Source organism: Brevibacterium sediminis (genome assembly GCF_013623905.1).
GTDB classification, from domain to species: Bacteria; Actinomycetota; Actinomycetes; order Actinomycetales; family Brevibacteriaceae; genus Brevibacterium; species Brevibacterium sediminis.
This window is the reverse complement of sequence record NZ_JABKDD010000012.1, coordinates 1-56,435: the sequence shown is the minus strand read 5'-3', so window position 1 is coordinate 56,435 and position 56,435 is coordinate 1. Positions and strand designations below refer to the sequence as shown.

The 56,435-nt window shown below is 65.0% G+C and carries 56 protein-coding genes and 1 tRNA gene (1 of these 57 running past the window's edge); 12 read left to right on the top strand and 45 right to left on the bottom strand.

Going from position 1 to position 56,435, the window contains the following annotated elements:
- Together HK108_RS14510 and ispG are read right to left on the bottom strand one after the other, a co-directional pair.
- Positions 1 to 441, bottom strand: partial view of a GNAT family N-acetyltransferase gene (locus HK108_RS14510; protein ID WP_139908433.1) — the 5' portion only. 441 nt of this gene lie to the left of the window's left edge; 441 of the gene's 882 nt are visible here — the first part of the coding sequence; its start codon is at positions 439 to 441; the stop codon falls past the left edge of the window.
- Between the two features lie 81 nt (positions 442 to 522).
- Positions 523 to 1,686 carry a flavodoxin-dependent (E)-4-hydroxy-3-methylbut-2-enyl-diphosphate synthase gene (ispG, locus tag HK108_RS14505; RefSeq protein WP_139468794.1) on the bottom strand — a complete coding sequence of 388 codons (1,164 nt, stop codon included), beginning with the start codon at positions 1,684 to 1,686 and terminating at the stop codon, positions 523 to 525.
- A gap of 280 nt (positions 1,687 to 1,966) precedes the next feature.
- On the opposite strand from ispG, the gene HK108_RS14500 reads away from it, so the two are divergent.
- Positions 1,967 to 3,367, top strand: a complete 1,401-nt coding sequence (locus HK108_RS14500; RefSeq protein WP_181272032.1) for a serine hydrolase domain-containing protein — start codon at positions 1,967 to 1,969, stop codon at positions 3,365 to 3,367.
- Between the two features lie 71 nt (positions 3,368 to 3,438).
- Here HK108_RS14500 and HK108_RS14495 read toward each other — a convergent pair whose 3' ends face one another.
- Entirely contained in the window at positions 3,439 to 4,989 is a 1,551-nt protein-coding gene (locus tag HK108_RS14495; RefSeq protein ID WP_181272031.1) for a M50 family metallopeptidase, read from the bottom strand.
- The gene (gene dxr / locus HK108_RS14490) at positions 4,986 to 6,206 is read right to left on the bottom strand and encodes a 1-deoxy-D-xylulose-5-phosphate reductoisomerase (RefSeq protein WP_181272030.1); all 1,221 of its coding nucleotides are present in this window, start codon (positions 6,204 to 6,206) and stop codon (positions 4,986 to 4,988) included. The genes HK108_RS14495 and dxr overlap by 4 nt, the downstream gene beginning before the upstream one ends.
- Before the next feature lie 158 nt (positions 6,207 to 6,364).
- Here dxr and HK108_RS14485 point away from each other — a divergent pair, with 158 nt between their 5' ends.
- Positions 6,365 to 7,564 (top strand): acyl-CoA dehydrogenase family protein, encoded by a 1,200-nt coding sequence (locus HK108_RS14485; protein ID WP_092017334.1) that lies wholly within the window; start codon positions 6,365 to 6,367, stop codon positions 7,562 to 7,564.
- Between the two features lie 200 nt (positions 7,565 to 7,764).
- Here HK108_RS14485 and HK108_RS14480 read toward each other — a convergent pair whose 3' ends face one another.
- From HK108_RS14480 to rpsB, 9 genes are all read right to left on the bottom strand, one after another.
- Positions 7,765 to 8,808, bottom strand: a complete 1,044-nt coding sequence (locus HK108_RS14480) for a class I SAM-dependent methyltransferase (protein WP_229664183.1) — start codon at positions 8,806 to 8,808, stop codon at positions 7,765 to 7,767.
- On the bottom strand, positions 8,753 to 9,427 hold the full coding sequence (locus tag HK108_RS14475) for a hypothetical protein (RefSeq protein ID WP_181272029.1): 675 nt from the start codon (positions 9,425 to 9,427) through the stop codon (positions 8,753 to 8,755). Before HK108_RS14475 ends, HK108_RS14480 begins: the two co-directional genes overlap by 56 nt.
- Positions 9,420 to 9,980, bottom strand: a complete 561-nt coding sequence (locus HK108_RS14470) for a DivIVA domain-containing protein (RefSeq protein ID WP_181272028.1) — start codon at positions 9,978 to 9,980, stop codon at positions 9,420 to 9,422. Before HK108_RS14470 ends, HK108_RS14475 begins: the two co-directional genes overlap by 8 nt.
- Before the next feature lie 100 nt (positions 9,981 to 10,080).
- On the bottom strand, positions 10,081 to 11,310 hold the full coding sequence (gene rlmN / locus HK108_RS14465; RefSeq protein WP_181272057.1) for a 23S rRNA (adenine(2503)-C(2))-methyltransferase RlmN: 1,230 nt from the start codon (positions 11,308 to 11,310) through the stop codon (positions 10,081 to 10,083).
- 186 nt (positions 11,311 to 11,496) lie between these two features.
- Positions 11,497 to 12,519 carry a phosphatidate cytidylyltransferase gene (locus tag HK108_RS14460; protein WP_181272027.1) on the bottom strand — a complete coding sequence of 341 codons (1,023 nt, stop codon included), beginning with the start codon at positions 12,517 to 12,519 and terminating at the stop codon, positions 11,497 to 11,499.
- Complete coding sequence (gene frr / locus HK108_RS14455) at positions 12,519 to 13,076, bottom strand: ribosome recycling factor (protein ID WP_101544639.1); 558 nt, start codon at positions 13,074 to 13,076, stop codon at positions 12,519 to 12,521. Before frr ends, HK108_RS14460 begins: the two co-directional genes overlap by 1 nt.
- 193 nt (positions 13,077 to 13,269) lie before the next feature.
- Positions 13,270 to 14,022, bottom strand: coding sequence for a UMP kinase (gene pyrH, locus HK108_RS14450; RefSeq protein WP_139468802.1), 753 nt, complete (start codon positions 14,020 to 14,022; stop codon positions 13,270 to 13,272).
- 184 nt (positions 14,023 to 14,206) lie between these two features.
- A complete protein-coding gene (gene tsf / locus HK108_RS14445) occupies positions 14,207 to 15,034 on the bottom strand; it encodes a translation elongation factor Ts (protein ID WP_101544635.1) in 828 nt (275 codons plus the stop codon).
- A 33-nt stretch (positions 15,035 to 15,067) separates the two neighbouring features.
- The gene (gene rpsB, locus HK108_RS14440; RefSeq protein ID WP_101544634.1) at positions 15,068 to 15,985 is read right to left on the bottom strand and encodes a 30S ribosomal protein S2; all 918 of its coding nucleotides are present in this window, start codon (positions 15,983 to 15,985) and stop codon (positions 15,068 to 15,070) included.
- A gap of 551 nt (positions 15,986 to 16,536) precedes the next feature.
- On the opposite strand from rpsB, the gene HK108_RS14435 reads away from it, so the two are divergent.
- On the top strand, positions 16,537 to 17,607 hold the full coding sequence (locus HK108_RS14435; RefSeq protein ID WP_181272026.1) for a D-alanyl-D-alanine carboxypeptidase family protein: 1,071 nt from the start codon (positions 16,537 to 16,539) through the stop codon (positions 17,605 to 17,607).
- 63 nt (positions 17,608 to 17,670) lie between these two features.
- On the opposite strand, the gene HK108_RS14430 is transcribed toward HK108_RS14435, so the two are convergent.
- The 19 genes from HK108_RS14430 to smc form a co-directional block, all read right to left on the bottom strand.
- On the bottom strand, positions 17,671 to 18,786 hold the full coding sequence (locus tag HK108_RS14430; RefSeq protein WP_181272025.1) for a tyrosine recombinase XerC: 1,116 nt from the start codon (positions 18,784 to 18,786) through the stop codon (positions 17,671 to 17,673).
- A 77-nt stretch (positions 18,787 to 18,863) separates the two neighbouring features.
- Complete coding sequence (locus tag HK108_RS14425) at positions 18,864 to 19,538, bottom strand: maleylpyruvate isomerase N-terminal domain-containing protein (protein ID WP_181272024.1); 675 nt, start codon at positions 19,536 to 19,538, stop codon at positions 18,864 to 18,866.
- Positions 19,539 to 19,587: 49 nt separating this feature from the next.
- Positions 19,588 to 20,817, bottom strand: coding sequence for a DNA-processing protein DprA (gene dprA / locus HK108_RS14420; protein ID WP_181272023.1), 1,230 nt, complete (start codon positions 20,815 to 20,817; stop codon positions 19,588 to 19,590).
- Positions 20,814 to 22,469: a YifB family Mg chelatase-like AAA ATPase gene (locus HK108_RS14415; RefSeq protein WP_268236683.1), complete on the bottom strand. Its 1,656-nt coding sequence runs from the start codon at positions 22,467 to 22,469 to the stop codon at positions 20,814 to 20,816. Before HK108_RS14415 ends, dprA begins: the two co-directional genes overlap by 4 nt.
- A complete protein-coding gene (locus HK108_RS14410; protein ID WP_139908445.1) occupies positions 22,466 to 22,885 on the bottom strand; it encodes a YraN family protein in 420 nt (139 codons plus the stop codon). The genes HK108_RS14415 and HK108_RS14410 overlap by 4 nt, the downstream gene beginning before the upstream one ends.
- A 169-nt stretch (positions 22,886 to 23,054) precedes the next feature.
- Complete coding sequence (locus HK108_RS14405) at positions 23,055 to 23,372, bottom strand: DUF2469 domain-containing protein (protein WP_025777313.1); 318 nt, start codon at positions 23,370 to 23,372, stop codon at positions 23,055 to 23,057.
- Positions 23,369 to 24,181: a ribonuclease HII gene (rnhB, locus tag HK108_RS14400; RefSeq protein ID WP_181272022.1), complete on the bottom strand. Its 813-nt coding sequence runs from the start codon at positions 24,179 to 24,181 to the stop codon at positions 23,369 to 23,371. Before rnhB ends, HK108_RS14405 begins: the two co-directional genes overlap by 4 nt.
- Positions 24,181 to 24,888, bottom strand: a complete 708-nt coding sequence (gene lepB / locus HK108_RS14395; protein ID WP_181272021.1) for a signal peptidase I — start codon at positions 24,886 to 24,888, stop codon at positions 24,181 to 24,183. The genes rnhB and lepB (HK108_RS14395) overlap by 1 nt, the downstream gene beginning before the upstream one ends.
- Before the next feature lie 106 nt (positions 24,889 to 24,994).
- Positions 24,995 to 25,618, bottom strand: a complete 624-nt coding sequence (lepB, locus tag HK108_RS14390; RefSeq protein WP_139468809.1) for a signal peptidase I — start codon at positions 25,616 to 25,618, stop codon at positions 24,995 to 24,997.
- Positions 25,619 to 25,649: 31 nt separating this feature from the next.
- The gene (gene rplS / locus HK108_RS14385) at positions 25,650 to 25,991 is read right to left on the bottom strand and encodes a 50S ribosomal protein L19 (protein ID WP_025777317.1); all 342 of its coding nucleotides are present in this window, start codon (positions 25,989 to 25,991) and stop codon (positions 25,650 to 25,652) included.
- Between the two features lie 173 nt (positions 25,992 to 26,164).
- On the bottom strand, positions 26,165 to 26,983 hold the full coding sequence (gene trmD, locus HK108_RS14380; protein ID WP_181272055.1) for a tRNA (guanosine(37)-N1)-methyltransferase TrmD: 819 nt from the start codon (positions 26,981 to 26,983) through the stop codon (positions 26,165 to 26,167).
- Positions 26,984 to 27,102: 119 nt separating this feature from the next.
- Positions 27,103 to 27,603 (bottom strand): ribosome maturation factor RimM, encoded by a 501-nt coding sequence (rimM, locus tag HK108_RS14375; protein WP_181272020.1) that lies wholly within the window; start codon positions 27,601 to 27,603, stop codon positions 27,103 to 27,105.
- A gap of 180 nt (positions 27,604 to 27,783) precedes the next feature.
- A complete protein-coding gene (locus tag HK108_RS14370) occupies positions 27,784 to 28,014 on the bottom strand; it encodes an RNA-binding protein (RefSeq protein WP_039210974.1) in 231 nt (76 codons plus the stop codon).
- Position 28,015: 1 nt separating this feature from the next.
- Positions 28,016 to 28,459 carry a 30S ribosomal protein S16 gene (rpsP, locus tag HK108_RS14365; protein WP_181272019.1) on the bottom strand — a complete coding sequence of 148 codons (444 nt, stop codon included), beginning with the start codon at positions 28,457 to 28,459 and terminating at the stop codon, positions 28,016 to 28,018.
- Positions 28,460 to 28,616: 157 nt separating this feature from the next.
- Entirely contained in the window at positions 28,617 to 30,227 is a 1,611-nt protein-coding gene (gene ffh, locus HK108_RS14360; RefSeq protein WP_181272018.1) for a signal recognition particle protein, read from the bottom strand.
- 413 nt (positions 30,228 to 30,640) lie between these two features.
- Positions 30,641 to 31,861, bottom strand: a complete 1,221-nt coding sequence (locus HK108_RS14355; RefSeq protein ID WP_139908450.1) for an ammonium transporter — start codon at positions 31,859 to 31,861, stop codon at positions 30,641 to 30,643.
- 174 nt (positions 31,862 to 32,035) lie between these two features.
- Positions 32,036 to 33,178 (bottom strand): signal recognition particle-docking protein FtsY, encoded by a 1,143-nt coding sequence (gene ftsY / locus HK108_RS14350; protein WP_172171297.1) that lies wholly within the window; start codon positions 33,176 to 33,178, stop codon positions 32,036 to 32,038.
- A gap of 161 nt (positions 33,179 to 33,339) precedes the next feature.
- A complete protein-coding gene (locus HK108_RS14345; RefSeq protein ID WP_025777325.1) occupies positions 33,340 to 33,741 on the bottom strand; it encodes a hypothetical protein in 402 nt (133 codons plus the stop codon).
- A gap of 238 nt (positions 33,742 to 33,979) precedes the next feature.
- The gene (gene smc / locus HK108_RS14340) at positions 33,980 to 37,519 is read right to left on the bottom strand and encodes a chromosome segregation protein SMC (RefSeq protein WP_181272017.1); all 3,540 of its coding nucleotides are present in this window, start codon (positions 37,517 to 37,519) and stop codon (positions 33,980 to 33,982) included.
- A gap of 87 nt (positions 37,520 to 37,606) precedes the next feature.
- Here smc and HK108_RS14335 point away from each other — a divergent pair.
- The 4 genes from HK108_RS14335 to HK108_RS14320 all read left to right on the top strand — a co-directional run bounded on the left by HK108_RS14335 (position 37,607) and on the right by HK108_RS14320 (position 41,247).
- Positions 37,607 to 37,679: transfer RNA gene (locus tag HK108_RS14335), tRNA-Asn, on the top strand.
- Positions 37,680 to 37,962: 283 nt separating this feature from the next.
- A complete protein-coding gene (locus HK108_RS14330) occupies positions 37,963 to 39,747 on the top strand; it encodes a BCCT family transporter (RefSeq protein ID WP_229664185.1) in 1,785 nt (594 codons plus the stop codon).
- Positions 39,748 to 39,837: 90 nt separating this feature from the next.
- On the top strand, positions 39,838 to 40,311 hold the full coding sequence (locus HK108_RS14325) for a hypothetical protein (RefSeq protein ID WP_181272016.1): 474 nt from the start codon (positions 39,838 to 39,840) through the stop codon (positions 40,309 to 40,311).
- Positions 40,312 to 40,383: 72 nt separating this feature from the next.
- Positions 40,384 to 41,247: a CorA family divalent cation transporter gene (locus tag HK108_RS14320; protein ID WP_181272015.1), complete on the top strand. Its 864-nt coding sequence runs from the start codon at positions 40,384 to 40,386 to the stop codon at positions 41,245 to 41,247.
- A 21-nt stretch (positions 41,248 to 41,268) separates the two neighbouring features.
- Here HK108_RS14320 and HK108_RS14315 read toward each other — a convergent pair whose 3' ends face one another.
- The 8 genes from HK108_RS14315 to HK108_RS14280 all read right to left on the bottom strand — a co-directional run bounded on the left by HK108_RS14315 (position 41,269) and on the right by HK108_RS14280 (position 47,053).
- A complete protein-coding gene (locus HK108_RS14315; RefSeq protein ID WP_181272014.1) occupies positions 41,269 to 41,664 on the bottom strand; it encodes a DoxX family protein in 396 nt (131 codons plus the stop codon).
- Between the two features lie 293 nt (positions 41,665 to 41,957).
- On the bottom strand, positions 41,958 to 42,896 hold the full coding sequence (mutM, locus tag HK108_RS14310) for a bifunctional DNA-formamidopyrimidine glycosylase/DNA-(apurinic or apyrimidinic site) lyase (RefSeq protein WP_181272013.1): 939 nt from the start codon (positions 42,894 to 42,896) through the stop codon (positions 41,958 to 41,960).
- 61 nt (positions 42,897 to 42,957) lie between these two features.
- Positions 42,958 to 43,662, bottom strand: a complete 705-nt coding sequence (gene rnc / locus HK108_RS14305; protein ID WP_025777329.1) for a ribonuclease III — start codon at positions 43,660 to 43,662, stop codon at positions 42,958 to 42,960.
- A gap of 4 nt (positions 43,663 to 43,666) precedes the next feature.
- Positions 43,667 to 43,870, bottom strand: coding sequence for a 50S ribosomal protein L32 (rpmF, locus tag HK108_RS14300; RefSeq protein WP_025777330.1), 204 nt, complete (start codon positions 43,868 to 43,870; stop codon positions 43,667 to 43,669).
- 2 nt (positions 43,871 to 43,872) lie between these two features.
- Entirely contained in the window at positions 43,873 to 44,391 is a 519-nt protein-coding gene (locus HK108_RS14295) for a YceD family protein (protein WP_039210983.1), read from the bottom strand.
- Between the two features lie 119 nt (positions 44,392 to 44,510).
- On the bottom strand, positions 44,511 to 45,701 hold the full coding sequence (locus tag HK108_RS14290; RefSeq protein ID WP_181272012.1) for an MFS transporter: 1,191 nt from the start codon (positions 45,699 to 45,701) through the stop codon (positions 44,511 to 44,513).
- Between the two features lie 3 nt (positions 45,702 to 45,704).
- On the bottom strand, positions 45,705 to 46,223 hold the full coding sequence (coaD, locus tag HK108_RS14285) for a pantetheine-phosphate adenylyltransferase (protein WP_181272011.1): 519 nt from the start codon (positions 46,221 to 46,223) through the stop codon (positions 45,705 to 45,707).
- Positions 46,224 to 46,294: 71 nt separating this feature from the next.
- Positions 46,295 to 47,053, bottom strand: coding sequence for a GntR family transcriptional regulator (locus HK108_RS14280; RefSeq protein ID WP_181272010.1), 759 nt, complete (start codon positions 47,051 to 47,053; stop codon positions 46,295 to 46,297).
- 116 nt (positions 47,054 to 47,169) lie between these two features.
- Here HK108_RS14280 and ehuB point away from each other — a divergent pair, with 116 nt between their 5' ends.
- The 4 genes from ehuB to ehuA are packed head-to-tail and all read left to right on the top strand — an operon-like array spanning position 47,170 to position 50,332.
- Positions 47,170 to 48,048: an ectoine/hydroxyectoine ABC transporter substrate-binding protein EhuB gene (gene ehuB / locus HK108_RS14275; RefSeq protein ID WP_181272009.1), complete on the top strand. Its 879-nt coding sequence runs from the start codon at positions 47,170 to 47,172 to the stop codon at positions 48,046 to 48,048.
- 22 nt (positions 48,049 to 48,070) lie between these two features.
- Positions 48,071 to 48,883 (top strand): ectoine/hydroxyectoine ABC transporter permease subunit EhuC, encoded by an 813-nt coding sequence (ehuC, locus tag HK108_RS14270; RefSeq protein ID WP_181272008.1) that lies wholly within the window; start codon positions 48,071 to 48,073, stop codon positions 48,881 to 48,883.
- Positions 48,883 to 49,539: an ectoine/hydroxyectoine ABC transporter permease subunit EhuD gene (ehuD, locus tag HK108_RS14265; protein ID WP_181272007.1), complete on the top strand. Its 657-nt coding sequence runs from the start codon at positions 48,883 to 48,885 to the stop codon at positions 49,537 to 49,539. Before ehuC ends, ehuD begins: the two co-directional genes overlap by 1 nt.
- Positions 49,526 to 50,332, top strand: a complete 807-nt coding sequence (ehuA, locus tag HK108_RS14260; RefSeq protein WP_181272006.1) for an ectoine/hydroxyectoine ABC transporter ATP-binding protein EhuA — start codon at positions 49,526 to 49,528, stop codon at positions 50,330 to 50,332. The genes ehuD and ehuA overlap by 14 nt, the downstream gene beginning before the upstream one ends.
- Here ehuA and rsmD read toward each other — a convergent pair.
- From rsmD to thiL, 4 genes are read right to left on the bottom strand one after another with little or no spacing between them, the layout of a single operon-like run.
- Entirely contained in the window at positions 50,329 to 50,931 is a 603-nt protein-coding gene (gene rsmD, locus HK108_RS14255; protein ID WP_181272005.1) for a 16S rRNA (guanine(966)-N(2))-methyltransferase RsmD, read from the bottom strand. The two genes, ehuA and rsmD, sit on opposite strands and share 4 nt — an antisense overlap.
- Positions 50,932 to 50,941: 10 nt before the next feature.
- On the bottom strand, positions 50,942 to 53,089 hold the full coding sequence (locus tag HK108_RS14250; protein ID WP_181272004.1) for an ATP-dependent DNA helicase RecG: 2,148 nt from the start codon (positions 53,087 to 53,089) through the stop codon (positions 50,942 to 50,944).
- Positions 53,086 to 54,717, bottom strand: coding sequence for a DAK2 domain-containing protein (locus tag HK108_RS14245; protein ID WP_181272003.1), 1,632 nt, complete (start codon positions 54,715 to 54,717; stop codon positions 53,086 to 53,088). Before HK108_RS14245 ends, HK108_RS14250 begins: the two co-directional genes overlap by 4 nt.
- Before the next feature lies 1 nt (position 54,718).
- Positions 54,719 to 55,756, bottom strand: coding sequence for a thiamine-phosphate kinase (gene thiL / locus HK108_RS14240; RefSeq protein WP_181272002.1), 1,038 nt, complete (start codon positions 55,754 to 55,756; stop codon positions 54,719 to 54,721).
- 32 nt (positions 55,757 to 55,788) lie between these two features.
- Here thiL and HK108_RS14235 point away from each other — a divergent pair, with 32 nt between their 5' ends.
- A complete protein-coding gene (locus tag HK108_RS14235) occupies positions 55,789 to 56,313 on the top strand; it encodes a DUF3515 domain-containing protein (RefSeq protein WP_139468830.1) in 525 nt (174 codons plus the stop codon).
- On the opposite strand, the gene HK108_RS14230 is transcribed toward HK108_RS14235, so the two are convergent.
- Positions 56,310 to 56,435, bottom strand: a 126-nt coding sequence (locus HK108_RS14230) for an integrase core domain-containing protein (protein WP_181272001.1), incomplete at its 5' end; no start/stop codon positions are given. The genes HK108_RS14235 and HK108_RS14230 overlap by 4 nt on opposite strands.

The window sequence follows — 56,435 nt, the reverse complement described above, 5'->3', positions numbered from 1 at the left end:
ACCGAGGTCATCGAGGGTCACCCGGTGCACATGCTCATCGGGAGTGACCAGCGGATCCGAGCTGATGGCCAACAGCGGCTGCCGTTCACGCACTCCACGCGCTCGGCCCCAATTGAGTCGCTGCTGCAGGTCGAGGATGACGGACCGGCTGCCGATGAGTGAGCAGGACACGCGACCGTCGGCATTGAGTTTGCGAGCGAGCACCTCATTCGTCGCCGGAGTCGCTGCGACCGGGATGATGTTGCCGCCCACCCAGTAGGCGGCGACGGGCCGGTCACCATCGAAGATTCCGTACAGCGTGCCTGCCGGGGAGCCCAGACGGGCGGTGCCCGTGACTTCGAGCAGGGAGATGAGGTAGACGTTCTCGCAGGGGTTGCGCGCAAGCAGGTCCGTCAGCCACCGGGTGTGCTGATGTTCCAGTCGTGCGATCCTCAGCGCCATGTGCCCCTGAACTCTTTCTCAGCCGTCAGCATGGGCCAACGACTGGACCATGAAACTCTTCGTCCTCACAAGGTATCGCACCTAGCCGACGGTCACTTCAGGCGGCCCCGACGCAGCGCCCGATGGCTGCCCCGCGGCCTCCTCGGCGATGCGGTTGGCCTCATGGATGAGCGTCTCGACGATCTCGGATTCGGGCACGGTTCGGATGACCTCGCCCTTGACGAAGATCTGGCCCTTGCCGTTGCCGCTGGCCACGCCGAGGTCGGCGTCGCGGGCCTCACCAGGGCCGTTGACGACGCAGCCCATGACGGCCACCCGCAGCGGCACCTCCATGCCTTCGAGTCCGGCGGTGACGCGTTCGGCCAGCGTGTACACGTCGACCTGCGCGCGCCCACAGGACGGGCAGGAGACGATCTCGAGCTTTCGGGGCCGCAGGTTGAGGGATTCGAGGATCTGGTTGCCGACCTTGACCTCCTCGGCGGGAGGCGCGGACAGGGAGACTCGGATGGTGTCTCCGATGCCCTCGGCCAACAGGTGTCCGAAGGCGGTGGCGGATTTGATCGTGCCCTGGAAGGCGGGCCCCGCCTCGGTGACGCCGAGATGGAGCGGCCAATCGCCGCGCTCGGCGAGCAGCTCATAGGCGCGGACCATGATCACCGGGTCATGGTGTTTGACGGAGATCTTGAAGTCATAGAATCCGTGTTCTTCGAACAGGGAGGCCTCCCACAGCGCGGATTCGACGAGCGCCTCAGGCGTGGCCTTGCCGTATTTCTCCATCAGCCGTTTGTCCAGGGACCCGGCGTTGACGCCGATGCGGATGGACACGCCCGCCTCGGCGGCGGCCTTCGAGATCTCCTTGACCTGGTCGTCGAACTTGCGGATGTTGCCGGGGTTGACGCGCACTCCCGCACAGCCGGCGTCGATGGCGGCGAAGACGTATTTGGGTTGGAAGTGGATATCGGCGATGACAGGGATCTGGGATTTGCCGGCGATGATCGGCAGAGCCGCGGCATCGTCGGCGGTGGGACAGGCCACGCGCACGATATCGCAGCCGGCGGCGGTGAGTTCGGCGATCTGCTGCAGGGTCCCGTTGATGTCCGTCGTCTGTGTCGTCGTCATCGACTGCACGCTCACCGGGGACTCGGATCCGACCCCCACTTTTCCGACATTGATCTGCCTCGTCTTCCTTCGCGGAGCGAGCACGGGAGGCGGCGGTGCGGGCATTCCGAGATTGACCGATGTCACGAAGGATCCCTTCAGTCAGGCTGTTGACCAGCCACAATGTCCGAGCCGGCGCCGATGCGGGACCCGGATTGTGCGAACCATCACCATTGTAGGACCTCCCACTGACACAGAACTGTCCGTCCACGGGGCATACCCCGAACAGTCCACCGGCGCACCCCGGGCGGCCCCCGCGCGACCTCGACTTCGCCCGCACCACGCCACGGCCCACTTGTCCCGATCCGGTGTCACCGGCTGACGGTAGTGTGAGGGTGACCTGACGTCTGCGCGAAGGAGCAGCCCTGTGAGCACACCCGGATTCGTCGAACCCGATGTCGAGGCGGTGACTGCGGCTCTCGAGGCCGCAGCACAGAAGCTCGACGACCAGGGTGGATCTCTGGCATGGGGAATCTTTCGCCGAGGCGGCCCCGCCCGAACCGTGAACGGCGACGTTCCGTACCGGATCGCTTCGATGACGAAGTCCTTCACCGCCGCAGCCATCGGGCTCCTCGCCGCCGACGGACTCGATCTCGACGCTCCCTTCGGCGCCCTGCTCCCGGAACTGACCGATACGGCCATCGCCGACCGCACCTGCCGGCAGGCGTTGACGATGAGCACCGGTTTCACCAAGGACGACCCGTGGGCGGACCGGATGGAGGCGATGACTCCGGCCGAGCTCACCGACTGGCTGCACCGCGGCGCCATCGCCTGCGCGCCCGCCGACACCGGCTATGAGTATTCGAACCTCGGCTATGCGCTTCTCGGCATGGTCGCCGAGGCGGTCACAGGCAGGGCTTTCACCGAACTCGTGTCCACTGAGATCTTCGATCCCCTGAAGCTCACGCGCACCGGTTTCGACCACACGGACTTCCCGGACCTGGCGACCGGGTTCCGCGTCGACCTGGGCGGCGGCCTCCACCCGGCCGAACTCACCGGCCCAGGAGTCTTCTCCCCCATCGGCGGGGTCATCTCCACGGTGAACGACATCGGCACATGGATGGACGCGCATCTCGATGCCCTCGAACGCATGGACTCCTATGCCTCCGGCTCCTGGTCGCGGATACTGACCGACAACCAGCAGCCACGACGGATCATGGAGGTCCAGACGAGCGACCACCATGCGGAGACACTCAGCTACGGATACGGTCTCGAGACTCGTCTGGACACGCGATTCGGCCGCGTCGTCTGCCATTCCGGCGGTTACCCAGGATACGGCTCACATATGCGTTGGTTCCCCGATCTGGGGCTCAGCCTCGTCGTGCTCGGCAATACGACCTATTACCCGGCGCAGCGCGTCGTCCAGGACGCGCTCGACCTCGGTTGGGCGGCGGCCACGGGACGACAGGGCACCCGGCTGGAACGTCGGGCCACCTCGGCGCCGGTGCCCCGTTATCCCGCCGCCCAACCCCAGATCGATGCCGTGATGGCTGCGGCGAACCTCGTCAACGACTTCGACGACACCGTCGCCGAGGCGATCTTCTCCATGAACATGGACCTCGACGAACCCCGCGAAGAGAGGCGGGAGCGCTTCGCGCGGTGGCGGGCGGAGAAGCAGATCGACCGTCCTCTCACCGAGGCGGACCTCGAGATGGTCTCCCCGTTGCGCGGAGTGGTCACAGTGCCGGGCACAGCAGATGAGAACGCCACGATCACGGTCGGCCTCAATCACCTCGGCGAGGTGCAGACGATCACCCTCAGTTCCTGAGTTCGATATCCCGCGGCGGCCCGTGAACCCACTCGCCCGGGCGACCCATGAGCCTGCCCGAGCGACCCGGCCTAACCGCCGGAGTTGAAGATCGCGTCGAGGGTGATGGGTTTGACGAGGTCGACGTAGACGAGCAGCGCCGTCATGCACAGCATCAGCCCGATGCACACGTACGTCAGCGGCAGCAGCTTCGCAGTGTCGAAGGGGCCGACCAGTCCGCGGCCGCGCCACCGGTTGATGCGGCGGCGCGCACCTTCGTAGAGACCCACGGCGATGTGTCCGCCGTCGAGGGGCAGCAGCGGGATCATGTTGAACGCGAAGAGGAAGATGTTGAGCGAGCCGAGCATGCCCAGTCCCATCTGTGCCTTGTCGACGACGTCGATCTGGTCGGTGGACACGATCTCGCCGGCGATGCGGCCGACGCCGACCATGCCGACGAGTCCTTCGGCGTCGCGGTCCTTCGTGCCGACGGCCACTTCGCCGATATCGACGAGTTTGACCGGCAGGGTGATGATCGCGTGGAAGACTCCGGAGACTTGGTCCCACACGGCGCCGGGGAATTCCTCGAGCGGCAGGGACTGACGTTCTTGAACTGGTCCGACGCCGAAGAATCCTTGGGTCTCGGTCTGCGGAGTTCCGTCCGGGTTGAGCACGGCCTTGCCGGTGTCGTCGACCTTCGGCCGTTCGGTGGCGATGATCGGCACGGTCACCGTTTGGGCCTGACCATCGCGGATGAAGTCGACATCGACGCGTTCGCCTGCATGTTCCTTGATGACCGAGGACAGCTGGTCCCAGTCCTTCGTCTCGACGCCGGCGATCGAGGTGATCTCGTCACCCGGTTTGATCCCAGCCTCCCAGGCAGGGGTGAGCTGATCGTCGGGACGGCAGGTGTTCTGCTCCGAGGCGGGACGCTGCTGCGCTTCGGAGGCGGGCACCGCACATTCGACGACAGTCTGGACGGTCGTCGTCGGAGTGACCACACCAATGCCCAGCAGCGAGATCCCCATGATGAGGATGCCCAGGACGAGATTGACGAAGGGACCGGAGAACATGACGACGAGGCGTTTGGGCACGCTGAGCGCATAGAACGTCCGGTGCTCCTCCCCCGGCGCGATCTCCTGGTTCGAGAACTCCCGGGCATCGGCCATCGTGTCTTCGAACAGCCGCCCCTTCCGCTTCTTGCGGTCCCGGCGCAGCGGAGCGGCATCACCGTCATCCGTCCCCTCGCCGAGGCGGCCCGAGGTTTCGCTGCCCGTCGAGTCGAGTGCAGCGCCCGGTTCGCCGAGGCGGCCCGACGTGCCGTCGATCCCGCCGTCGACGCCGGCGGCAGTGCCGCCCTTCTGCGCAGCGGCGGCGGTCTCATAGCGGGACTTCGTCGCTTCCTCGGGCGGATACATTCCCGGCATCGCGATGAACCCACCGAGGGGGAACGCTTTGATGCCGTACTCGGTCTCACCGCGGCGGAAGGAGAACAGGGTCGGTCCGAAGCCGACCATATAGTGCGTGACTTTCACCCCGAACTTCTTCGCCGGGGTGAGGTGGCCGAGTTCGTGCAGCGCAATCGAGATCGAGATGCCGATGAGGAACAGGATGATCCCGACAATGTAGAGCACAACTGTCATCGGCGGCCCCCGTTCTGTTCAGCGACGTCGGCGCGAGCGAAGTCCCTGGCCCAGGCGTCGGCGGCCAGCACGGTCTCCACCGTGTGTTCGGCCGCAGGTTCGTGGGCGGCCAGAGCTCGGGACAGGCCTTTGTCGATTCCGGTGAAGGCGATGTCTCCGGCGATGAATGCGGCGACGAGTTCCTCATTGGCAGCGTTGAGCACAGCCGGGTAGCTGCGGCCTTTCTTACCGGCGTCGATAGCCAGACCGAGCGCAGGAAAGGCGAGATGGTTGACCGGCTCGAACGACCAGTGCATGGGCTGGCCCCAATTGTGCGGAACGGCCCTCGAAGTCAGTCGCTTCGTCGTTCCATCGTCCTGGGTGCCCAGCGCATAGGAGATCGGCAGGCGCATATCCGGTGGGGAGATCTGCGCGATCGTCGAGGCATCGGCGAACTCGACCATCGAATGGATCTGCGACTGAGGATGCACGACGACTTCGATGTGGTCGAAGTCGATGTCGAAGAGCAGGTGGGCTTCGATGACTTCGAGGCCCTTGTTGACCAGGGTCGCAGAGTTGATGGTGATCATCGACCCCATCGACCAGGTGGGATGGTTGAGCGCCTGGGCGGGGGTGACTCGACGCAGGGCATCACGGGTCATGCCCCGGAAGGGACCGCCCGACGCGGTGATGATGAGCTTGCTGACTTCACCGTGCGTGCCGGCGCGCAGCGCCTGGGCGATGGCGGAGTGCTCACTGTCGACCGGCACCAGGCGGGCCCCGGAGGCACGAGCGGCGTCGAGGACGATGGACCCGCCGATGATGAGGGATTCCTTGTTCGCCAGGGCCACGTCCGTGCCGCGTTCGAGGGCGGCCAGGGTCGCGCCGAGACCGGCGGCACCGGTGATCGCGTTGAGGACCATATCGGCGGCCAAGCCCGCGACCGCCTCGGCGGCATCGTCCCCGAGGTGGATGGCTTCGACAGGATCGGCGGTCCCCCGCTGGGCAGCCAGCTCGGTCAGTCGCGCACGCACCTCGGCCTCACCTCCGGCGGGTGGGGTCGTGAGCCCGATGACGGGGACGTGGAAATCGAGGGCCTGCTCGAGCAGAAGGTCGAGCTGGGACCCCGCGGCCAAGCCGATGATCGCGTGCTCGTCCCGGTGTTCGGCGAGGACATCAAGGGCCTGGGTGCCGACCGAACCAGTTGAGCCGACTACAATGAAACCACGTTTACTCACGCCAACCGATGATGCCAAAGTTCTCTGGGAAATGACTCGACACGGACACGTGTGTCGCCTAGCGGAACCTAGTCATCTGTAGTGCTTCGGGACACCGACCTTCCACCGGGTTCCGGTAAAACTGTGAATGAAGACAATCAATGGCGAAAGAGATGGATATGAGCAAGACGCTGAGCCCCGACGACATTCTTGGACTGGATTCGGTCTTCGAATCCGACGACCTCGAATTCGCATCGATCGTGAAGAAATGGCTGGACGAGAACGTCCGGGAGAAGATCGGCGACTACTTCCTCGACGCCACCATCCCCGCCCGGGAACTGGCCGAAGGACTCGGCGAGCTCGGGCTGCTCGGCATGCACCTCGACGGCTACGGCTGCGGCGGTTCGACGGCGACTCAGTACGGACTGGCCTGCCGCGAACTCGAAGCCGTCGACTCCGGTCTGCGCTCCCTCGTCTCCGTGCAGGGCTCGCTGGCGATGTTCGCCATCCACCACTGGGGATCGGAAGCACAGAAGGAAGAATGGCTGCCGAAGATGGCCGCCGGCAAGGCCATCGGCTGCTTCGGGCTGACCGAACCCGATGTCGGATCCGACCCGTCGGGGATGAAGACGACCGCGAAGAAGGACGGATCCGACTGGATCCTCAACGGCGCGAAGATGTGGATCACGAACTCCCCGGTCTCCGATGTCATGGTCGTGTGGGCCAAGACCGAAGAGGTCGACGACAAGGGCAAGAACGTCGTCCGCGGCTTCGTCGTCCCCTCGAACACCGAGGGTGTGCAGACCCCGGAGATCCACCGCAAGATCTCGCTGCGTGCGTCGATCACCGGTGAGATCGTCCTCGACAACGTCCGCCTGCCCGAGGATGCGATGCTGCCGAAGGCCAAGGGACTCAAGGGCCCCCTGTCCTGCCTGTCCGAGGCCCGCTACGGCATCGTCTTCGGTGTCACCGGTGCAGCCCGAGACGCGCTGCTCTCCGCACTGGAGTACACCGGCACCCGTGTCCAGTTCGATCGCCCGCTGGCGTCGTTCCAGATCACGCAGCAGAAGCTGGCGAAGGCCTTCGGCCAGTACTCGCAGATCACTCTGCTCGCCGCTCACCTGGGCAAGCTCAAGGACTCCGAGAAGGGTGTCCGTCCCGAGCAGATCAGCCTGGGCAAGATGGTCAACGTCGATACCGCGATGAACGTGTGCCGTGACCTGCGCGCCCTGTTCGGCGGGTCGGGCATCACGAGCGAGTACCCGCCGCTGCGTCACGCGGTCAACCTCGAGACAGTGCTCACCTACGAAGGCACACACGAGGTGCACCAGCTGACCCTGGGTCGGACGATGACCGGAATCAACGCCTTCGCGAACTGAAACCAGTGAGCAGGGCACCCGCCCTCCGCTGAACACAGTCAGCGCCCGCCGATCCTGCTGAGGTTCGGCGGGCGTGCTGTATCTGCAGTCACCGGCTGGTTCAAAGTGCTGACGCACAGACTTCGCGCCCCGCGCCCGCACTTCGAACCAGTCGGTACGCAGCCGGCCGGCTGAAATCACTCGATTTCAGCCGGCCGTTGTCAGTTTCCACGACGCAGTTCGAGCACGACCGTCTGGTCATCCTCGCCGAGGTGGCTCCGGGCTTCCAGCCCCTGCTCGGCTGCGAACCCGGTGGCCCCTGCAATCTGACCTCGCCCGAGCTCGATGAGCAGCACACCGTCCGGGGCCAGCCAGTCCAACGACTCCGTGATGAGTCGACGGACAAGGTCGAGTCCGTCGGAGCCGCCGAAGAGTGCGCTGCTCGGTTCGAAGTCGAGGGCCTCATGCGGCAGAAAATCGGCTGCCGTTTCAGGAACGTACGGCGGCACGGCAGCGATAACTGAGATCGACCGCCGCAGCGTGTCGGGCAGTCCGTGGAGGCAGTCGAGGACATGCCCCGACACGGTAGTGCCGGACTCATTTGCCTGTTCGGACCCGCCGGCCTGCGTAGACTCCCCCGCGTGCGCTGAGTCCCCCGACTGGATGCAGCGTTCGACATTCTCCACCGCACACCGCACGGCCTCCGCCTGAGCATCGCCGACGTGGATCACCACCCCCGGCACCAAGGAGGCCACCACTGAGGCGACCGGGCCGACTCCGCTGAACGCTTCGAGCACAACGGGCCGGTCAGCAACAGAGTTTGAGCATGCGATGGTCCTGGCCCCATTTCCCTGTGGGTCCAGCATCCGTCGGGTCACCGCGACTGCGTGAGCCGCAAGCAGAGCAGTCCGCTGCCGCGGCACAAACACTCCGGGACGCACGCTCAGTCGCAGACCCGCGACATCAACCCAGCCGACGATCTGCTCGAGGGGTTCACCGGCCACGCGACGTGCAACGAGCTCATCGAGTTTCGGCACAGAGCCAGCTGCAGACTCCAGCAGGATCGCTTCCTCGTCCTCGGCGAAGACACAGCCGGCCGCGCGCAGAGCAGCCGCCGTCTCAGCCGAACGCGGATCAGCAGGCCGCGGGTCCGCGGAAGCCGGAACGTCGACACCATCGTCGGCGTCGAAGCCCCCATGCGTCCAGGGCTCAGGAAGCAGAGAGAACCTCGGTGCGGTACCATTCGAGGCTCGTACCCGCCTCAAGATCACCGTCGTCGGTGAGCAGCAGAGTGCGCTGCGGGTCGAGCGGCACTACTGCGGCGAATTCGACGCGGGAGTCGCGCATCGCCTGGTCGAGGTTCGCGGTCTCGGAGCCGATCGTCACTCCGACGCCTTCGAAGCGCGACCGGGTGACCCGCACGGAGGCACGCCCCGGCTCGACCGGTTCGTCTTCGATGGCGTGGAGAACCACTAAGTCTGAGGCAGAGTCAGACGGAGCTCCTGCTCGCAGATCCACGACGAGCCCGATCCGGGCGGCAGCAAGAACACCGAGCGCCCGCGCCAACGGCGGGACATCCTCGGCGAAGGTGAGCCGGGCACCGGATTCCGGAACCACGCCCATGGCACGGAGCACTCCGGCGAGCTTCGAACTGCGGTCGAGCACCTCGGCGCGGTCGAGCTCGACGGGAACGGACAGGGCCTTGACCAGGCGGGGATCCGTGACTTCCCGGCCGTCGACGAGCGGTTTCTCCGGAGCGGGTCCGGTCAGCACGATGTCTTCGGCCTTGCCCATCGCGATCGGAAAGTCGAGGAGTTCGTAAACCGGGTTGAGCGTGCCGGGATCGGCCGCGGTCGGGACCGCGAAGTAGTGGAAATCAGTCAACGGAGGCCATCACTTCGACGACGCGGTCGATGAACGCATCGACCTGGTCCTCGTTGTACGCCTTCTTGCCTTTTGCGGTCTTGAACAGCACGCGGCGGACCTGGTCGACGCTCATCGCCACGCCCTGAGTGAAGTACGAGTTGACCTTGTCGCACATGTCGTCGACCTGGGTGATGTCGTAGCCGATGACTCCGGGAGGAGGATTGTCGAAGCGCTCACCGGGTTCACGGACCAGTCGACCCCGTAGCGACGCGGCCACACGGGTGAGCTCGGAGACCCAGGCGTCCTGCCCGGACTGCGCGATCAGACGGTCTCGGGCCTGCTTGGCGAATGCATCTTCGAGACGGTCGAGCGCGGCGTCGACGACGGCGACGTGGTAGCCCTTGCGGACGAGATCGAAACCGACCGTGCGCACCGCCCGGGAGTCGAGGTCGCCGGGCTGCGGCGTCGGCCGTTCGAAGGACTCACGTGCACGCTTGAAGAAGCTGTCGACCTGCCTGGGGTCGTATCCGTTCTTCCAACCGGACATTCGAGGGAAAGTCGTGTCCGCCATGTCTCCTCCAGAAGCGAGTGGCTGTGGTGTTTCCACCATAATAGATGGAAGCCGCAGCAATTGCGTTGCCGCGGTCCGCAGTTGCCGAACCGGGCGTCGATCAGTCGGCTGCGGCGAGCTGTCCGCAGGCGCCGTCGATATCGGATCCGCGGGTATCGCGGATCGTCGTCGGAACGCCCTGATCGATGAGGCGGCGGACGAATTCGTCGGCGACCTCCGGTTCCGAGGCCGTCCACACCGAGCCCGGAGTCGGGTTGAGCGGGATCGGGTTGACATGGACCCAGCCGCGTCCGCGGGCGTTGAGCTTCTTGGCCAGCAGTTCCGCACGCCACGCGTGGTCGTTCATGTCCTTGATGAGCGCGTATTCGATGCTCACCCGCCGTCCGGTCACTTGGTAGTAGTTGTAAGCGGCGTCGATGGCCTCATCGGCCTTCCACCGCGTGTTGACCGGGATCATCTCATCGCGCAGCTCGTCATCGGGTGCGTGGAGGCTGAGGGCGAACGTGACGGGGATGTCTTCGGCGGCGAGTTTGTTGATGCCGGGCACGAGTCCGACCGTGGAGATCGTGATCCGCCTGGCCGACATGCCCAGTCCTTCGGGGCTCGGTCCGACGAACCGGCGCACCGCGTTCATCACTCGCTTGTAGTTGGCCAGGGGTTCGCCCATGCCCATGAAGACGATGTTCGAGACCCGTTCGGGGCCATTCGCCGAGGCGGCCGTGGCCTCCCCGTCGAATGCGGCTTCTCCCGCCGCTTCGTCTTCGTCGGCTTCCGCGCCGAGCGCGGTCTCTCCGGCACCGGGCATATCCGACTTCGGGGCTTCGGCGAGTTCGCCGGCGGCGATGACCTGGTTGGCGCGCACGACCTGTTCGACGATCTCGGCCGTGGACATGTTGCGGGTCAGACCTTGCTGGCCGGTGGCGCAGAACGGGCAGTTCATTCCGCAGCCGCACTGGCTGGACACGCACAGGGTGACCCGGTTGCGGTAGCGCATGAGCACTGATTCGACGAGAGCTCCGTCGAAGAGGCGCCACAGGAACTTGATGGTGTCGCCGTTCTCGGTGCGCAGGCGGCGCACTTCGGTGAGCAGGTGAGGGAAGAACCGTTCCTGGATCTCTGCCCGTTTGTCCTTGGGCAGGTCCGTCATCGCCTCGGTGTCGGTGACATAGTGGCTGAAGTAGTGGGTGGAGATCTGCTTGGCCCGGAAAGCGGGCAGTCCCATCTCCTTGACCGCGTCGACGCGTTCGTCCATCGTCATATCGGCCAGATGCTGAGGAGGCTGCTTGACCCGTGCGGACTTGAAGTTGAGAAGGGGACGGCCATCGCGCATCGGGGTTTTCGATGTCGTGCCGTCGGCATGTTCGACGACGGGCCTGGTCTGCCTTCTGCCTGCTTGAGAACTCACACGGCCATTGTCTCATGTTCGCTGCACGGCTGTCGTGTGTGAGCCGCCACGTCGGGCAGGTGCGAACCGGACAGGGTCAGAGGCAGCCGGGCAGCCGAGTCGGCGGGCCGGTCAGAGGTAGCCGGGCAGGACCGAGAAGAGAACGAGCGCGACCGGGGCTGTCGGTAGGATCGAGTCAAGTCGATCCATGACACCGCCGTGGCCGGGCAGCAGGGTGCCCATGTCCTTGAGTTCGAGGTCGCGTTTGATCATCGATTCGCTGAAGTCGCCGAGAGTGGCGAAAGCAGGGATGACGGCACCGATGACAAGACCGGTCCAGAACGGAGCGTCGACGACGGTGACGGCGAGGATCGTTGCGACCACTGCGGCGAAGACGGTCGAGCCGAGGTAGCCTTCCCAGGACTTCTTCGGAGAGATCCGCGGGGCGATGGGATGCTTGCCCCACAGCACGCCGAAGACGTAGCCGCCGGTGTCGGAGGCGACGACCGCGGCGAGGAAGATGATGACGTAGAAGTTGCCGTCCGGCTGGGTGAGGATGTAGACGATGAAGCAGGCCATGAGGCCGACATAGGTGAGAGCGAAGAGGGAGAGCGAGACGTCTTTGACTGCGTTCTTCCGGCGCTCGACCATCGTGAAGAGCATCACTGCTCCCGCGCTGGCGGCGAAGGTCACCCAGAGCGCTTCGCGGCCCCCGATGAACGTGGCCACGACCATACAGGCCGCCGACACCATGGTGGGCACGCGGGAGACGAGGGAGCCGGAACGTGACAGAGCGTTCGCCAGCTCCCACATTGCGGCGACGATGCCGACAAGGACGATGAAGAGGAACGAGATCGGCAGGAAGATCAGAGACGCGAGCACCACGCCGCCGATGAGAAGTCCCATGCCGATCGCGGCCGGCAAGTTGCGTCCGGCTCGACCGTAATCTTTCGGTTCAGGTTCTGAATCGGTCGCCGCCGCCTCGGCGGTCGGATTCGATTCCGGGTCGTCAGGCGAATACGGCTTGTCCGAGTTGCGCAGGTCTCGACGTTTCGGGAAAGGGGTCTCAACCCGCGCGGCCTCGCCTGACGCATCCGGCTCCCCGAGGGGAGCCGGATCTGTCGCGGGGCTGTCGGACCCTGTCACGGCGATCATCAGACCTCGAGCAGCTCAGCTTCCTTCTGCGCAAGCAGCTTGTCGACGTTCTCCACCTTGCTCTTCGTCAGATCGTCGAGCTCGGAGATGCTGCGAGTGACCTCGTCCTCGCCGGCTTCGCCGTCCTTCTTGATACGTTCGAGAGTCTCCTTGGCGTGACGACGGATGTTGCGGATGGAGACCTTGCCGTCTTCGGCCTTGCCCTTGACGATCTTGACGTATTCCTTGCGGCGTTCCTCGGTGAGGTCCGGGAGGACGACGCGGATGACGTTGCCGTCGTTGGCGGGGTTCGCGCCGATGTCGGAGTTGCGCAGAGCGTTCTCGATATCGGTCAGCGTGCCCTTGTCGTAGGGGGTCACGAGAATCGTGCGTGCCTCGGGCGTCTGGAACGAGGCGAGCTGCTGCAGCGGTGTCGGAGCGCCGTAGTAGTCGATCTCGATATCGGCGAACAGTGCGGGGTTGGCACGGCCGGTGCGGATCGACGCGAAGTCCTCCTGCGTGAATTCGACGGCCTTGTCCATCTTCTCTCTGGCTTCGGCCAGTGTCTCTTCAATCACGGTTGCCTCTTTCCCTCTTCTTAAAGCTTTGGGTTCATTCTATGGGTCATCACTGAAAAATGCCGCACCGAATCATCGCAGGAGTGTTCTCACCTGCGTGGATGCCAAGCGGATGACCGCCTCGGTGGAGACGGTCCCCCACCTTGAGGATCCGCCTGCGTTCAGCGTCGGACCGCCTCGGCGAGGGTGGGTCTCAGTGGACGACCGTGCCGATCTTCTCACCGATGATGGCCTTGCGCAGGTTGCCCTCGCCTTCCATACCGAAGACGTGCATCGGCAGCTTGTTGTCCATGCACAGGCTGAAGGCGGTCGCGTCGACGACTTTGAGGCCTCGCTGCAGGGCGTCTTGGTAACTGATCTCGGAGATCTTCTCGGCCTTCGGGTCGACCTTGGGGTCGGCGGTGTAGACGCCGTCGACACCGTTCTTGGCGATGAGGACCTCATCGGCATGCACTTCAAGTGCGCGCTGGGCGGCCACGGTGTCGGTGGAGAAGTACGGGAGTCCGGCGCCGGCGCCGAAGATGACGACGCGGTTCTTCTCCATGTGCCGCATGGCACGGCGGGGAATATACGATTCGGCGACCTGCGACATGGGGATCGCGGTCTGCACGCGGGTGTCGACACCCGTCTGTTCGAGGAAGTCCTGCAGTGCCAGGCAGTTCATCACGGTGCCGAGCATGCCCATGTAATCGGCACGGGTGCGGTCCATGCCGCGCTGGGAGAGTTCGGCTCCGCGGAAGAAGTTGCCGCCGCCGACGACGATGCTGACCTCGACGTCCTCGGTCGTGGGAGCGACCTCGCGGGCAACTGCGGCCACGACGTCGGGATCGACGCCGATCTTGCCGCCGCCGAAGACCTCGCCGGAGAGCTTGAGCAGAACGCGGCGCCGATGGGAGCGCACCGCGCGGCTGGCGTAGCTGGATTCGTGAACAGGGGTGCTTGTCATGGAGTCCTTCTTCCGTGCGGGCAGGTCTGTACCCGGTGGGATCGTCACTGTGATCGGGCGTCTGGGTCAGTTTAGCGAAAAACGGGGCCGGACCGATTGGTCCGACCCCGCTCCTCGGGTGAGTTCTCACTCACTCGGTGAACCTGGGAAGCAGAGATCTGTCTGCTTCACGGTCAGTGGTGATTCAGGCTCCGACGCGGTAGCGCAGGAAGCCGGTGGCCTTGACGCCGGCGGCCTCGAGGACCTTGGCCACGGACTGCTTGGGATCCTTGGCGAATCCCTGGTCGAGCAGGCAGTTCTCCTTGAAGAAGCCGTTGACGCGACCCTCGATGATCTTCGGCAGAGCCTGTTCGGGCTTGCCTTCGTTCTTCGCGGTGTCTTCGGCGATGCGACGCTCGTTCTCGACGAGGTCGGCGGGAACGTCTTCGCGGGAGAAGTACTTCGGGGCCATAGCGGCGATGTGCACGGCGACATCGTGTGCCACGGTCTCGTCGTCACCTTCGAAGGCCAGCAGCACGCCGACCTGCGGGGGCAGGTCCTTGTTGGTGCGGTGCAGGTAGGAGGCGATCTTGGAGCCTTCGACACGGCCCACGCGACGCAGTTCGACCTTCTCGCCCAGCGAGGCACCGGATTCGGTGATGAACTGGGAGACGGGCTTGCCGTCGGTCTCAGCGGCGAGGAGAGCCTCGGCCGAATCGGCCTTGTTGGCCACGGCAAGCTCGAGGACCTCTTCGGAGAGCTTGACGAACGGTTCGGACTTCGCAACGAAGTCGGTTTCCGAGTTGAGCTCGATCATGGTGCCGACTCCGCCTTCGACGGAGGTCGCGACCAGACCGTCGGAGGTCGAGCGGCCTTCGCGCTTGGTGGCGCCCTTGAGGCCCTTGATGCGCAGGGCTTCCATGGCCTTCGTCTGGTCGCCGTCGGACTCGTCGAGAGCCTTCTTGACGTCCATCATTCCGGCGCCGGTCTTCTCGCGCAGTGCCTTGATATCAGCGGCAGTGTAGTTTGCCATTCCTTCTCCTCAGGATGGTGGAGTTAAACGAAATCAGGACTCGGTCGACTCGGTGGAGTCGGCAGCTTCAGCGGCCGGAGCGGCTTCGGCGTTCTCGGCGTCGGCCGCAGGAGCAGCCTCAGCGGCCGGAGCGGCTTCTTCGGCCGGGGCAGCAGCCTCGGTGCCGTTCTCTTCGGTCTTGCCTTCGAGGAGCTCGCGCTCCCACTCGGGCATGGGCTCGACGGCGGAGACGTTCTTCTCACCGCTCGCGTCGTCCGAGGAGTGGCGGGCGATGAGGCCCTCGGCCACGGCGTCGGCGACGACGCGGGTCAGCAGCGAGACGGAGCGGATGGCGTCGTCGTTGCCCGGGATCGGGTAGTTGACGTCGTCCGGGTCGCAGTTGGTGTCGAGGATGCCGATGACCGGGATGCCCAGCTTCTTGGCTTCGTCGACCGCGAGGTGTTCCTTCTTGGTGTCGACGATCCAGACGGCCGACGGGGTGCGCTGCATGTCGCGGATGCCGCCGAGGGTCTTCTCGAGCTTGTCCTTCTCGCGACGCAGGATGAGCAGTTCCTTCTTGGTGTGCGAGGAACCTGCAACGTCGTCGAAGTCGATCTCTTCGAGTTCCTTGAGGCGGCGCAGACGCATCGAGATGGTCTGGAAGTTCGTGAGCATACCGCCGAGCCAACGCTGGTTGACGTAGGGCTGACCCACGCGCTGAGCCTGCTCAGCGATGGATTCCTGGGCCTGCTTCTTGGTGCCGACGAAGAGGATCGAGCCGCCGTGGGCCACGGTCTCCTTGACGAATTCGAAGGCGTTGTCGATGTAGCCCAGCGACTTCTGCAGGTCGATGATGTAGATGCCGTTGCGCTCGGTGAAGATGAAGCGCTTCATCTTCGGGTTCCAACGACGGGTCTGGTGTCCAAAGTGAACGCCGCTGTCGAGCAGCTGGCGGATGGTGACGACGGCCATGCCGACGCCCTCCTTTCTCTGCACCCTCAGGGTGCTTTTACGTCACGCGCGCGTCGATCGCTCTCAAAGCGAACCTCTGAGGGTCCGCATCGATTCGATCGACGGGATGCGTCGATGACATTTTCGGTTGATTCCTGGTACCCGGTTCGTCCGCCCCACAGGCACACCTGACGGCTGCCTGCACCATGGGAAGGAGAAGAATTCGGATACGCGTAGTCAGAAGACACGCTTCTGCTGGGCTTAAGTCTATCCCGGTTGGGCAAGTCATTTCCAATCGAGATCGATCCCTCGCCGAGGCGGCCCGCCGGGCCGTATCGTCGCACCGACTCTTACGTCGACGGGTGGGGATCGATGGGTGCGGGCGAGTGTCGGAGCGCAGGGTCCCGTCGGGCGTGTGGAGCCGGATTGCCGTCGATTCGGTGCACTCGACCATCGCTTCCTGTGGACGGTCGCCGCACTCGAACGTCTTTGGCTTGTGGGTGGAGGCAGCTCGTCCACAGGGGTGATACTCACGGGTGACACGACCGCGCCCTAGGGGTTTGCATGCTCCCATGACTCACTTCGCGTTCGACCGTCTCCGCCTGCTGCTCCATCTCCGAACGAGACGCTCAAGCCTCGGCTCACCGCAGTCACTGCTCCTTGCCGCGATCATCGCAGCGGCGCTTGTGCTCACGAGCACTCCCCCAACGGCGAGCGCCGCCTCCGGGGCTGCGTCGACACGGACACAGATCAGCCTTCAGAGGAGCGCACCGACGAACTGGGTCACCCCGGTGCCGGCGATGGAGATCATCGAAGCCTTTGATCCTCCGGACAAGCCGTGGCTCAAGGGGCATCGCGGAATCGACGTGCTCGCTGTCGTTGGCGAACCGCTGCGGGCACCGACGGAAGGGACGATCCGCTTTGCCGGCACGGTGGCGGGGACTGCGACCGTCAGCATCCTCACCGAGTCCGATCATGTGCTCACGTTCCAACCGGCCGCGACGTCGTTGAAGAAGGGTGAGGGATTTGCCGCCGTCGAGAAGATCGGCACGGTGGGCAGCGGTGGCCACTGTCAGCGTTCGTGCCTGCATATAGGAGCATGGCCGGCCGCGAGCGATCAGAGGTACGTCGATCCGGGCAAGTTCTTCGGCCAGGAGCAGTCGGCACTTCTGCCTCTGTCACGGAAGCCCGCGAAGGAACCGAAAGGCGGCGGAGATTCGGCCACCTCCGGTGCCGGAGCGTGGGGCGGTCACAGCAATGGGCAGATTCCCGCCTCGGCGATGTGCCAGTTGGAGTCGGCCCCCGGGCAGATGCTGCGCTGCGATGCTCAAGCGGCTTTCGATCGGCTCTCGTCGGCGTTCGAGGCTCGGTTCGGCGCCCCGATCTCGGTCACCGATGCTTACCGGGACTACGCCACGCAGGTGATCCTCAAACGGCGAAAGGGGCGGATGGCGGCGACACCGGGAACGTCGAATCACGGGTGGGCGCTGGCCGTCGACCTCGGCAGCGGGATCAATTCCTTCGGCACCGCGCAGCATCAGTGGATGCGGGCGAATGCGCCGAAGTTCGGGTGGATTCATCCCGGTTGGGCACGGCAGACGGGGTCCCTGCCCGAGCCCTGGCACTGGGAATTCCGGAAGTAGGAGGCCTCGGCCAGGCCGACGCTTCCGCCATGACTCTGCCGGCCAAATCCGTCTCTGTGAGTCTCAGGCTCGCGGGTGTGCTCGCCGGTAGGTGTCCTGCAGACGCTGCATGGATACCTGAGTGTAGATCTGGGTGCTGCTCATCGTGGAGTGGCCGAGCAGCTCTTGGATCTGACGCAGGTCGGCACCGCGGTCGAGCATGTGTGTGGCCGCAGAGTGTCGCAGTCCGTGTGGTCCGATGTCCGGGGCGCTGGGGTCGTCGGAGCCGTACCGGTGAACGAGTTCGCGCACCTGCCTGGCGCCGATGCGTCCCCCGCGAACGCCGAGGAACAGTGCGTCGCCGCTGTGAGGACCGGTGAACAGTTCGCGGGCGGCGAGCCAGTCGTCGAGGGCTCTGCGTGCCGGGGTCCCGAACGGGACGCGACGTTCTTTGTTGCCCTTGCCGAGCACGGTGATCATCGATGCGCGGTGATCGATGTCGCTGCGGTCGAGTCCGGTCAGCTCCGAGACGCGCACCGCAGTGGCGTAGAGCATTTCCAGGATTGCGGCATCGCGGATGCGTTTGGCCGCATCGAGTGGATCGTTCTTGCCGTGCTGTGCGGAATCACCCGTCGTGGTGTCGTCTGCAGCCGGGTCGCTCGTCGAGGAATCGTCTGCCATCAAGCCACTCGTATCCATGCCGTTGTCGGCGCTTCCCCCTTTCCGTCTCCGCCCCACGCCGGTGACTCCGGTTCGGTGGTTCTCGGCGGCGGAGATGAGGTCGGCGGCCTGCTGAGGTTTGAGCACCGTGGGTAGGCGGGAGTCCTTCTTCGGAGTCCGCAGACGCGCGGCCGGGTTGTTCGGCACTCCCAGGTTGCTCACACCGTAGGCGAAGAAGGAGCGCACTGCCGCGATCTTGCGAGCCACCGTCGATTTCGCGGCACCGGCATCGTCCAGGGCGATGAGCCAGGACCGCAGATCGTCGAGTTCGATCGCAGCGATGTCGATCCGTGCGCCGGATGCCGTCGTGAGGTGCCCCTCTCCGCTCCCCTGTCGGAGCTTCGTCGAGTGCACGGCGTGATCGAGGAAGTCGGAGACGTCGGCGACGTAGGCTCGGGCGGTGTGTTCGGAGACGTCACGAGACCTCAGGTGGTCGGCATAGCCTGACACAACCTCGGCGACGGTCGATGATGTGCTCACGTCCCCAGGATACGCGGCGCCGAAGGACGCCGCCGTTTTCCGTCGGCCATCAGGCGTCAGGTGTCGGCCATCAGGCCTCAGCTGAGGATGAACGGCAGCCGTTCGCCTATGTCGCCGAGGACCGATCTCTGCGCCGCGTCCGGTGGTCGTCGTCCCGTGCCGATGAGCAGTGCTTCGGCATCGGTCAGTTCCGCGGGGATCGTCGCCCCGATAGCGTCCTCGAACATCGTCCGGCTTCGAGCGACGCAGCCTGTCGGCGGAGTCGGCGCATTCGGCAGGTGTGCGATGAGATCGAAGTGGTGAAGGGTCCATTCGAGGACATACGCGTTGAGGAAGTCTCCGATCGTGAGCACCATGTGCTGGGTCTCCACCCGTCGTTCGGGGTCGGCGAGCCGAGCGGCCCGGTCGGCGGCTGTGCCCACATCGTCGAGGTGGAACTTCAGCAGCTGCGGGTCCTCATAGGCGGCAGCCAATCGCGGGATGAGCGCGTCGAGGGGATCATCCCCGGTCGGCGGGAAGTCTGTGACAGTCCAGTAGGTTGCTGAGTCGTGGGTCGGTGCGCCCTCGCTCGGTGTCACGAGGGTGATGAGGACGTCCTGGGCATCGATGATGAGGTGGCACACGAGGTCTTGGACGCGCCACCCGGCACAGCCGGAGGCTCGCCCGAAGTCGCCGTCACGCAGTCCGGCGACGGTTCTCAACAGTGCTGTCCAGGCCTGAGAGAAATGGTCGGCGGGAGAGTCTGTGCTCACGTCCTCAGGATACGCGGTCTCCGCGGCGGACTGACGGTCATCGCCGGCATCAGGAGCGCGGTCTGCGCAGCTTCACCCATCCGGTGTCACGGCGTGCGGCCAATCCGGTCAGGTCGAGCGCGGTGAGAGAGTTGAGCGCATCCGCGATCGTCAGCCCTGCCCGGGAAGCGATGGTGCCGACGTCGAGCGGCTTCGACACGGTCAGCGCATTCAGACAGATCTTCTCCCGCTCGTCGAGCCCTTCGCGGGGATCGAGAGACGGCGGGCGTTCTCCACTCCCCACCGCAGCACTGAGCACGGCCGTGTCGAAGAGTGCCGGGGTGTCATCGTCCATGAGCGCGATGACGTCGTCGCTGCAGGTGACGAGTTCCGCTTCGTGTTCGCGCAGGAGCTTGTGTGCTCCGGTCGAGGACGCCGAGTACACGGACCCGGGGAAGGCCGCGACCTGGCGGGAGAGTTCGAGGGCATGTCGGGCGGTGTTGAGTGCCCCGCTGCGCCAGCCGGCTTCGACGATGACGCTCACCTGCGACGAGGCGGCGATGAGTCGGTTGCGCAGCAGGAACCGGTGGCGCATCGGCGTCATTCCGGGTGCAGTCTCGGACACGATGGCACCGGTGGCGAGGATCTGTTCGAACAGGTCGGCGTTCGCCGCCGGGTAGAAGCGGTCGACTCCCCCGGCCATGAATGCCACCGTCGGCGATTCGCGGGCGATGGCGGCACGGTGGGCGGCAGCGTCGATGCCGAACGCGCCGCCGGATACGACGGTGATTCCGCGAGCGGCAAGATCCCACGCGAGGTCAGAGGCGCATTTGGTTCCGTAGTTGCTGGCTGCTCTGGCCCCGACCACGGCAACGGCACGAGTCAGTGCGGCGCTGAGGGAAGCTGCTCCTCTCACCCATAGGCCCAGCGGTGCTGCAGGGCCGAGGTCGTCGAGCATTCGGGGCCACTCATCGTCATCGGGAATGATCAGTCGGCCGCCGATTCTCGCGATCTTGTCCAGGTCGCTCCCGACCGCGTCGGCTTCGCCGGCTCGCACAGCCCACCGGTCGATGGCCGCTGGCAGCTGACTGTGTTCGGCCGCCTCGGTGCCGGTGTCGGCCAGACTTTGGACAGCATTGTGCGCGGTGGTCTCACCGCGACCGACGGCCGTGATGATCGCCAGAGCAGCGACCGGGCCGATTCCGTCGACGAGCTGTTTGAGCAGTCCGTCGCCGGGCTCACCGATGCGCAACAGTGAGGCGATGGCCATGCGTACGTCCTCATGTGTGTTCACGGTCATGACTCCTGTGTCCGCAAGGCGAGCGCCATTCTCATCGTGTCGGGGTCGGGACCCTGCTTTCCCGCCAGGTCGGCCAGAGTGGTTGCGACACGCAGCACCCTGTCATAGCCGCGCATGGTGATCCGGCCGGTGTCGAGTGCCCGGTCCAGGTCCGTCAGGTCTTTCGGTGTGAGTGCGAAGTGTTCGCGCAGCCAGGTTCCGGGCGCTTCGGCGTTGAGCCTCCAGTCGCAGCCGGCGAAGCGTTCCGACTGTCGCTTCCGTGCGCCCGACACGCGGGTGGCCACCGTGGTGCTGGTCTCCTGGTCCCCGCCGAGCCGGATGTCGGCGGGAGAGACGGGGAACAGCTCGAGCTGCAGGTCGACGCGGTCGAGCAGCGGCCCGGAGAGCCGATTGCGATAGCGGCGTTTGTCCAGAGGGGTGCACCGACAGTCCCCGCCGGCGCCGGCCATCCCGACTCCGCAGGGGCAGGGGTTTGCGGCCATGATGAGCTGGAAGGATGCCGGAAGCACCATCGATCCCCAGGCGCGGTGGATGTGGACGCGACGGGATTCCATCGGCTGTCGCAGGGCTTCGAGCACATCGCGTGAGAATTCGGGTGCCTCATCCATGAACAGAACCCCGCGGTGGGCTCGGCTGAGGACTCCGACCGTTCCGGGGCGGCGTCCGCCGATGAGCGCCGAGGCGGTGCTGCGGTGATGGGGTGCCTCGAACGGCGGGCGGTGATCGAATCCGTCACTGCCGTCGAGTTCTCCGCGCAGGGAACGGACGGTGGCGACTTCGACGGCTTCGTCGTCGTTCAGCGGCGGCAGGATTCCGGGCAGGCATTGGGCCAACAGGGTCTTGCCCGCTCCGGGTGTTCCGCGCATGAGCAGGTTGTGGCCACCTGCCGCGGCGACTTCGAGGCCGAAACGTCCTTCGGCCTGTCCTTGGACTTCGCTGAGGTCGTGGAGTTCCGGGTTCACGGGGACGGGCCGGTCCATCTCGAGGACCGCCGGCAGTGCGGGTACGGCCATCGATCCTCCGTAGGCATTGACCACCTCGGCCAGCGAGGCGACCGGGAGGATTCTTGCCCGTCCGATGAGTCCCGCCTCATCGGCATTGCCGATGGGGACGACGAAGCGGTCGAACCCAGCTTGCAGCGCTGTGTGCAGGGACGGGAGCACCCCGGTGACGGGACGGATTCTGCCGTCGAGTCCGATCTCACCGCAGTGGATGACGCTGCCTGTGTCATCGTTGGAGATCAACGAGAGTGCTCTGAGCACGGCGACGGCGATGCCGAGGTCGAATCCGGTGCCGATCTTCGGAACCGTTCCCGGGGTGAGGTTGATCGTCAGGTGTTCTGTGGCGACTGGTTTGCCGAGGTAGGACAGGGCCGCACGAAGGCGCTTGCGTGATTCGCTCACCGAGGCATCCGGCAGTCCGACGATGTCGATTCCCGGCAGGCCCGCGCTGACGCTGGCTTCGATCGACACGATCTTCCCGGTCAGTCCCCACAGGGCCACGGCGGAGGCCCGCCCGATGATGTGCGCCGAGGATGCGGGTTCGACTTCGTCGGCCTCGACCGGCTCGACCAGCCCCGGCGGATCGACCGACTCTGGCGGTTCGACCGGATCGCCCGACGGTTCCTCCCGTCCCAGGGTCTCCTCACTCACGAATCGACCTGGATGTTCGGGCAGTGGAAGTACTGGACGCGCGGTTCCATGATGATCCCGAGTGCGTCGATGCGCGTGGCCGGAAAGTATTCGTCCTGCCCGCTCAGCCAGAACCCTGCCAATGTGCGGATGCGGGCGAGCTTGTTTCGGGTCACGGCCTCCAGCGGTGATCCGAGCATGGCCGTGCGACGCGTCTTGACCTCCACGAAGACCGCGGTGTCACCGTCGCGGGCGATGATGTCGAGCTCACCGCGTGGGCACCGGAAGTTGCGTTCGAGAACGACGAGTCCAGCGTCTTCGAGGAACGCAGCGGCGAGGTCCTCTCCTCTGCTGCCGAGCGCCTGCTTGCGCAGGCCCTTCACGGTCCGCGTGCTCTTCGACGCTCGTGTCCGACCGGGTGTTCGTATCCGTCCCATACCGGTCAGATGACCATGCCGGCAATACTTCAGGGAAGAGCAGAAAAAGGGCCTGTGGACGAGGCCGCCTCATCCACAGGCCGAGGACGGTCGAGTCAGTGCCTCGTCCACAGCAATCGGTGCATGGGTGAGTGAGCCCAGGGTTCGCCGGTGGCCCCGGCGCCCCGTCTCAGCCGCGGATCGCCGTCGGCGGTTCGAGATCGGACTTCGCGATCTCTTCGATATTGACGTCCTTGAACGTCAGCACGTGCACAGTCTTGATGAACCGTGCCGACCTGTAGCTGTCCCACACCCACGCGTCGCGCAGGGTGAGTTCGAAGTACACGTCGCCGGCATCGTTGTGAGCCTTGAGGTCGACGTGGTTGGCGAGGTAGAACCGGCGCTCGGTCTCGACGACATAGGCGAAGAGACCGACGACGTCCCGGTATTCCTTGTACAGCGCAAGCTCGAGTTGTGCTTCGTAGTCGTCAAGATCATCGGCGCTCATAACAGGCCCTCCTTCGCTCCTGAGTCCGCGGTCAGGCGGAAGCTTCTCCGGTGGTGGATGCTGGGTCCGAGTTCGGTGATGCCCTGTCGGTGCTTCACCGTCCCGTATCCCACGTTCGATTCCCAACCATAGTGCGGATGGGCCTCCGCGAGTGCGATCATCGTCTCGTCGCGTGCCACTTTCGCCACGATGCTCGCCGCCGCGATAGCCGGAACGGAGCCGTCCCCCTTGATCACGGTGCGCACAGGCGGCAGTTCGAGGTCGACACAGTCACCGAATGTCCCCAGGCAATCGAGGGTGAGTGGGGCCGAAAGCCAATCGTGTCGACCGTCGAGGAGCACCATCGTCCGGCCCGGGAATTCCCTCGCCGAGGCGGCCGTTCCGTTGACATCGGCACCTCCCGAACCGTTCCTTTCGGAACCGCCCGAACCGTGCCTGTCGGAACGAGCGTCCGCCCATTCGCGCAGCATCGAGATCATGGCGCGACGTCCGGCGAGGTTGAGCGCCATCGTCATCCCCACCTCGTCGAGCTCGGCCGGCGTCGACGATCCCACCGCCGCGACGGTCGCCCACGACCGCACGCGGTCGGTGGCCTCCTGCCTCGACTGCGCGCTCAGCTGCTTCGAATCATGGATGCCGGCGGGCACCTCGGCGGCGGTGAGAATGCGCAGATCGAACAGGGCGACACCGACGCTGACGGGCCCGGCCAGGGCACCACGGCCCACCTCGTCGACGCCGATGACGTAGTCGAATCCCTCGCTCAGCAGTTCCCGTTCGACGCTGAGGTCGGTCAGTCCACGTGCGGCCATCAGTTCCCGCTGAGTCCCTCGGCGGTGTCCGGTACGTCCGCGAAGACCTTGTCGGGTGTCGAGACCCAGCTGAAGTGCTTGAACGGCCAGTTGATGAGGAACACGGTGCCGACGACGTCGTCTTCGGCCACGAAGGGGTCGGTGTCCATGTGGTAGCGCGAGTCGGCGGAGTTGCTGCGGTTGTCGCCCATCACCCAGTAATGGCCTTCGGGCACTGTGACTTCGAATTCGACCTCCGAGGGAGCGGTGCCCTCATCGAGATAGGTTTCGTCGATCGGTTCGCCGTTGACCAGCAGGCGTCCCTCGGCGTCACAGCATCTGATCGTGTCGCCGCCGACGCCGACGACCCGTTTGATCAGCTGATTGCCCGAGTCCGCGGGGGCCAAGCCGATGAATTCGAGGACCGGGTTCGGAGTGTATTCGGCGGTCTCGGCGGCCGAGAGCCAATGGTCCGGGTCGTCGAAGACGATGATGTCGCCGCGGTCGGCGGGTCCGAAGCGGTGAGCCAGCTGGTTGACGAGCACCCGGTCATCGACCTGAAGAGTGGTCATCATGGATTCGGACGGGATGTAGAACGAACGGACGACCCACGTCTTCAGGGCCGTCGAGATGAGCAGGGCGACGACGATGATCGCCAGGGTCTCCAGCAGACCGCGCGCGAACCGTTTCGAGGCGGGCGGCGGGGAAGCTTCGGATTCGCTTGTCATTCGTTCGCTTTCACATCGGACCAGGACTGCGGCTGTGGACTGAACCGAGCGTATCAGCACGACTCTCGCCGCACACTCAGCCGCAGTGCAGTTGCGGTGTGTGCGCTCAGTCGATCGAGGAACCGTGCCCGATCACGGGGCCGATGATCCGATCGGTGGGGATGAATCCCCCACCGGGCCGTCCCAGCAGCGACCTGGAGTCGGCGGAGTCGTTGCGATTGTCGCCCATCACCCACATGGTGCCCTCGGGGACTTCGATGGAGAATTCCACCGACGAGGCGGGGGCCGGCGCATAGTCCTCGGTCAGAGGCTTGCCGTTGAGCAGCAGACGACCCTTCGCGTCGCAGCATTCGAGGCTGTCACCGCCGACGGCGATGACGCGTTTGACGTAGTAGACGTCCCGAGGGCCGAGTCCGACCCAGGAACCGATCTTCTGCAGAGGAGTGGGCAGCGCATCGTCGACGAACGATCCGCGGCCGTCGAAGACGACGATGTCTCCGCGTTGGAGGTCTCCGCGCAGGGCGTCCGGGCGCCACACCGTGATCGAATCATCGACATTGAGCGTCGGCTCCATCGAGGCGCTCGGAATGGTGAAGCGCTGGATGACGAATCCGCGGATCGATCCGCCGAGCACGATGATGACGACGACGATCGCCACGATCGCCTTCCAGAACCGTGCCGAAGACAGAAGACGCGACCCGAAGGTCGCGTCTTCATGTCTGTTCGGCACCTTGTGATCATCGCCCACAGTGCCGGGCAAATCAGGCCTTTTCGCGGATGCGAGCAGCCTTGCCGCGCAGTTCGCGCAGGTAGTACAGCTTCGCACGGCGCACAGCGCCGCGGGTGAGCACCTCGATCTTGTCGACGTTGGGCGAGTGCACCGGGAAGGTACGCTCCACACCGACGCCGAAGCTGATCTTACGGACGGTGAAGGTCTCGCGAACGCCGTCGCCCTGGCGACGGATGACGATTCCCTTGAAGACCTGAATACGCGAGCGCGAACCTTCGATCACCTTGACGTGAACGTTGAGGGTGTCGCCCGGACGGAATTCGGGAACGTCAGACTTCAGCGAGGCTGCATCTACAACATCGAGCTTCTGCATTGTGGTTTCTCCTGTGGCCTCTGCTTCAGGTCGAGGACACGCATATCGGACCGGTGTTCCGGTAACTGGATCGTCTGTCGGGATCTCTCCCCGTCGACCCGCCGAATCGATGCGACGGGCCACCGTGGGCACTCATCCCCCTGAAGCAGGTGAGTGCCAACAAACGCGACGCTCTATTCTGTCACGGTTGAGCGCTCAGACTCAAACCGCTCAAGCGCGGCCAGGTCGTCCTTGCTCAGGTCATCGAGCTTCTCGAGCAGATCCGGTCTGACATCCGCGGTGCGTTCGAGACGTCGGTCACGTCGCCACCTGGCGATCGCAGCGTGGTTGCCGCTGAGCAGGATCTCGGGCACTTCGCGACCGCGCCAGTTCGCCGGCTTCGTATAGATCGGGTATTCGAGCAGTCCGTCTTCGTGGCTTTCCTCGGTCAGCGACTCGGGGTTTCCGATGACGCCGGGGATGAGGCGGGTGACCGCTTCGATCATCACCATCGAGGCGACTTCACCGCCGTTGAGGACGTAGTCGCCGATGCTCATGGGCAGCAGGTCGAAGTGCTCCCCGGCCCAATCGATGACGCGCTGGTCGATTCCTTCGTAGCGTCCGCAGGCGAAGACGAGGTGGTCGCGGGCGGCGAGATCCTCGGCGATGCGCTGATCGAACACCTGCCCGGCAGGGCTGGGCACGATGAGCGTCGGCTTGCCTCCGACTGCCGGACCGGCGGTCCGAGCACCGTCCGCACCTTCGTCCACCGCAGCGCTGCCGCGACCTGCCAGGATGTGCTCGAGAGCCAGCGCCCAGGGTTCGGCCTTCATGACCATTCCCGCTCCCCCACCGTAGGGCGAGTCATCGACGGTGTTGTGCCGGTCGAAGGTGAAGTCCCGCAGGTCGTGGACGCCGAGGCTCAGCTGACCACGATCGACGGCCTTGCCGATGAGCGAGAGCTGCAGTCCGGCGAGGTATTCGGGGAAGATTGACACGACGTCGATCGACATCTGCGGTCCGACCACGTCGGCGCAGGTCGCACCCTGGGTCACCGGGTCCGTTCCGGTCGCCTCGGCGGGGGTGTCGGTGCCAATCATCGGGGACGATTCGGGCATCGGGGATGGTTCGCTCATTCGGCGTCGAAGAGGCCGGCGGGCGGGGTGACGGTGACGCGTCCCGATTCGATGTCGACGTCGGGCACGATCTCGGTGACGAAGGGGATGAGCACAACGTGTCCGGCGGTGTGCTTCATGTGGAGCAGATCCTGGGCGGTGCCGTTCGTGACGTCGACGATCTCGCCGACGAGGGCGTCGTTCTCGTAGACCTTGAGGCCGATGAGGTCGTCGAGGTACCAGGCGTCGGTTTCGTCTTCGTCCTCATCCGCTTCGGCGAGGATGAGGGTGTTGCGGATCTCCTCGGCGCGGTTGCGGTCGGGGACCTCGTCGAAGGCCAGGAGCAGGCGGTTGCGATGCCACCTCGCCGACTTCAGCGTCAGCTCTCCGATATCGGGATCGGTGGCGAAGGTCGCCCCTGGATTGAGCCGGTCCTCGGGCCGGTCGGTGCGCACCTCGACGGTGAACTCGCCCTTGATTCCGTGCGGCTTGCCCAGCCGGGCGATCACCGTGTCCATACTGCTCCTCGAAGTCTGCTGTCGCTGTCTGTCCGGCCGGACCTGCACCCGGGTGACTGCGTTTCTGCGGTCGTACGGCGGGCCGCCGTGTTCTGGCACCAGTGTAGTCGGCGACGGTTAGGTGAATACACGAGAGGGGATGCAACGCATGTGCGCAGCATCCCCTCTCGGATGTTGGATTTACGCCTCGATGAGGTCCACTCGCACCGACTCACGGCCGGCCAGCGAGTTCATCACGGTGCGCAGGGCCTTGGCGGTCCTGCCTGCACGGCCGATGACCCGGCCGAGGTCTTCGGGGTGAACCCGGACCTCGAGGGTCGTGCCGCGCTGCGAAGAACGCGAACGAACGGAGACGTCGTCGGGATGATCGACGATTCCGCGGACCAGATGTTCGAGCGAATCAGGCAACATCTCAGGCTTCAGCGCTTTCTTCAGCGGCCTCAGGTGCGGCTTCGGCTGCTTCCTCGGCCGGCGCCTCGGCAGCTTCAGCGGACTTGCCGCCCTTCTGCGTGATGGCTTCCTTGACCACCGATTCGGCGTTGGGGGCCACGTAGGCTTCCTTCTCCGGCTGCGGCTTCACGGTGTTGACCGCTTCGCCTTCGCCGGTGAACTTCTGCCAGTCACCGGTGAGCTTGAGCAGAGCCTTGACCTGGTCGCTCGGCTGTGCGCCGACGCCGAGCCAGTACTGTGCGCGCTCGGAGTCGATCTCGATGACCGAAGGCTCACGGGTCGGGTGGTAGATGCCGATCTGTTCGATGGCCTTACCGTCACGACGGGTCTTCGAGTCAGCGACGACGACGCGGTAGAAGGGTGCACGGATCTTGCCCATGCGGGTCAGACGAATTTTGACTGCCACTTTAGTGGTGTCTCCTTTTGTGTTCTGTGTGCACAGCTGTACCAGAAGAATCGTGGGGTTGATCTGCTGGAAGCCGCGGCTCGGACTATCACTTCGGCGCGGATGAGAGGGCCCGGACCGAGAGCAAAAGTACAAGAGTCAATTGTGCCAGAAGGCTCTACTTCTTGCCACCTGGGAAGATTCCGCCGAAGCCCTTGGGCAGGTTCGCCGGATCGAATTCCTCGTCCTTGCCCAGATCGACTCCGCCGAAGGCCGAGCCGACCGGGTCCTGGGTCTTGCCCGCCTTCTTGTCAGCCAGAGCCTGCGCCTCCTGCGCACGCTTGGCCGGGTTGCCCGACTGACCGCCCTTGCGGCCCTTCTTCTTCCCTGCGGGTTTCTTCTTCTTGCCACCCGCGGCACCAGGCATTCCGCCCATTCCGGGCATCTGCGGCATACCTCCGCCGCCAGGCATTCCGGGCATTCCGCCACCGCGGGTCATCGACCGCATCATCTTCTGCGCTTGAGTGAAGCGCTCCATGAGCTGGTTGACCGCGGTGACCGTGGTGCCGGCACCCTTGGCGATGCGGGCACGGCGGGAGCCGTTGAGGATCTTCGGGTTGGAGCGCTCCTGGGGTGTCATCGATCTCACAATCGCTTCGACCCGGTCGACCTCGCGCTCGTCGAAGTTCGCCAGCTGCTCCTTGTACTGGCCCATACCGGGCATCATGCCCAGCATCTTCTTCATCGAGCCCATCTTCTTCAGGCCCGCCATCTGCGTGAGGAAGTCGTTGAGGTCGAAGTCCTCGCCGGATTCGACCTTCTTCTTCAGCTTCTCGGTCTCTTTTTCGTCGAAGTTCTTCTCGGCCTGCTCGATGAGCGTCATGATGTCGCCCATGTCGAGGATCCGGTCGGCCATCCGGTCCGGATGGAACTGCTCGAAGTCCTTCATCGATTCGCCCGTGGAGGCGAACATGATCGGCTTTCCGGTCACCTCGGCGACGGACAGCGCGGCACCACCACGGGAGTCGCCGTCGAGCTTCGAGAGCACGACACCGGTGAAGTCGACGCCGTCGAGGAACGCCTCGGCGGTCTTCACCGCGTCCTGACCGATCATCGCGTCGATGACGAAGAGGACTTCGTCGGGGTTGACCGCGCTGCGGATGTCCGCGGCCTGCTGCATGAGCTCCTCGTCGATGCCGAGGCGACCGGCCGTATCGACGATGACGACGTCGTGGAGCTTGGACTTCGCGACCTCGATCGAGTCGGTGGCGACCTCGATCGGATCGCCGACGCCGTTGCCCGGTTCCGGGGCGAAGACCACGGCACCGGCACGTTCGCCGACGATCTGGAGCTGGTTGACGGCATTGGGACGCTGCAGGTCGGCCGCGACGAGCATCGGCCGGTGTCCCTCGGACTTCAGCCAGTGCGCGAGCTTTCCTGCCAGGGTGGTCTTACCGGCACCCTGGAGACCGGCGAGCATGATGACCGTCGGCGGCCGCTTGGCGAAGTTGAGTCGACGGGTCTGACCGCCGAGGATGCCGACGAGTTCGTCGTTGACGATCTTGACGACCTGCTGGCCGGGATTGAGTGCGCCCGAGACCTCCTCGGACAGGGCGCGTTCACGGATCCGGCCGGTGAAGGCACGCACGACAGGCAGGGCGACGTCGGCGTCGAGCAGGGCACGTCTGATCTCACGGATGGTGGCATCGACGTCGGCTTCGGACAGCCGGCCCTTCCCGCGCAGATTCTTGAAAGTCGCGGTGAGCCTGTCGGACAGAGAGTTAAACACGTACAAGCCTTCTTCACGATGGTTTGGTCGACTCTCTAGACTAGCAACTCACCCGGGTCCGGCTGAAACCGCGGATGCTGGCAAACCCCCGTGAGCCCCGGTGAGTCCCAGTGAGCCTGCCCCGGGGACAGGAGCCACTCCGACCAGATCACTGGCTCGGCCGCAGGAATCCTGCGGCAACTTCTCAATTCCTTCGCCGAGGCTGCCCGCCGTACGCCACTCGCGAGGCATCCCTCACCGCTAGCGGTTCACCCGACATTTCCTCGCAAAACACGCTGGCAGTCGCATACCCAATCGTTGCACCAAGGCGGACTGCGAGGAGCGGTGAGGGATGCTGCTCGCCGCAGAGGTGATGGCCGAAATTCAGCCGACCGCGGCCGGCGACCGGGGAAGCCGGCGCCGGCGGCCGTGGATCACCGGAAGGAGTAGGCCTGCTCCGCGTGCTCGTAGGTGTCGATGCCCTCGAGCTCCTCGCGCGGGTCGATCCGCAACCCCATCGTCTGCCGCAGCACCAGCGAGATGGCCAGCGTGACGAGTCCGGCGAAGACGATGGCCACGAGGCAGGCGAGCACCTGTGCGATGAGCAGTTCGAGTCCGCCGCCGTAGAAGAGACCAGCCGGTCCGTCCTCGTGGGGGAAGGCGAAGAAGCCGATCATCACGGTGCCGATGATTCCCGCGACGAGGTGGACGGCCACCACATCGAGCGCATCGTCGTAGCGCAGGCGGTTCTTCGCTTCGACGGCGAAGATCGCTCCCGCTCCTGCGGCGATGCCGATGAGCACGGCGGCGTAGGGATCGACGTTGGCGCACGCCGGGGTGATCGCAACGAGGCCGGCGATCGCACCCGAGACGCTGCCGATGCTGGACGGTCGCGAGGCCCGCAGCCGTTCGATCATGATCCAGGTGATCATGCCGGCGGCCGGAGCGGCCAGGGTGTTGATCCAGATGAGTCCGCCCTGTTCGATCGTCGAGGCGGCACCGCCGTTGAAGCCGAACCAACCGAACCACAGCAGAGCCGCACCGAGCACGGTGATCGGAATGTTGTGCGGCTTGTGCGGGGTCGAGAAGCGGGCGCGGCGACCCATGACGACGACGAGGACGAGTGCGGAGATGCCGGCATTGATATGAACGACGGTGCCGCCGGCGAAGTCGATGGCGGGCCCGAACAGGCTGCCGATCGCTCCGGATTCGCTGAGCAGTCCGTCGCCCCAGACCATGAACGCCAGCGGGCAGTACACGAGCGTCACCCAAGCGGCCGAGAAGACCAGCCAGGTGGAGAATTTCGCTCGGTCGGCGACGGCACCGGCGATGAGTGCGATCGCGATCATCGCGAACGTCGAACCGTAGCCGATCGAGATCAGCGAGGCGGGGTCGTCGGCGACGGCACCGGTGAGTCCGAGCTGGGACAGCGGATTACCGACGAGCCCGGCGATCGAATCACCCGAGCTCAGTCCGTATCCGTAGAGCACCCAGACGAGCCCACCGACGGCCATTGCGGAGAAGACCATCATCATCATGTTGATCGCCGAGGTGATTCGCGTCATCCCGCCGTAGAAGAACGCCACCCCGGGGGTCATGAGCAGGACCAGCCCTGCCGCGACCATCATCCATACGTTCACTGCATCGAGTTCCATGTCGTCTCTCATCTGTCGAAGCCGGTTCCGGATCGAACCGCGCAGAGACAGTTTCCATGACGCATGTCACAGTGATGATTCGGCTATGTTTCGTGATTATGACAAGCCGGGTCTCACCCAGCATTCACAAGGGTGAGACCCGGCAGAATCCATCCGCAGATTCGGTGTGCGAAATCAGTCGAGCAGTGCGTCGACGAACCCTTCGGCGGTGAACGGCGCCAGGTCGTCCGCGCCTTCGCCGAGGCCGATGAGCTTGACCGGCACCCCGAGTTCACGCTGGACGGCGACGACGATTCCGCCCTTCGCGGTGCCGTCGAGCTTGGTGAGCACGATCCCGGTGATGTCGACCGCCTCGGCGAAGACCTTCGCCTGCTGCATGCCGTTCTGGCCGGTGGTCGCGTCGAGGACGAGGAGCACTTCGTCGATCTCGTGGCCCTCCCCCAGCGGTCGGGTGGCTACGCGCTTGACCTTGCCGAGTTCGTCCATGAGTCCGCGTTTGTTCTGCAGACGTCCGGCGGTGTCGATGAGGACGACGTCGGAACCGTCGGCCTGTCCCTTCTCGACGGCCGAGTAGGCCACCGAGGCGGGGTCGGCACCTTCTTCCTTGCGCACGGTTTCGACGCCGACGCGTTCACCCCATGTGGCCAGCTGTTCGGCCGCGGCGGCGCGGAAGGTGTCCGCGGCGCCGAGCAGCACGGACTTGTCCTCGGCGACGAGCACGCGGGCGATCTTGCCCACCGTCGTCGTCTTCCCGGCACCGTTGACCCCGACGACGAGGATGACGGAGGGGTCACCGTCCTTGCCGGTATCGGCGAGCGAGCGGTCCATCGTCGGATCGACGAGTTTGATGAGCTCTTCGCGCAGCAGCCCGCGGACCTCTTCGGGATCCCGGGTGCCGAGCACCTTGACGCGTTCGCGCAGGCGGTCGACGAGTTCGGTCGTCGGTTCGACGCCGACGTCGGCGAGGATGAGCGTATCCTCGATCTCCTCCCATGCGGACTCGTCGAGGTTGTCACGGGAGAGGAGGTTGAGCAGTCCGCGTCCGAGCCCGCTGTTCGACTTCGCCAGGCGTTCACGCAGGCGGACGAGGCGGCTGGCCGGTTCGGTGGGGACCTCGGAACCGCGCGCTTCGGCTTTGTCCTTCTCGACCGCCTCGGCGACGTCATCGATGCTCAGCTCACCGGTGACCTCCGCATCGATGCCGCGCCTGTCATCGAGGCCCTTCTTACGCGCATTGACGCGCAGCGAGATACCCACGCCGACGACGAGAGCGAACACGATCGCTGCGACGATGAGCAAGATGATCGGCTGATCCATGGTTCTTCCGTCCTCCTTTGAGTGCCGCCGTTCGGGCCGCCGGCACTCGAGTTCCCGGACTCTTCCGGTGGTGTCAGTGTGTCGGTGAGCGCGCCGGAATCAGTCGGCGCGGTTTCCATTGTCGCGGGCCTCGACCGCTCGAGGCCGCATGGGTCTTAAGGTCAGGAACCGCGGCTGCCGAAGAGCAGCCCGGCGGTGGTCTTCCACCCTGTTCCCGACTCGGGGATCTTCCAGTGGCGGGTGCGCGGGCGGACCGTGATGAGCGAGGGCGCGGCATGGCGTCGGGGCTGTGGCCGGAGCACATAGGAGTGGTCGCGGATCGCGGTCACCGCCGCCTGTTCCCTGGTCGCCAGGTGCGAGGTGCCGTCATCGTGGCCGAAGAATTCGTGGACTTCGTCGTCGTAGCCGGTCCACTCGGGCGGCAGACGGAATCGCTGCACGTCGGAGGAGTATCGCAGGCGTCCTTCGGCGCGCAGGCCGGGCAGAGCCACGAGAAGGACGACGACGAGTGCCAGGGCGAAGGAGATCGCAAGTCCGACGATGACGACAAGTACCGAATTCATGCCCTCGAGCCACCTCGCAGTACAGCAGCCTCGGCCATGGACGTCCCGCTCCTCACATTCTTCGAATACCTGTGTCTCGGCCCAAGTCTATAGTCCCCGGCCACGACTATTGTGCTCGCCCGCCGTACGGCAGTTGCAAAATTCCCTGGGACTGTCCTGGGCATCACCGTCAAACGGCCTTGTGCCCCAGCGGCGGGCCTGCCACCTCGGGCGCGCCGGCCGAAGAGCGGACTGCCGATCACGGAATCCGCTGCGATATGACTTTCGACACCCCGTCGCCGTGCATCGTCACTCCGTAGAGGGCATCGGCGATCTCCATCGTCCGCTTCTGGTGGGTGATGACGATGAGCTGCGAGGAGTCCTGCAGCTCCTTGAACACCGTGAGCAGGCGCGAGAGGTTGAGATCGTCGAGGGCCGCTTCGACCTCGTCCATGACGTAGAACGGGCTCGGCCGGGCCTTGAAGATCGCGACCAGCATGGCCACGGCCACCAGCGACCGCTCGCCTCCGGAGAGCAGAGACAGACGTTTGACCTTCTTGCCGGCCGGGCGGGCGTGCACGTCGACGCCGGTGGTGAGCATATCGTTCGGATCGGTCAGGCTCAAGGCGCCCTCACCGCCGGGGAAGAGACGGGAGAAGATGTCCTCGAACTCCCGCGCCGTATCCGCATAGGCTTCGGCGAAGACGCGTTCGACGTGCCGGTCGACCTCCTCGACGAGCTGCATGAGGTCCTTGCGCGAGGATTCGATGTCCGCGATCTGCTTCTCGAGGAACTGATGCCGCTCCTTCAGCGCCTCATACTCCTCGAGCGCGAGCGGATTGACCGTGCCGATGCGCTTGAGCTGCGACGCCGCCTGCTTCTGCCGCTTCTCCACTTCCGCGCGCACATACGGCCGGTCCTCGACGTCCTCCTCGAACGACGGAACGGGCAGATGCGGCCCGAATTCGTCGATGAGGCGGTCGATTCCCAACCCCGTCTCCTCCTCCGATCGGTGCGCGATCTCCTCGAGCCGAAGTCGGAAACGCTCCTTCGCGAGTTCGGCTTCGGCCGCGGCGTCCTTGAGCTTCTGCAGCTGGGTTCGCGTCGATCCCAATTCCTCGCCTAGGCGGCCCTTCTCTTCGCGCAGACCGCCGCGTTCATCGACGAGAACCTGGATCGCCTCACCGAGTTCGGCCACCGTTGAGGCGGCGAGCTCCGCGGCTTCGGCCGCGGTTTCGGCGATGAGCTGCACCGAGGCTGCCGCCCGCTTCTTCTTCGCGATAGTGCGCTGCGTCTGCTCCCGCGCCGCTTCCTCGGCCTTCGCCGCCCGCAGGAGGGAGTCCACCCGGTCGCTGAGGAACCGGGCCCGGTCGGCAGCCGACCGGTGACTGATGCGGGCTTCGACGAGGTCTTCCGAAGCTTGGGCGACCTGTGCGCTGAGTTCATCCCGGGCGGCGGTATCGACGACTTCGTCGACCTCGGCGGCTCCGGCCAGTGCTGCCGCGGCCGATTGAGAGTCCCGTTCGGCGGCGGCGAGGCGGGATTCGAGTTCGGTCGCGTTCTCCTGCGCGCGCTGCAGGCGAGTGCGAGCCACACCGATCTCACCGGTGATGCGCGAGACCTCTTCGGCCGCGGCCATGATCTTCGCATCCGAGGAGTGGAGAGCATCGAGGGCTGCGGCTGATTCCTCACGTGCGGCGGTCAGGCGGGGTTCGAGTTCGGTCAAGGAGGCGTCGAGCTTCCTCGCCCGGTCGTCGAGTTCGGCGATGAGGGAATGGGTGTCCTCGAGCGCGGTCTGTGAGGCCAGCCGTGTGCCCGAGGCGGTGCGGGCCCGGCTGATGCGGGTCGCGGTGAGCACTTCACCGTGGACGGTGACAGCGGTGAGTTCGGGCCGGGCCGCGGTCAGTTCGATTCCGGTGCGCGCATCGGGGACGCAGACGACACCGTGCAGCGCCCGGGCCAGCAGAGCACGCAGTTCGGGGACGTCGCTGTCGACGACATCGGAGAGCCATCGCAGGCCTTCTGACGCAGGCAGCTCCGGCAGAGCGTCAAGGGTGGTCCCACCACCCTTCCCTGCTGCTGGTTCGACTCCGGCGGGAATCGTCAGTGACACGTTCGTGTCCTCTCCGAGGTGGTCGAGCACTGCCAGCGCCGCTGCGCTGTCATCGACGATGACACCGGAGACCGTCGTCGACAGGGCCGCTGCCGCGGCCATTTCGAACCCATGGTCGACACTCAGTCTTTCTGTCACGGCCGTGCGCACTCCCGGCAGGTCCGCATTGACGATGTCTTCGAGGTCGGCTTCCAGGGCGGTGCCCAACGCCAGGGCTTCCGCGCGCGCCTTCGCCGATGACAGTTCGGACGCGACCTGCGCCCGCTGCTCCTGCAGCTCAGTGCGTTCGGTCTCCAGCTTCTCGAGGCTCTCCTGCGCCGCCTCGTACGCGGAGTCGAGTTCGGTCTCACCGGCTTCGACGTCCTCGACGCCGGTCTCGGCGGTTTCGAGTTCCCTGCTGCGTTCGGCGATGCGGGCGGTGACGGTGTCGATCTCCGCGCGGTTGGCTTCGATTCGGGATTTGAGGTCGGTGATCCGCTCGGCCGCCTGGGTCTGCTTCGACTGCAGCGCCGAGCGGTTCTTCACCGCTTCGGTGATGGCAATCTGTGCTGCCTTGACCTCGTCTTCGGCGGCGCGCAGGGCTTGGGTGAGCTCTTCCTTCCGCTGCTGGCTGGCCTCGAGTGCGTTCGTCTTCTCGGTCACGGCCGCCTCGGCGTCGGTGAGTTCGGAACGGTTGCGTTCGGCCTGGGCGCGCAGCTCTTCGGGTGACTTCGCTTCCCTCTGCCCGAGGCTCGTGACCTCCGAGAGCAGGTGGGAGCGCTTGTCCGCGGCACGTTGGCTCAGTCCTTGGGCGCGCACGACCTGCGTCTGTGTCCGCGATTCGGCGGTGCGTTGGACTTCGAGTTCGCTGTCGAGTTCGGACAGCCGGGCTTCGATCTCCGACAGGCGCGCCTCGGCGCGGGTGCGGCGGTGGTCGAGTTCGGCGATGCGGTCGCTGTGGTCTTCGCCCTCGCTCGTCGAGGCCAGGGAGGACTGCATCCGCACGGCGTCGTCGGCGAGCAGCCTGGCGGTGGCGTCACGCAGCGTCGCCTGCACGGTCGCTGCCTTCGCGGCGGCTTCGGCCTGCCGTCCCAAGGGCCCCAGCTGCCGGTTGAGTTCGGTGCGCAGATCGGTGAGCCGGTCGAGATTCGTCTGCAGTCCGGTGAGTTTGCGGACCGCTTTGTCCTTGCGACGTCGGTGCTTGAGCACCCCGGCGGCCTCTTCGATGAAGCTGCGCCTCTCCAGCGGGTCGGCATGGAGGATCGCGTCGAGACGGCCCTGACCGACGATGACGTGCATCTCCTTGCCCAGGCCGGAATCGTTGAGCAGCTCTTGGATGTCGAGCAGCCTCGCCGGTGCCCCGTTGACGGCGTATTCGGATCCGCCGGTGCGGAACAGGGTCCGCGAGATGGTCACCTCGGTGTAGTCGACGGGGATGGCTCCGTCGGTGTTGTCGATGGTCAGAGTCACCTCGGCGCGTCCCAGGGCCTGACGTTTCGAGGTTCCGGCGAAGATGACGTCGTCCATCTTTCCGCCGCGCAGATTCTTCGCACCCTGTTCGCCCATCACCCAGGACAGGGCGTCGACGACATTGGACTTGCCCGAGCCGTTCGGTCCGACGACGCAGGTGATTCCCGGCTCGAATCGAAGGGTCGTCGCCGAGGCGAAGGACTTGAATCCCCGCAGTGTCAGGCTTTTGAGATGCATATTGGGCACCAGCATATCCGCAGGCGGCGGCGAGATCCCGAATCTTTTGGTAGAGTTTCTCCTCGTGCGTAGACGACTGCGCCGTTTTCCTCCGTAGCTCAGTTGGCAGAGCATTCGACTGTTAATCGAAGGGTCGCTGGTTCGAGCCCAGCCGGGGGAGCTGGAAGGGGCCCTGTCGTGCGCGGCAGGGCCCCTCACTATTCACCGCACCTGTGTGACGGTGAAGCACAGCGAAAGGCGACCGATGGTGGTCCGAGATGAGGGAATTCCGACCATCATCGCCCATGGTCTGTCATGATCATGTGTGAGAGGTGTTCGGGTGCACTCGGCTCGGATCCCTTCGGCCACCTGTCCGATGCAGTCCATTCAAGGAAGGAACGCCGAGGCGGCAGCCCGTTCTCATTCGTGTCACCGAGGACCCGCCCCCGATCGGCCCGATCACTATGAGCAGTGAACATACAAAGACTCAGGAGCTCATCGAGCACCTGAAGCATCCGACGACCGCGCTCCGGCCCTTCAAACGTGAGGGTCTGGACAAGGTGGTCTTCTTCGCGGCCGGCATCCTCGCCGTCGCATTCGTCGTCTGGGGCTTCGTCTCTCCCGACAGCCTCGGCAATGTTGCTGGCACGCTGCTGACCGGAGTGATGGACAACTTCGGCTGGCTCTTCGTCATCGCCGCGACGATCTTCACGATCTTCGTCATCGTCGTCGCCGTCAGCCGATTCGGACGGATCCCGCTGGGCAAGGACGATGAGAAGCCGGAGTTCAAGACCTCCTCGTGGATCGCGATGATGTTCGCCACGGGCATGGGCATCGGACTCGTGTTCTCCGCGGTCGGCGAGCCTCTCTTCTTCTACATGTCGCCTCCCCCGAACACCGTCGACGGCTCCACTGCCGAGGCGATGGGCACGTCCATGGGAACGACACTGTTCCACTGGACGCTCTACCCGTGGGCGATGTACGCCATCGTCGGTCTCGGCGTGGCTTACGGTTCGTTCCGTCTGGGACGCTCGCAGCTGTTCTCGTCGATGTTCACCCCGCTGTTCGGCGAACGCGCCGTCAATGGAATCGGCGGCAAGGTCATCAACATCCTCGCGATCCTCGCGACTCTGTTCGGTTCGGCCTGCTCGCTGGGTCTGGGTGCCATCCAGATCGGCGGCGGCATCGAGTCCGCAGGCATCATGTCCGAGGTCACTTCACCGGTGCTCGTCATCATCATCGCGATCCTCACGGCCGCATTCGTCGCCTCGGCGGTGTCGGGCGTGGAGAAGGGCATCCAGTGGCTGTCGAACATCAACATGGTGCTCGCCGTCATCGTCGCCCTCATCGTCTTCATCGGCGGTCCGACGCTGTTCATCCTCAACGTCATCCCCTCCTCGGTGGGTGCGTTCATCCAGGATCTGCCGCAGCTGGCTTCACGGACCGCTGCCGATGGGCAGGGTGTCAATGAGTGGCTGTCGTCGTGGACGGTCTTCTACTGGGCATGGTGGGTGTCATGGTCGCCCTTCGTCGGCCTGTTCATCGCGCGCATCTCGCGCGGTCGCACCGTCCGTCAGTTCGTCACCGGCGTGCTCATCGTCCCCTCCGTCGTCTCGACCATCTGGTTCGCGATCTTCGGCGGCGGTGCCATCGGCATCCAGGAACGCGCTGAACGCGGCGAGGGCACGGTCAAGGCATTGGCGAGCATCGTCGACGGAGAACCGGACATCAACATGGACACGGTTCTGTTCGACCTCCTCGGCGCTCTGCCGTTGCCGAACCTCATCGCGATCATCCTCATGATCGTCACGGTCATCCTCATCGCGATCTTCTTCGTCACCGGTGCGGACTCCGCATCGATCGTCATGGGCACGCTGTCGGCCAACGGCATGCAGGAGCCCGGCAAGGGCCTCGTGATCTTCTGGGGCACCGCGACCGGTGCCGTGGCTGCGGTGATGCTGTTGGCGGGAGGTTCCGATCCCGCCGAGGCGCTCGACGGACTGAAGAACATCACGATCGTCTCCGCCCTGCCGTTCGTCATCGTCATGCTGCTGCTGTGCGTGGCTGTGTGGAAGGACCTGTCGAAGGATCCGCTCATCATCCAGGAGCAGCTGGCCGCACACGTGCTCGAGACCTCGGTGGCCACCGCGGTCGACGAGTACGACGGCGAGATCTTCGGCCTCGAAACCTCGGAACTCCAGATCGAGGACGAGCCGGACGAGGACAAGGACACCTCCGAAAAGAACTAACCCCCAATTACTACCTGACGGCGGCCCAGCAACCTCGCGCGAGGTAGCTGGGCCGCCGTCAGGTAGTTCTGAGGGAAAGGACGTCGAGAGATGAACAGAGTCATCAGACGCGAGGGGAACATCTCGACATTCATCGGCTGGATGCTCGTCGTGATGGCGATTCTCGCGTTCATCACGGTGATCCTCCTGGCGATCTTCGCCGAACCGGCACTTCTCATCTTCCTCTTCACACCGGTCATCGCGCTCATCGGCGCGTGGGTGAATTTCCACATGGGTTCACGCGCCCGGTTGGAGATCACCCCTGAGGAGTTCATCTGGTGCGGATTCACCGGCAGACCTCATCGGATCGCCTGGCGGGATCTCGACCGCATTCTCCTACCGGTTCCCGGTTCACGCTATCGGCTGGCTGCGGCAGCGCGCCTGCGAGACGGTCGGATCGTCGAAATCGACTCACTGTGGCTATCTCCGACGAACCCCGCGAACATTCTCTCCCCACCTGACCACACCGAGGCGCAACGCGCGCTCATCGACGGCCACAAAGCGTATCTTGCGAGGGCATTCTGACACTGACGTCTTGATACTGTGTTCGCATGCGGCACTGCTGACGACGAGAGACGGAGGGCGAGACGGATGATCGTGATCGACAGCATCGAGGCGCTGCGTGAGCACACTGCCGACAGACGCTGCGTTCTCGCCACACCCGAAGACCGAGAGCTGACGGACGAGGCGTCGAAAGTCCTCGACCTGAAGCTGCACGGCACACATCATCCTGGGCCGAGGCGGCCGATGGCTGCGGTCGTCGACGACCAGATCAGCCTCGTGCTGCAGGTCCTCGACGAGGATCGTGCCCACCATGCGCTGCAGCTCCACGCCCGTGAGCGCGGCCTGCTCGTCATCGGTGAGAAGAAGGCCCTGGACTCCATCGCGGGAAAGATTCCTGCCGATGCCGGCGATACGTGGACCGTGCTCGTCGAGCTCATCCTCATCGTGGCGCGCCGCTGCGAAGAGGCACTCGACGAGATCGATGATCGGTGCCAAGAGCTCGAAGCACAGTCCGTGGGCTACGCGTCTTCACCGCGGCGGCGGACGATGGGGAGACTGCGAGCCGAGCTCTTCCGAATCGGTGAGACCCAGGCGGCCCAACAGAGGCTGCTGTCGAACGAGGAAGAACTCGCGCAGAGCCTCGGCGAGGACCATCAGCGGCTGCTCGCCCGTGCTTCAGCGGCGTTCGGGGCGAATCAGTCGATGACCACGCGACTGTATGCGATGCTCGGCGACATCCTCAACGAACAGGACTCCGTCGTGTCCGAACGGCTGACACTCGTGGCGACGATCTTCCTGCCGCTGACCCTGGCGACGGGGTTCTTCGGCATGAACTTCCAGTGGATGCTCGATCGTCTGGGCAGCCTGCCGGCGTTCATCGTCTTCGGCCTCGTCATCCCCGGCCTGCTCACGGTGGCGACCCTCGTCTTCATCCGCCGCTTGACCCGTTCGTCGTGAGTCGGCCCGCGCTCATCGACGTCACATCCCGAACAGCGCCGGAATGGCGATCGGGCCGGCACCGAACGCAGTGATGACCGCGGCCAGCACCAGCAGGAGCAGGTCGTATTCGGGACCGCCCGCCGAGGCCCAGTACTTCGAGTGCCATTTGAAGACGTGCAGGCTCGTCGTGATGAGCATGAGCACGACGACGCCGAGACCGGCCCATTGAGCGAGGACGCCGGTGGCGAATGAGACTGCGGCGGCGAGCTCCGCGATGGCGACGAACCATGCGGTCGGGACGTTGAGCCCATCCGCTTTGGCGAACCGCGGAATATCCTTGGCCTTGACCATGAACTCGCGGACGAAAGCCACCGTCAGAACAGCCCTGACGAGCAGGAGTACGATCCCTGCAGCGATCGTTGGAACCGTGAACATGAGCATTCCTCTCCGCCTGAGCGCCGAGGTGGCGACCTCTCGCCCGAGTCTACGCTTCACTGCGTTGAAGCCAGAGGCCTCGACAGCCTCTCCTGCCCGGCATCCCTCACCCTGAGTTGCATTTCACCGCGCTGCAGCGGTGCATAATGCCGCAGCCGGTGACCGATGGACCGTTGACTGTAGGACTTGCGGCGAAGGCGAGGGACTGCGAGCAACGGTGCGGGATGCTCTCGGCAGCTGGAGTGCACCGTGCCGGAGACACGGAGGCCGGATCACCCCAGCGTCGTCACCGCCTACCTATACCGCGGGGGCTTCTGGCACACGGGACAGTAGTGGGTTCCGCGTCCGCCGACGGTGATCTTGACGATCTCGGTCCCGCAGCGCACACATTCCTGTCCCCCACGCCCGTAGACGAGCAGGGCGCGATCGAAGTATCCGGATTCACCGTTGACGTTGACGTAGAGAGCGTCGAAGCTCGTCCCGCCCACGGCCAGGGCATCGCTCATCACCTTCGTCGCGGATTCGAGGACCGCGACGAGGCGGCTCTTCCGTGTCCGCGCGGGTGTCGCCAAAGGGTGGACTCCCGCCCGAAACAGGGCCTCATCTGCATAGATGTTCCCGATTCCGCTGACCAACGTCTGGTCGAGCAACGCTGCCTTGACCGCCGTGCGCTTCCTCGCAAGGTCCGAAACGACCCGTTCCGGATCGAATGCGGGCTCGAGCGGATCCGGGGCGATGTGAATCGCCGAGGCGGGGACGAGCCGTCCGTACCCGTGGACGAGAGGTTGGACGCCGATATGGCCGAAGATCCGTTGGTCGACGAAGCGCAGTTCTCGTGGCTGTCCTCCATCGTCCGAGAGGTGCAGAGTCGCCCGTGTGTGGCGGTGGATCTCCTCGCCGGGCGAGTGGATGCGCAGCTGTCCGCTCATGCCCAGATGCACGAGGATGCCGAGTTCGGGCCTCGGCACAGATGAAGCGACCGAGTCTGCAGTGGAGAAATCAGTCCCCTCTCCCAGGCTCAGCCACATGAACTTCCCGCGCCGTTCGGCCCTCAGGATGTGCGCCCCGGTTACGGCCGAAACGAACCCGGAGACCGCGGACGGATCGATGCGCCGCTGGGACGTCGTGCCCAAGATTCGGGGGTCGGCCACCTCGGCGCCGGTGATCGTGGTCCCGGCCGTCCATTCGTCGACGCCGCGACGGACGCTTTCGACCTCGGGAAGCTCAGGCATCAGTGACCCTCGATTCGATCAGGCATGCGCCCGTGAGCGCACAAAGAGACCACGGTGAGGCTCAGCGCCGGTAGTCCGGGTAGATGGTGCGGATGGCTTTGACGGCCACCTCGGCGGCCGCGGCTTCGGCGGCCTTCTTCGAGGATCCGTCGCCGGCGCCCCAGTTGTTCGCCCCGAGCATCGCGGTGGCGGTGAAGACCATCGCGTGGTCGGGACCCGCCGAGGTGATCTCGTAGCTCACTGCGCCGAGGTCGAGGTCGGCAGCCGCCTCCTGCAGGGTGGTCTTGAAGTCCATCCCGGCACCGAGGTTGACCGCGTCGTCGAGCATTCCGTCGATGAGGCGGTGGACGAAGGCGAAGGCCTCTTCGCGTCCGCGGGAGACGAAGGTCGCGCCGATGAGGGCCTCGACCGTGTCGGCGAGGATCGAGTCTTTGTTCCGGCCTCCGGTCAGCTCCTCACCCTTGCCCAGCAGAATGTGCTCGCCGATGCCGTGTCGGCGGGCGATCGACGCGAGGGCACGCGTGTTGACGACGGCCGAGCGCATCTTGGCCAGCTGGCCTTCGGGCAGATCCGGGTTGTCGTAGAACAGCGACTCGGTGGCGACGAGGCCCAGAACGGAGTCGCCGAGGAACTCGAGGCGCTCGTTGGTGGGGATGCCACCGGCCTCGAAGGCGAAGGAGCGGTGCGTGAGCGCGAGACGAAAAGTCTCGGGATCAATATCGATCCCGAGACTCTTCTTCAGTGCTGCTGTGGTGTCAGTGTCCACAGTCTCAGACGTCAGCGACCTTGCGGCCCTTGTACTCGAGGTACAGCGGGGTGCCGGCTGCGTCTTCGACGACCTTGGCCTGGTGGGGGCGCGAGTACACAACGCGACCGTTCTCCACAGTCTTGACCAGGTTCGGAGCCTTGGCCTTCCACTGCGAACGACGGTGGCGGGTGTTGCTGCGCGACAATTTACGCTTCGGAACAGCCACGTCTAGCTCTCTTTCTTCTCTTCCAACAGATTCTTCAATGATGCGAACGGCGATTCGGATTCGTCCTCGTCCACCTCGAGGTCCTCCCCCAGGGTGTAGCTGAACTCCTCGCTCTCATCCCGTGAGGGATTGAACGGCAGAGCCATCACGACGGCGTCTCTGATCGCGGGCTCGAGGTCGAGCTGATCCCGGTCGATGACGTAGGAGTCCTCGTCCCCTTCGGCCTGCTCATAGACGTACATCTCCTGGATGTCCACATCTATAGGCAGCTCGATGGGTTCGAGCGTCCTCGCGTCTTCGCCGCGGGCCGTCGCCGAGACTGTGCCCGACACGTAGATCCCCTCCGACACACTCTCGAACATCAGCTCGAGCGTCAGTGGTGAACCTTCCGCAACCCCGATCACTTCGATCTTGAGATCCGCTGGAGCCGACAAGGTGGTGTTCACCCGTTCCCACTCACCCGGATGACCGAGCAATCCCATGGATCTGAGATCATAGACGAATTCAGATCTGTTCTTCATGCCCTGTCCTCCTGGTGCGTTTGAGGATGTCGCTCCTGCGTTCACACGCGACTCACCATTCTAATCATTGTCAGCGGCCATTACCAATCGGGTCCGTCCCGCCGCGCAGGTGTTCCTGCTCACCATTTCTCATGTTGGTTGCGCCAGGTGACGCCGCCGGCCAGGAGGAGCAGTGCGCCGGAGATCGTGAACACGATCCCGGAACCGGCGATGACCGTGAGCGCCGAGGCGGCCGATGGGATCGCGACCTGGCTGAGTCGGTTGCCCGCCAAGCGGATCGACAGCACCGCAGCCCGGTTCGCCGGATCCGAAAGCGTCGACACCCAGGTCATCGTCAGCGGTTGGGTGAGACCGAAGCAGAAGCCTGCGATCGTGAGCAGGATCGCCAGCGTCCACGGTTGGCTGAGCACGGGGATGAGGACCACACAGAGCCCAGCCGCCGCCGAGGCGGTCCACAGCAGCGAGAGATTCCGCCATTTCCGCGTGAGGAAACCGATGAAGAGCCGGGAGATCACCGAGGCGAAGGTCCGTGCCGCGAGCAGCCACGTCACCGTCGTCACCGTCAGTCCGTTCTGCTGACCGATGAGCGGCAGGTAGGCGGTCATCAGATCCACGGCGGCGAGCGTGGCCATGGAGGCGAAGATCGCGGGCTTCATCCCCCGCACCGACAGCAGAGCCAACGGGGCGATGGCGCCTTCGGCCGCCTCGGCGCGGGAGACGTGAGGGGTCCGGCCGCGGAGCATGACGATGACGGCGGCGATGAGGGTGAGCGCGGACAGTGCGGTCATGAACCACAGCGCGTTCGTGATCGCGGTATCACCCGAGGTGGCGTCGGCGACCATGCCGGCCAGGGGCAGGCCGATGGTCTGTCCGATCGAGACCCCGAGGGTGAGGTGGCCGAACTTCGCGGTGAGCTTCGAAGCGGGGAAGCTCTGCGGGATGAGCGCCTGGGAGGCGACCGTGGTGAGCAGCTGGCCGAAGCCCAGGCTCATCGTGGCGATGAGGAGCACGCCGAGGTTGGGTGCGGTGGCCGCGAGCGCGACGGGCAGGATCGACAGAGCGGTGCCGACCCACAGCACCGCCGTGGCGTACCCGCGGTCGACGAGGCGGCCGACGAAGAGCGCGGTGAGCAGCGGGACGAGTGAGTACACCGCGGTCATGAGACCGAGGACGACTCCTGATCCGCCGAGCTCCAGAGTGCGGTAGGAGATGAGGACGCGGACGCCGTTGTACGTCGCGTGCGCGATGACGGTGTGGATGACAAGGCCCGGGAACCAGGCCCTATTGGCAGGATCGGCGGCTGCGCTCATCCCTCAGACGACGCTGTCGTCGTTCGCGGCCGCGGGTCCGCGGCCGCCCAATGCCTCCAGCACCGAGGTGGGGACGAGGCCTTCGATGTTCCCGCCGCCTCCGTGGACTTCCTTGATGAGTGAGGAGGAGACGTGTTCGAACTTCGGGTCACCGGGGACGAAGATCGTCTCGAGCTCGGACAGGTGCTTGTTCATCAGCGCCATCGGCAGTTCGTAGGCGAAGTCGGTGCCCGACCGCAGGCCCTTGACGACGGCGGGGGCGCCGATTCTCGTGCAGTAGTCGACGAGGAGGCCCCCGGAGACGAGGTCGATCGTGATGTTCTGCGCTTCCCGGGTGCGTTCATCTTCGGCCAGGGACCTGCGGATGAGGTCGGCACGGATCTCCGGGTCGAAGCGACCGGATTTCGAAGGATTGTGGACCACTGCCACGACGACCTCTTCGAACATCCGAGAGCTGCGGGCGATGATATCGAGATGACCCATGGTGATCGGGTCATAGGAACCGGGGCAGACGACCTTCATGCCCTCATCGTATCGTCTGCCCCGATCAGAGGCGGGCAGATCCGTGTGACGGACACGTGAGGTCGCGACCGTCAGTGCGTCTGTTCCCGCAGTCGCAGCCACTGGTCGTCGGCGGAAGTCTCAGCGTCGGTGCCTTTGACCACCTGCCCGTCGAAATCATCAACCGGTCCGTGCAGGCGGGAGGCCGCCTCGGCCATGATCCGGGCGACGATGGCAAGGGAGCGGGGTTCGTCACCGGCGGCGACCGCCTCGGCGAGGTTCCTGTGACTGTCCAGGACATCGCATCGGACCTCATAGCCGCGCTTGTCGGACAGCGACAGCAACCGGGTGTGGACCATCGAGACCTTCATGAGGTCGGTCAGCCGCGCCGATCCGGAGCACGCGACGATCGAATGGTGGAAGTTGAGGTCGGCGTCGCCGATCGTGCGCGCGACGTTGTCCTCGATGGCGTGCTCGAGCTCTCGCAGCGCCGTGCCGATCCGTGACGTGGACCTACCCTGCCTGATGACGAGCCTGACCGCCTGCGATTCGACCGCCTCGCGCACGGCATAGACGTCGTCGATATCGGCCGTGCGCATGCGTCTCACATGCACACCTCGTCCGGGAGCATGCGTCATCACGCCTTCGCTGATGAGGCGCTGCAGGGCCTCCCGCAGAGACGGCCGCGACACCTCGAGCAGCTCAGCCGTGCGCACCTCGTTGATCGACTGCCCTGGCTCGAGCGAACCGGAGTAGATGGCATTGCGCAGCTGGTCCGCAATGAGGTCGATCGTCGATGATCGGACCACTTTGCGCAGCACCGGCAGCTCGGAAGTAGGAGGATTCGTCACGGTCACGATCATATAACGTTGTCAGACAGTGTGACATTCGGACAACATGAGTATTGAATACTGTTTCAGAGACGCACGTCACGATGATGTGTCGACGTTCAAGGAAGGAACAGCACATGAAACTCAAAGGACTGGCCGCCGCGACATCGATCCTCGCGCTGACGCTGACCCTCGGTGCCTGCGGCGGAAGCGACTCCGACAAATCCACCCTGCAGAAGGCCGTGGACGACGGAAAGATCACGGTCGGCTTCGCCGGTGAAGCCCCGTACAGCTTCGAAGAGGGCGGTGAACTCCAGGGAGCATCGGTGGCACTGGCCAAGGCCGTGTTCAAGGAGCTCGGCGTCGACGACGTCGAAGGCGTCAACACCGAATTCGGCTCGCTCATCCCCGGCCTCAACGCCGATCGCTTCGATGCGATCTCGGCCGGCATGTCGATTCTGCCCGACCGCTGCGAGCAGGCGTCCTTCGGCGATCCCGAGTTCATGTACACCACTGCTCTGATGACCAAGGAGGGCAAGTTGGATGGAATGAAGAACATGGACGACGTCAAGAAGAAGGGCGTCAAGCTCGCCACTATGACCGGCGCCATCGAGTCCGACTATGCCAAGGACCTCGGCATCAAGACCCAGCAGGTCGGCACCCCGCAGGACGGCATGGACGCCGTGACCACCGGCCGCGCCGACGTGTTCGCACTCACCGCCATCTCCCTCAACTGGATGGAGAAGAACACCGAGGATTCCGGTGTCGAGGTCAGCGACTCCTTCGTCCAGGAGATCGACGGAGTCCCACAGGTGGGAGCCGGTGCCACGGTCTTCCGCACCGATGACAAGGAACTGCGCGACGAGTGGAACAAAGGCCTCGAGAAGATCGTCTCCGACGAGAAGTCCTACCTCGACGTCGTCGGCGACTACGGCTTCACGAAGGAAGAGCGCCCCGACGGTTCGATCACGACCGATCAGCTGTGCAAGGGCGAACTTCCCACCGCTGACTCCTGAGTCGGCGCTGTAGTCACGCACCATGAATGACAATGTCACAACGTTGCTGAACTTCCTCCCACAGCTGTGGGAGGGAGTTCAGACAACCATCATCCTCACGGTCGCCGGCAGCATCGGCGCCGTCATCATCGCACTCATCCTCGGACTGACGATGACCTCGCCGACCGCCTGGCTGCGCATTCCGGCTCGCATCGTCGTCGAATTCTTCCGCGGCACCTCTCTGCTCGTGCAGCTGTTCTGGCTGTTCTACGTGCTCCCGCTCCTCGGCGTCGATTTCGACCCCATGGCCTGCGGTGTCGCCGCTCTGGCGCTCAACTACGGAGCCTATTCCGCCGAGGTGGTCCGGTCCTCGATAAAGACCGTGGCACCCGGTCAGTGGGAAGCAGCGATCGCACTCAGCCTCTCCCCCACCCGTCGGATGGTCCGCGTGATCTTCCCGCAGGCCTGGGCATTGATGATCCCTTCCCTGGCGACGCTGCTCATCCAGCTGCTCAAAGGCACGGCGGTCGTCTCCTTCATCACGCTCTCCGACCTCACAGACAAAACCGAACAGCTGCGTCAGTCGACCGGTGACACGATGTTCGCCTATTCGATCAGCCTCCTCATCTACTTCGCACTTGCATGGCTGCTCCAGGAGTTCATGAACTTCCTCGAACGCAGAGCGACGAAAGCTCTCGGCCGCCGTCGCCCGAACTCTCGCACCGATCGCCGTGAGGCCAGGCGTGCTGCCCGTGCCGACGCCGTGCGCAAGGACCGTCTCAAGTCACACGTTGCCGCCGGTGAAGGCACCAACCACACCAAAGGGCCGTTCCCCGGGCAGGGAGGTGACCTCTGATGTGGAATTGGGAATTCGCCGCCGAGGCACTGCCGATCCTGCTGCGCGGTTTCGTCAATACACTCATCGCCACGGTCGTGGGCACCGTCATTGCTGCCATTCTCGGGCTCATCCTCGCCGTCGCCATCCGCGGCCTCCCACGGTGGATCAACTGGCTCGTCCGGCTCATCGTCGCGTTCATCCGCAACACCCCGCTGGTCGTCCAGCTGCTGTTCGTCTACTACGCGTTCTCGGATATTCCGGGACTCGTCGATGTGCCAGCTCTGGTGATCGGCTTCATCGTCATCGGCATCCACTATTCGACGTACATGTCCGAAAGCTACCGCTCCGGAATCGATGCCGTGCCGCCGGGACAGTTCGAGGCTGCCACTGCGCTGTCGCTGCCGCCGGTGCGCACGTTCACTGCGATCGTGCTGCCGCAGGCGCTGCGGGCAACCATCCCGTCGCTGGGCAACTACGCTGTCGCGATGTTCAAGGACACTCCGTTCCTGTTCGCGATCTCCGTCGTCGAGCTCGTCACTGCTGCGAAGGAATTCGGCGGTTCGACCTTCGCCTACACGGAAGCCTTCACCCTGGCCGGAATCATCTTCCTCGCGGCCAGCTACCCGACCTCACTGCTCATTCAGAGATTGGATCGACGCCTTGCCACCTACTGAGAACACCCCAACGACTGCCTCCGCATCGTCACACCCGGCGATCGAGTTCAAGGATGTGGAGAAGAGCTTCGGGCCGACCACCGTGCTCAAGGACCTCAACTTCACGGTGGCTCCCGGCGAACGCGTCACCCTCATCGGGCCCAGCGGTTCGGGCAAGACGACGATCCTGCGCCTGGTGATGACGCTCGAGGAGCTCACCGGCGGATATATCTTCGTCGACGGTCAGCCGCTGACGCACGAGGACCGCGGCGGCAAACGCGTGGAACTGCCGAAGAAGCGCACGCGTGAGATGACCACGCGCATCGGCATGGTCTTCCAGCAGTTCAACCTGTTCCCGAACATGACCGTGCTCGAGAACATCATCGAAGCCCCCGTCCATGTGCTCGGCAAGTCCAAGGTCGAAGCCACCAAGGAAGCCAAGGAGCTGCTCGAACGGGTGGGACTGGCCGACAAGGCCGACGCTCACCCGACTCGTCTCTCCGGCGGTCAGCAGCAGCGTGTGGCGATCGCCCGAGCACTGGCGATGAACCCGGAGATCCTCCTCCTCGACGAGGTCACCTCGGCGCTTGACCCCGAGCTCGTCGGGGACGTGCTCGGGGTTCTGCGCGATATCGCCGAGACCACGGACATCACGATGCTGCTGGTCACACACGAGATGCAGTTCGCCCGCGACGTCTCTCACCGCGTGATGATGTTCGACGGCGGTCAGGTGCTCGAAGAGGGTCCGCCGGATCAGATCTTCAACAATCCGCAGCACGAGCGCACGCGCAAATTCCTCTCCAGCGTGCTCTAATCCTCTGCGGCGCTCACTTCGTCCGGCTCCCCGACCAACTGGACGAAGTGGATCGCGGTCTCGCCGAAGGTCTTCGAACGGAAGACCTCCAGCCCGTCGGGCATCGTCGGCTCCGGCGAACGCGCGGCACGTTCGACGACGACGATGGACTCCATGTCCAGGTGTGTGCTCAGCCGTCTGAGGATCTGTGTGACAGCGTCCTCCCCCAACGGGTACGGCGGATCCATGAACACGAGGTCGAAGACACGTGACTCCGGATTCTCCGGTCTGGGCAGTCCGGCGAGAAAGTGGAGCACGTCCCCGGTGTGGACCTCGGCCGAATGGTCGAGACCGAGCTTGTCCGTATTGGATTCCAGAGCGCGAGTCGCAGCCAGGGATGAATCGACGAAGTCGACTTGTGCTGCGCCCCGCGACATCGCCTCGAATCCGAGTCCACCGGAACCGGCGAAGAGGTCGAGGACGTTCGCTGCAGGCAGCACCCCGTAGCCGTCGAGCATGGAGAACAGGGACTCCTTGACGCGGTCGGACGTCGGTCGGGTGTTCGCCCCCGACGGTGAGGACAGTCTGGCGCCCTTATGTGCGCCGGCGATGATTCTCATATCTGCTCCCTCAGCCTGCCTCGATGAAGTGGGCGTCGTCCTCGGGCAGGACGCGCCTGATGAAGGCCTTGAGCGCGGGCACCGCTTCCAGTGTCGGGTCGACCGCGACGATCTGCTCAGCGATCGTCTTCGCTTCGGCGACCATCTCGGAGTCGCGGAGGATCGACAGATGCCGCAGCGACGACCCACCCCATTGGGAGCCGCTGAGCACATCGCCTTCGCCTCGGGCATCGAGATCGTATTCGGCCAGAGCGAAGCCGTCGAGCGTCTCGGCCACGGCCTGCAGCCGTCCATAGCTCTCATCCTCAGCACTCATCTCGGTGAGCAGGAAGCACAGGGCCGAGCTGCCGTCACGTCCGACGCGTCCACGCAGCTGGTGCAGCTGTGCGACACCGAAGTTCTCGGCTTCGATGATGACCATCATCGTCGCCCTCGCTACGTCGACGCCGACCTCGATGACCGTCGTCGAGACGAGGATCTCGATGTCGCCTTTGACGAAGTCCGCGAGCACCCGGTCCTTCTCCGCCGTCGACATCCGCCCATGCAGCAGACCGAACTTCAGACCAGCCAGTTCCGGGGTCTCAGACAGCTTCCGTGTGATGTCTTCGATGCCCTGCTTCTGTCCGACTACGTCCCCGGACTCCGGATCTTCGATATCCGTCGGTTCGATTCGCGGGAAGACGACGAAGACCCCCTTCTCAGCCTCGACGGTCTGCCGCATGAGCTCCCGAACCCGGACGTACCAGGCAGGTTGGTCGACGATCGGCACCACATGGGTGGCGATGTCCTTCGGCCCCGCCGGCATCTCGTCGAGCGTCGAGATATCGAGGTCGGCGAAGACCGTCATCGCCACGGTGCGCGGGATCGGCGTCGCCGACATCACGAGAGTATGCGGGGTGGTTTCCCCGCCCTTCGCACGCAGCGCTTCCCGCTGTTCGACACCGAAGCGGTGCTGTTCGTCGACGACGATGAGACCGAGATCTGAGAACAACGTCGACTCCGACAGCAGCGCATGCGTGCCGACGACGATGTCGATGTTCCCGGCGACGAGGTCGAGGGCGAGTTCGCGACGGTCCTTCGCCGGCATCGACCCGGTCATCAGCGCCACCGTCACCTGGTCGTCGTCAGCCAGCAGCGGCGACAGCGCCATCTGCTCGTCGAGGAATGTCTGGATCGAATGGAAATGCTGAGTGGCGAGCACCTCGGTGGGGGCGAGCATGGCGGCCTGGGCACCGGAGTCGACCGCAGTGAGCATGGCCCGCAGTGCCACGAGGGTCTTACCGGAACCGACGTCACCGTGCAGGAGCCGGTGCATCGGCCGGTCCGCAGCCATGTCCTCAGCGATCTCCTCGCCGACCCTGATCTGAGAGGCGGTGAGGGTGAAGGGCAGGTCTTCGTCGAACCGGCGGCTCTTCGTCCCCTGCGTGAGCAGCGGCGTCGCCTTCTCGTCGGCCAGTTTCGCTTTGCGGGCGGCGAATTCGGCCTGCAGGGCGAGCGCCTCTTCCCATTTCCACCTCAGCCGGGCCCGTTCGACGTCCTCGATCTTCCGCGGTCGATGCATGTCTTCGAGAGCTGTGCGCAGGTCCGGCAGCTCATGAGCGTCCCGCAGCCCCTTCGGCAGCGGATCCTCGAACTCCTCGGGCCCAGCGACGGTGAGCAGGGTCTTGATCGAACTCCACAGCCGGGACTGTGCGATCTTCTTCACAGCCGGGTAGATGGGGAACGGCGAGTTGAGGTCCTCGGGAGTCCACTCATGGTCATCCTCGGTGCGGTTGAGCCACACCGGAGACGCTAGCGTCAGCTGCCCCCGGAACGACTCCACCTTGCCGCCGAAGACGACGGTCAGTCCCGGCTTCAGCGACTTCTCCAACCAGTACTGGTTGAAGAACGCGATCTTCATCGACTGCTTCCCGTCATGGACGATGACTTCGGTGATGGTTCCTTTCCGCTGTTTCATCCGTCGCGTCTCCACCCGGATGACTTCGGCCTGGATGATCGCGGTTTCCCCCAGGGGCAGATCCCCGAGTTCCGTGCGCTCCCCGGGGACGAGGTAGCGCCGCGGGAAGAAGCGGAGCAGGTCGGTGACCGAATGCACCCCACGTTTTGCCAGGTTCTTCCGATCGCCCGGCCGGAAGTTGTCTTCGAGCCGGGTCGTCATTCGACCCCCATGATCACGAGCACTCCGGAGTCTCTGGCATCGATGTCCTGGAAGTGGACGGTCTCGTGTGACTTCTGGATCCAGTCACGCAGGTGGTCGAGCACCTCCGGTGCGCAGTCGGGTCCGTGGACGACGGTGAGCAGCTCTCCCCCGGCCCCGAGCAGCCGATCAGCGAGCTTCTCCACCAAGGTCCGCAGCTCCGTGCTCTGGGTCTTCGCGCGGCCTTCGATGAAGACCCGGTAGAACTGTGCCGGATGAGCCGCCACTGCCGTGCCCCCACCCGGACCGAGAGCGTTGGCAGCGCCCGGAACGCCATCCGAAGTCGATCCTTCGTCCTCGCGGATCACCGGCAGCATCCCCGTCGGAGGGTCGGTGGCGAGCTGATCGGCCGAGTAGATCGTGCCCACCCTCGTGCCCGCGGCCGCTTCGGTCATATCGGCGAAGATCTCCCCCGCCGGAGCGAACGGATCGTAGACGGCCAGGGCCGAGAGCAGGGTGCCGACGTTGCGGGAGCGCACAACGTGCGCACCCAGCCCTGCCAGGGACTTCAGCGCCGAGGTGGAGCTGGGGATGACGATGACCTCCCGGTCCTCGGCGGCGATGAGTTCGGACATCGTCTCGAACAGGTCCCCCACCTCCGGAGTCAGCGCCGTGGCCCCGTTGAGCGCGGTGTGCATGAGCAGTCCCGTGCCCTTGACCAGGGCGATGAGCTTCGTCTCGCCCTCCTCCTCGTGCATCCGCAGGTCTTCCATGTCGAGCCGGGCGATCCCGTATTGGCCGAGGCGGTCGATGACGGTCGCGGCGGTCGTTTCGTCGGCGACGTGGACGTGGACCTTGGCCGCGTTGATGACGATCGAGGTCCCGCCGAGGCGGTCGAGATCCTCGGCGAGCGAGTCCGCGGGGGTGTCGGCGAGGATGGCGACGATCTCGAGTTCGTCGGCGGTGGCTTCGTGGATGATCTTCGGGGCGCGGGCCACCTCGGCGAGCATCGAATCCTGTGGGGTGCGGCCGGTGACGGTGGCGTAGAGGAGGTCGAAGAGTTCGACGATGCCCGTCGATCCGGCGTCGACGACCTCGGCTTCGCGCAGCACGGTGAGCTGTCCGGTGGTCTCCCGCAGCGCCGACCGGGAGCGTTCCCGCACTGCCGCGATGACATCGATCAGGGAGGCTCCGTCGTCGGCACGTTCGCGGGCCTCGGTGGCCATGGCGTCGAGGACGGTGAGCATGGTGCCGTCGACGGGTCGGGCGACGGCGGACCGAGCCCGGTCGGACGCGGTCTCCAGGGCGGTGGCCATGGCGTCGGCGGTGGCCACGGTGACTCCGGCCAGGGCATCGGCGACGCCCTGCAGGGCGACGGCGAGGATGAGCCCGGAATTGCCGCGCGCACCACGTCCGGCTCCGGCGGCGAGTGCGGCGACGACCTGCGGGAGGGTGACGGGGCCGGTGAGCTCTTCGACGGCGAGGTAGGCGGCGCGCAGAGTGTGGTACATGTTCGTGCCCGTGTCGCCGTCGGGGACGGGGAAGACGTTGAGCTCGTCGATCTCGGTGCGTTCCTTGCGCAGCCGGTCGACCGCACGGCGGGCCCAGCGGGCGGCCAGACGACCGTTGAGGCTGATGGCGTTGCTCATGTCACTTCCCGAAATGGCTGAAACCGCTCGCCGGCACGGGTGTGCCGTCGAGGCTGACATCGTGTCCGGTGCGGATCTCACCGATTCTCCGCCAGCCTACTCCAGGCACGGCGGACGGCGGCGCAGACGCGGCGAAGCCGTGGTCCTCTCCCCCGTCGAGCACCCAGGACAGCGCCAGATCCTCTGCCGTCGCGGCCACCTCCGTTTTTCCGACCCCGTCGCCTGACCCTCCAGTCGCCCGTGTTTCGAGCACGAATTCGGCTGCGGGCAGCAGCGGGTCGACGAGGTCGCTCAGCAGGGAACAGTCAAGGTCGATTCCCACCCCCGAGGCGGCCGCCACCCGGGCGAGGTCGAGGCTGAGCCCGTCGGAGACGTCGATCATCGCCGAGGCCGCCCCGACCGTGCGCAGCGCACCGTAGTCAGGCTGTGGCGCCAGCTGGGTGTCGATGAGCGAGCGGAGTTCCGGTCCGACGGTGTCAGGTCGCGCTCCGGCGAAGAGCAGGTCGAGCCCGGCGGCGGATCGACCGACCGTTCCGGCCAGGTAGAGCGAATCCCCGGGCCGGGCTCCGGAGCGCAGAATTGCGGACTCCTCGCCCACCGTCCCGAGAGCGGTGATGGCGATGACGATGAGACCCGAGGACGACAGATCCCCGCCGATGATCGGCACCATGCAGTCCAAAGCCGTCCCTGCTCGTTCCGCTTCGTCGAAGAGCCCGGAGTACAGGGCTTCGAGGCAGACGATGTCCGTGTCATCGGGGACGGCTGCGGAGATGAGCAGTCCGTGCGGGGTCGCTCCCATGGCACAGACGTCGGCCAGGTTCTGGGCCGCTGCCTTGACTCCGAGCTTCTTCCAGTCCAACCACTCGCGAGTGAAGTCCTCGTTCTCCACGAGCATGTCCGCGGTCGAGACGAGTCGACCCTCAGGTGCGGTCACGGCCGCATCATCTCCGGGTCCGACGATCACGTGCGTGCTGCTGGGATTACGGCCCAGCACGCGGGAGATGATGTGTGATTCGCCAAGTTCGGACAGTCGGGTCATGGCTCCAGGTTATCGGGCGATACGGTAGTCCTATGAGATCTCGCCCTGCTTCGACGCGCCGCAACGCCCGGCCCGCGCACCGTCGTCGTTCTCTCACCTTCGTCGCATTGGCCACGGTACTCACCGGTCTGGCGGTGACCGGGTGTTCGCGCACCGTCATCGTCGAACCGGCCAAGGATGCGGCGAATCCGAAGTGTGCCGACATCCTGCTCACCCTGCCCGATGAGATCTCGGGTGAGAAGGCACGCACGACCTCCTCGCAGGGCACGAAGGCGTGGGGAGATCCCAACGTCGCGGTGCTGCGCTGCGGAGTCACTCCCCCCGGGCCGACGACAGATCAGTGCGTGAGCGTGTCCGGAGTCGATTGGATCTCGAAGCCGGTCGAGGACGACGATTCGACGTGGAGGTTCACCAGCTACGGGCGCACCCCCGCCGTCGAGGTGCTCGTCAACCGCAAGGCCGAGTCAGGCAATGACGTGCTCGCCGCGATCTCACCGACCCTGTCGAAGTTCCCTCCGGAGAACGAGTGCGTCGGAGCCGAGGACATCGCCGGCTAGATGTACTTCCCCGTGAGGTTGTGAACACGAGCTGATGGTGTGAGTCCGCCAATACCGGTATGGGGTCGATGGAAATTATAGTCATGGACCCACGCCTCGTAGGCCGCTGCACGCTCGGCTTC

Excerpts from the sequence above, each read along its gene's own strand:
- HK108_RS14325 (WP_181272016.1), top strand. The coding sequence starts at position 39,838 with ATGAACAGAGTCATCAGACGCGAGGGGAACATCTCGACATTCATCGGC.
- dprA (WP_181272023.1), bottom strand. The coding sequence starts at position 20,817 with ATGACCGTGAACACACATGAGGACGTACGCATGGCCATCGCCTCACTG.
- pyrH (WP_139468802.1), bottom strand. The coding sequence starts at position 14,022 with ATGACAAGCACCCCTGTTCACGAATCCAGCTACGCCAGCCGCGCGGTG.
- HK108_RS14410 (WP_139908445.1), bottom strand. The coding sequence starts at position 22,885 with ATGGGACGGATACGAACACCCGGTCGGACACGAGCGTCGAAGAGCACG.
- smc (WP_181272017.1), bottom strand. The coding sequence starts at position 37,519 with ATGCATCTCAAAAGCCTGACACTGCGGGGATTCAAGTCCTTCGCCTCG.
- HK108_RS14315 (WP_181272014.1), bottom strand. The coding sequence starts at position 41,664 with ATGTTCACGGTTCCAACGATCGCTGCAGGGATCGTACTCCTGCTCGTC.
- HK108_RS14435 (WP_181272026.1), top strand. The coding sequence starts at position 16,537 with ATGACTCACTTCGCGTTCGACCGTCTCCGCCTGCTGCTCCATCTCCGA.
- ehuC (WP_181272008.1), top strand. The coding sequence starts at position 48,071 with ATGAATGACAATGTCACAACGTTGCTGAACTTCCTCCCACAGCTGTGG.
- HK108_RS14485 (WP_092017334.1), top strand. The coding sequence starts at position 6,365 with ATGAGCAAGACGCTGAGCCCCGACGACATTCTTGGACTGGATTCGGTC.
- ftsY (WP_172171297.1), bottom strand. The coding sequence starts at position 33,178 with ATGGATCAGCCGATCATCTTGCTCATCGTCGCAGCGATCGTGTTCGCT.
- HK108_RS14460 (WP_181272027.1), bottom strand. The coding sequence starts at position 12,519 with ATGATCGCCGTGACAGGGTCCGACAGCCCCGCGACAGATCCGGCTCCC.
- HK108_RS14295 (WP_039210983.1), bottom strand. The coding sequence starts at position 44,391 with ATGAAGAACAGATCTGAATTCGTCTATGATCTCAGATCCATGGGATTG.
- HK108_RS14245 (WP_181272003.1), bottom strand. The coding sequence starts at position 54,717 with ATGAGCAACGCCATCAGCCTCAACGGTCGTCTGGCCGCCCGCTGGGCC.
- rpsB (WP_101544634.1), bottom strand. The coding sequence starts at position 15,985 with ATGGCCGTCGTCACCATCCGCCAGCTGCTCGACAGCGGCGTTCACTTT.
- HK108_RS14235 (WP_139468830.1), top strand. The coding sequence starts at position 55,789 with ATGAGATCTCGCCCTGCTTCGACGCGCCGCAACGCCCGGCCCGCGCAC.
- thiL (WP_181272002.1), bottom strand. The coding sequence starts at position 55,756 with ATGACCCGACTGTCCGAACTTGGCGAATCACACATCATCTCCCGCGTG.
- rnhB (WP_181272022.1), bottom strand. The coding sequence starts at position 24,181 with ATGGCCGCACGTGGACTGACCGACCTCAGCGTCGAACGGGAACTGCTG.
- ehuB (WP_181272009.1), top strand. The coding sequence starts at position 47,170 with ATGAAACTCAAAGGACTGGCCGCCGCGACATCGATCCTCGCGCTGACG.
- HK108_RS14355 (WP_139908450.1), bottom strand. The coding sequence starts at position 31,861 with ATGGAACTCGATGCAGTGAACGTATGGATGATGGTCGCGGCAGGGCTG.
- trmD (WP_181272055.1), bottom strand. The coding sequence starts at position 26,983 with ATGTCGATCGACGTCGTGTCAATCTTCCCCGAATACCTCGCCGGACTG.
- lepB (WP_181272021.1), bottom strand. The coding sequence starts at position 24,888 with ATGACAAGCGAATCCGAAGCTTCCCCGCCGCCCGCCTCGAAACGGTTC.
- HK108_RS14330 (WP_229664185.1), top strand. The coding sequence starts at position 37,963 with ATGAGCAGTGAACATACAAAGACTCAGGAGCTCATCGAGCACCTGAAG.
- ehuD (WP_181272007.1), top strand. The coding sequence starts at position 48,883 with ATGTGGAATTGGGAATTCGCCGCCGAGGCACTGCCGATCCTGCTGCGC.
- HK108_RS14290 (WP_181272012.1), bottom strand. The coding sequence starts at position 45,701 with ATGAGCGCAGCCGCCGATCCTGCCAATAGGGCCTGGTTCCCGGGCCTT.
- HK108_RS14370 (WP_039210974.1), bottom strand. The coding sequence starts at position 28,014 with ATGTTGCCTGATTCGCTCGAACATCTGGTCCGCGGAATCGTCGATCAT.
- HK108_RS14345 (WP_025777325.1), bottom strand. The coding sequence starts at position 33,741 with ATGAATTCGGTACTTGTCGTCATCGTCGGACTTGCGATCTCCTTCGCC.
- rplS (WP_025777317.1), bottom strand. The coding sequence starts at position 25,991 with ATGCAGAAGCTCGATGTTGTAGATGCAGCCTCGCTGAAGTCTGACGTT.
- rsmD (WP_181272005.1), bottom strand. The coding sequence starts at position 50,931 with ATGAGAATCATCGCCGGCGCACATAAGGGCGCCAGACTGTCCTCACCG.
- rimM (WP_181272020.1), bottom strand. The coding sequence starts at position 27,603 with ATGGACACGGTGATCGCCCGGCTGGGCAAGCCGCACGGAATCAAGGGC.
- rlmN (WP_181272057.1), bottom strand. The coding sequence starts at position 11,310 with ATGCGCGATGGCCGTCCCCTTCTCAACTTCAAGTCCGCACGGGTCAAG.
- mutM (WP_181272013.1), bottom strand. The coding sequence starts at position 42,896 with ATGCCTGAGCTTCCCGAGGTCGAAAGCGTCCGTCGCGGCGTCGACGAA.
- tsf (WP_101544635.1), bottom strand. The coding sequence starts at position 15,034 with ATGGCAAACTACACTGCCGCTGATATCAAGGCACTGCGCGAGAAGACC.
- coaD (WP_181272011.1), bottom strand. The coding sequence starts at position 46,223 with ATGAAGGTCGTCTGCCCCGGTTCCTATGACCCGATCACCATGGGTCAT.
- HK108_RS14470 (WP_181272028.1), bottom strand. The coding sequence starts at position 9,980 with ATGGCGGACACGACTTTCCCTCGAATGTCCGGTTGGAAGAACGGATAC.
- HK108_RS14495 (WP_181272031.1), bottom strand. The coding sequence starts at position 4,989 with ATGACAGTTGTGCTCTACATTGTCGGGATCATCCTGTTCCTCATCGGC.
- HK108_RS14250 (WP_181272004.1), bottom strand. The coding sequence starts at position 53,089 with ATGACGACCCGGCTCGAAGACAACTTCCGGCCGGGCGATCGGAAGAAC.
- HK108_RS14405 (WP_025777313.1), bottom strand. The coding sequence starts at position 23,372 with ATGAGCGCCGATGATCTTGACGACTACGAAGCACAACTCGAGCTTGCG.